Source organism: Labrenzia sp. ATLA3 (genome assembly GCF_057180185.1).
Window position 1 is genome coordinate 400,030 of record NZ_JBXUKV010000006.1, and the last position, 56,796, is coordinate 456,825.

At 56.8% G+C, this 56,796-nt stretch carries 53 protein-coding genes and 2 tRNA genes (2 of these 55 cut by a window edge); 31 read left to right on the forward strand and 24 right to left on the reverse strand.

Annotated features, from left to right (window positions below; all coding sequences use genetic code 11):
• Positions 1-673, reverse strand: partial view of an Hsp70 family protein gene (locus tag AC2A6O_RS18500; protein WP_498929274.1) — the 5' portion only. Its footprint begins 620 nt before the window's first position; only the first 673 of its 1,293 coding nucleotides appear in the window; it begins with the start codon at positions 671-673; the stop codon falls past the left edge of the window.
• A gap of 624 nt (positions 674-1,297) precedes the next feature.
• Between AC2A6O_RS18500 and AC2A6O_RS18505 the strand changes: the two genes are divergently transcribed.
• From AC2A6O_RS18505 to AC2A6O_RS18515, 3 genes are read left to right on the forward strand one after another with little or no spacing between them, the layout of a single operon-like run.
• A complete protein-coding gene (locus AC2A6O_RS18505; protein WP_498929276.1) occupies positions 1,298-2,086 on the forward strand; it encodes an ABC transporter permease in 789 nt (262 codons plus the stop codon).
• Positions 2,083-2,742 carry an ABC transporter ATP-binding protein gene (locus tag AC2A6O_RS18510; protein WP_498929278.1) on the forward strand — a complete coding sequence of 220 codons (660 nt, stop codon included), beginning with the start codon at positions 2,083-2,085 and terminating at the stop codon, positions 2,740-2,742. The genes AC2A6O_RS18505 and AC2A6O_RS18510 overlap by 4 nt, the downstream gene beginning before the upstream one ends.
• Before the next feature lie 34 nt (positions 2,743-2,776).
• Complete coding sequence (locus AC2A6O_RS18515; protein WP_498929280.1) at positions 2,777-4,102, forward strand: KpsE/RkpR family capsule polysaccharide export protein; 1,326 nt, start codon at positions 2,777-2,779, stop codon at positions 4,100-4,102.
• Between the two features lie 209 nt (positions 4,103-4,311).
• Here the strand turns inward: AC2A6O_RS18515 and AC2A6O_RS18520 are convergent, their stop codons facing one another.
• From AC2A6O_RS18520 to AC2A6O_RS18530, 3 genes are read right to left on the reverse strand one after another with little or no spacing between them, the layout of a single operon-like run.
• Positions 4,312-5,010, reverse strand: coding sequence for a hypothetical protein (locus tag AC2A6O_RS18520; RefSeq protein ID WP_498929282.1), 699 nt, complete (start codon positions 5,008-5,010; stop codon positions 4,312-4,314).
• Positions 5,011-5,025: 15 nt separating this feature from the next.
• Positions 5,026-6,063 (reverse strand): glycosyltransferase family 2 protein, encoded by a 1,038-nt coding sequence (locus tag AC2A6O_RS18525; RefSeq protein ID WP_498929284.1) that lies wholly within the window; start codon positions 6,061-6,063, stop codon positions 5,026-5,028.
• Positions 6,060-7,253: a glycosyltransferase gene (locus tag AC2A6O_RS18530; protein ID WP_498929286.1), complete on the reverse strand. Its 1,194-nt coding sequence runs from the start codon at positions 7,251-7,253 to the stop codon at positions 6,060-6,062. Before AC2A6O_RS18530 ends, AC2A6O_RS18525 begins: the two co-directional genes overlap by 4 nt.
• A gap of 288 nt (positions 7,254-7,541) precedes the next feature.
• On the opposite strand from AC2A6O_RS18530, the gene AC2A6O_RS18535 reads away from it, so the two are divergent.
• From AC2A6O_RS18535 to AC2A6O_RS18550, 4 genes are all read left to right on the forward strand, one after another.
• Positions 7,542-8,168, forward strand: coding sequence for a sulfotransferase family 2 domain-containing protein (locus tag AC2A6O_RS18535; protein WP_498929288.1), 627 nt, complete (start codon positions 7,542-7,544; stop codon positions 8,166-8,168).
• A gap of 31 nt (positions 8,169-8,199) precedes the next feature.
• On the forward strand, positions 8,200-8,871 hold the full coding sequence (locus AC2A6O_RS18540; protein ID WP_498929290.1) for a hypothetical protein: 672 nt from the start codon (positions 8,200-8,202) through the stop codon (positions 8,869-8,871).
• A gap of 79 nt (positions 8,872-8,950) precedes the next feature.
• Positions 8,951-9,820 (forward strand): FkbM family methyltransferase, encoded by an 870-nt coding sequence (locus AC2A6O_RS18545; protein ID WP_498929292.1) that lies wholly within the window; start codon positions 8,951-8,953, stop codon positions 9,818-9,820.
• Positions 9,821-10,025: 205 nt separating this feature from the next.
• Positions 10,026-11,024 carry a capsular polysaccharide export protein, LipB/KpsS family gene (locus AC2A6O_RS18550; protein ID WP_498929467.1) on the forward strand — a complete coding sequence of 333 codons (999 nt, stop codon included), beginning with the start codon at positions 10,026-10,028 and terminating at the stop codon, positions 11,022-11,024.
• 117 nt (positions 11,025-11,141) lie between these two features.
• On the opposite strand, the gene AC2A6O_RS18555 is transcribed toward AC2A6O_RS18550, so the two are convergent.
• Both AC2A6O_RS18555 and AC2A6O_RS18560 read right to left on the reverse strand, forming a co-directional pair.
• A tRNA-Thr gene (locus AC2A6O_RS18555) sits at positions 11,142-11,216 on the reverse strand.
• 602 nt (positions 11,217-11,818) lie between these two features.
• The gene (locus AC2A6O_RS18560) at positions 11,819-12,034 is read right to left on the reverse strand and encodes a hypothetical protein (protein WP_498929294.1); all 216 of its coding nucleotides are present in this window, start codon (positions 12,032-12,034) and stop codon (positions 11,819-11,821) included.
• A 422-nt stretch (positions 12,035-12,456) separates the two neighbouring features.
• On the opposite strand from AC2A6O_RS18560, the gene murA reads away from it, so the two are divergent.
• Positions 12,457-13,746 carry a UDP-N-acetylglucosamine 1-carboxyvinyltransferase gene (gene murA, locus AC2A6O_RS18565; RefSeq protein ID WP_148584693.1) on the forward strand — a complete coding sequence of 430 codons (1,290 nt, stop codon included), beginning with the start codon at positions 12,457-12,459 and terminating at the stop codon, positions 13,744-13,746.
• A 209-nt stretch (positions 13,747-13,955) separates the two neighbouring features.
• Here murA and AC2A6O_RS18570 read toward each other — a convergent pair whose 3' ends face one another.
• Positions 13,956-14,444: a DUF3124 domain-containing protein gene (locus AC2A6O_RS18570; RefSeq protein WP_498929296.1), complete on the reverse strand. Its 489-nt coding sequence runs from the start codon at positions 14,442-14,444 to the stop codon at positions 13,956-13,958.
• Positions 14,445-14,580: 136 nt separating this feature from the next.
• Between AC2A6O_RS18570 and AC2A6O_RS18575 the strand changes: the two genes are divergently transcribed.
• From AC2A6O_RS18575 to AC2A6O_RS18625, 11 genes are all read left to right on the forward strand, one after another.
• A complete protein-coding gene (locus AC2A6O_RS18575; protein WP_498929298.1) occupies positions 14,581-14,793 on the forward strand; it encodes a hypothetical protein in 213 nt (70 codons plus the stop codon).
• Between the two features lie 148 nt (positions 14,794-14,941).
• Positions 14,942-15,379: a DUF2948 family protein gene (locus AC2A6O_RS18580; protein WP_148584690.1), complete on the forward strand. Its 438-nt coding sequence runs from the start codon at positions 14,942-14,944 to the stop codon at positions 15,377-15,379.
• A 42-nt stretch (positions 15,380-15,421) separates the two neighbouring features.
• Positions 15,422-16,729 (forward strand): histidinol dehydrogenase, encoded by a 1,308-nt coding sequence (gene hisD / locus AC2A6O_RS18585; protein ID WP_498929301.1) that lies wholly within the window; start codon positions 15,422-15,424, stop codon positions 16,727-16,729.
• A gap of 30 nt (positions 16,730-16,759) precedes the next feature.
• Positions 16,760-17,263, forward strand: a complete 504-nt coding sequence (locus AC2A6O_RS18590) for a UPF0262 family protein (protein ID WP_148584688.1) — start codon at positions 16,760-16,762, stop codon at positions 17,261-17,263.
• A 5-nt stretch (positions 17,264-17,268) separates the two neighbouring features.
• On the forward strand, positions 17,269-17,721 hold the full coding sequence (locus tag AC2A6O_RS18595) for an arsenate reductase ArsC (protein WP_148584687.1): 453 nt from the start codon (positions 17,269-17,271) through the stop codon (positions 17,719-17,721).
• 15 nt (positions 17,722-17,736) lie between these two features.
• A complete protein-coding gene (locus tag AC2A6O_RS18600) occupies positions 17,737-18,351 on the forward strand; it encodes a GNAT family N-acetyltransferase (protein ID WP_498929303.1) in 615 nt (204 codons plus the stop codon).
• Between the two features lie 117 nt (positions 18,352-18,468).
• A complete protein-coding gene (gene infA / locus AC2A6O_RS18605) occupies positions 18,469-18,687 on the forward strand; it encodes a translation initiation factor IF-1 (RefSeq protein ID WP_006939340.1) in 219 nt (72 codons plus the stop codon).
• 43 nt (positions 18,688-18,730) lie between these two features.
• Positions 18,731-19,357, forward strand: a complete 627-nt coding sequence (locus AC2A6O_RS18610; protein ID WP_006939342.1) for a Maf-like protein — start codon at positions 18,731-18,733, stop codon at positions 19,355-19,357.
• A gap of 87 nt (positions 19,358-19,444) precedes the next feature.
• Positions 19,445-19,648, forward strand: coding sequence for a DNA gyrase inhibitor YacG (yacG, locus tag AC2A6O_RS18615; protein ID WP_148584685.1), 204 nt, complete (start codon positions 19,445-19,447; stop codon positions 19,646-19,648).
• Positions 19,649-20,141: 493 nt separating this feature from the next.
• Positions 20,142-21,737, forward strand: a complete 1,596-nt coding sequence (locus tag AC2A6O_RS18620) for a bifunctional metallophosphatase/5'-nucleotidase (protein WP_498929307.1) — start codon at positions 20,142-20,144, stop codon at positions 21,735-21,737.
• A 379-nt stretch (positions 21,738-22,116) separates the two neighbouring features.
• Positions 22,117-22,192: transfer RNA gene (locus AC2A6O_RS18625), tRNA-Phe, on the forward strand.
• Between the two features lie 62 nt (positions 22,193-22,254).
• On the opposite strand, the gene AC2A6O_RS18630 is transcribed toward AC2A6O_RS18625, so the two are convergent.
• A complete protein-coding gene (locus AC2A6O_RS18630) occupies positions 22,255-23,211 on the reverse strand; it encodes a LysR family transcriptional regulator (RefSeq protein ID WP_498929309.1) in 957 nt (318 codons plus the stop codon).
• A gap of 156 nt (positions 23,212-23,367) precedes the next feature.
• Here AC2A6O_RS18630 and chvE point away from each other — a divergent pair, with 156 nt between their 5' ends.
• The 7 genes from chvE (at position 23,368) to AC2A6O_RS18665 (ending at position 32,671) form a co-directional block, all read left to right on the forward strand.
• Positions 23,368-24,447 carry a multiple monosaccharide ABC transporter substrate-binding protein gene (chvE, locus tag AC2A6O_RS18635; RefSeq protein WP_498929311.1) on the forward strand — a complete coding sequence of 360 codons (1,080 nt, stop codon included), beginning with the start codon at positions 23,368-23,370 and terminating at the stop codon, positions 24,445-24,447.
• Positions 24,448-24,695: 248 nt separating this feature from the next.
• Entirely contained in the window at positions 24,696-26,210 is a 1,515-nt protein-coding gene (gene mmsA / locus AC2A6O_RS18640) for a multiple monosaccharide ABC transporter ATP-binding protein (RefSeq protein ID WP_498929313.1), read from the forward strand.
• An 11-nt stretch (positions 26,211-26,221) separates the two neighbouring features.
• Positions 26,222-27,466 (forward strand): multiple monosaccharide ABC transporter permease, encoded by a 1,245-nt coding sequence (gene mmsB / locus AC2A6O_RS18645; RefSeq protein WP_498929315.1) that lies wholly within the window; start codon positions 26,222-26,224, stop codon positions 27,464-27,466.
• A gap of 4 nt (positions 27,467-27,470) precedes the next feature.
• Positions 27,471-28,466, forward strand: a complete 996-nt coding sequence (gene araD1, locus AC2A6O_RS18650; protein WP_148584679.1) for an AraD1 family protein — start codon at positions 27,471-27,473, stop codon at positions 28,464-28,466.
• Between the two features lie 3 nt (positions 28,467-28,469).
• Positions 28,470-30,212, forward strand: a complete 1,743-nt coding sequence (araD, locus tag AC2A6O_RS18655; protein ID WP_498929318.1) for an L-arabinonate dehydratase — start codon at positions 28,470-28,472, stop codon at positions 30,210-30,212.
• Positions 30,212-31,135, forward strand: a complete 924-nt coding sequence (locus tag AC2A6O_RS18660; RefSeq protein ID WP_498929320.1) for a Gfo/Idh/MocA family protein — start codon at positions 30,212-30,214, stop codon at positions 31,133-31,135. Before araD ends, AC2A6O_RS18660 begins: the two co-directional genes overlap by 1 nt.
• Positions 31,136-31,162: 27 nt before the next feature.
• Entirely contained in the window at positions 31,163-32,671 is a 1,509-nt protein-coding gene (locus AC2A6O_RS18665; protein ID WP_498929322.1) for an aldehyde dehydrogenase (NADP(+)), read from the forward strand.
• A 189-nt stretch (positions 32,672-32,860) separates the two neighbouring features.
• Here AC2A6O_RS18665 and AC2A6O_RS18670 read toward each other — a convergent pair whose 3' ends face one another.
• The 10 genes from AC2A6O_RS18670 to AC2A6O_RS18715 all read right to left on the reverse strand — a co-directional run bounded on the left by AC2A6O_RS18670 (position 32,861) and on the right by AC2A6O_RS18715 (position 44,705).
• Positions 32,861-33,631: a FadR/GntR family transcriptional regulator gene (locus AC2A6O_RS18670; RefSeq protein ID WP_209001122.1), complete on the reverse strand. Its 771-nt coding sequence runs from the start codon at positions 33,629-33,631 to the stop codon at positions 32,861-32,863.
• On the reverse strand, positions 33,577-34,566 hold the full coding sequence (gene yjfF / locus AC2A6O_RS18675; protein WP_148585590.1) for a galactofuranose ABC transporter, permease protein YjfF: 990 nt from the start codon (positions 34,564-34,566) through the stop codon (positions 33,577-33,579). Before yjfF ends, AC2A6O_RS18670 begins: the two co-directional genes overlap by 55 nt.
• Positions 34,566-35,606 carry an ABC transporter permease gene (locus tag AC2A6O_RS18680; protein ID WP_148584675.1) on the reverse strand — a complete coding sequence of 347 codons (1,041 nt, stop codon included), beginning with the start codon at positions 35,604-35,606 and terminating at the stop codon, positions 34,566-34,568. Before AC2A6O_RS18680 ends, yjfF begins: the two co-directional genes overlap by 1 nt.
• Positions 35,606-37,120: a sugar ABC transporter ATP-binding protein gene (locus tag AC2A6O_RS18685; protein WP_498929325.1), complete on the reverse strand. Its 1,515-nt coding sequence runs from the start codon at positions 37,118-37,120 to the stop codon at positions 35,606-35,608. The genes AC2A6O_RS18680 and AC2A6O_RS18685 overlap by 1 nt, the downstream gene beginning before the upstream one ends.
• Before the next feature lie 79 nt (positions 37,121-37,199).
• Positions 37,200-38,153: a galactofuranose ABC transporter, galactofuranose-binding protein YtfQ gene (ytfQ, locus tag AC2A6O_RS18690; protein WP_148584673.1), complete on the reverse strand. Its 954-nt coding sequence runs from the start codon at positions 38,151-38,153 to the stop codon at positions 37,200-37,202.
• A gap of 393 nt (positions 38,154-38,546) precedes the next feature.
• The gene (locus AC2A6O_RS18695; protein WP_498929327.1) at positions 38,547-39,707 is read right to left on the reverse strand and encodes a Gfo/Idh/MocA family protein; all 1,161 of its coding nucleotides are present in this window, start codon (positions 39,705-39,707) and stop codon (positions 38,547-38,549) included.
• Between the two features lie 239 nt (positions 39,708-39,946).
• On the reverse strand, positions 39,947-41,002 hold the full coding sequence (locus AC2A6O_RS18700) for a sugar phosphate isomerase/epimerase family protein (protein ID WP_498929329.1): 1,056 nt from the start codon (positions 41,000-41,002) through the stop codon (positions 39,947-39,949).
• Between the two features lie 96 nt (positions 41,003-41,098).
• On the reverse strand, positions 41,099-42,079 hold the full coding sequence (locus tag AC2A6O_RS18705) for a substrate-binding domain-containing protein (protein ID WP_006939381.1): 981 nt from the start codon (positions 42,077-42,079) through the stop codon (positions 41,099-41,101).
• Positions 42,080-42,162: 83 nt separating this feature from the next.
• Complete coding sequence (locus tag AC2A6O_RS18710) at positions 42,163-43,179, reverse strand: ABC transporter permease (protein WP_205514025.1); 1,017 nt, start codon at positions 43,177-43,179, stop codon at positions 42,163-42,165.
• A gap of 2 nt (positions 43,180-43,181) precedes the next feature.
• Positions 43,182-44,705, reverse strand: a complete 1,524-nt coding sequence (locus tag AC2A6O_RS18715) for a sugar ABC transporter ATP-binding protein (protein ID WP_498929332.1) — start codon at positions 44,703-44,705, stop codon at positions 43,182-43,184.
• A gap of 202 nt (positions 44,706-44,907) precedes the next feature.
• On the opposite strand from AC2A6O_RS18715, the gene AC2A6O_RS18720 reads away from it, so the two are divergent.
• The gene (locus AC2A6O_RS18720) at positions 44,908-45,945 is read left to right on the forward strand and encodes a LacI family DNA-binding transcriptional regulator (protein ID WP_148584669.1); all 1,038 of its coding nucleotides are present in this window, start codon (positions 44,908-44,910) and stop codon (positions 45,943-45,945) included.
• A gap of 92 nt (positions 45,946-46,037) precedes the next feature.
• Here AC2A6O_RS18720 and AC2A6O_RS18725 read toward each other — a convergent pair whose 3' ends face one another.
• Positions 46,038-46,592, reverse strand: a complete 555-nt coding sequence (locus tag AC2A6O_RS18725) for a DUF2585 domain-containing protein (protein ID WP_498929333.1) — start codon at positions 46,590-46,592, stop codon at positions 46,038-46,040.
• Positions 46,593-46,769: 177 nt separating this feature from the next.
• Here AC2A6O_RS18725 and AC2A6O_RS18730 point away from each other — a divergent pair, with 177 nt between their 5' ends.
• Complete coding sequence (locus AC2A6O_RS18730) at positions 46,770-48,371, forward strand: peptide chain release factor 3 (protein ID WP_148584667.1); 1,602 nt, start codon at positions 46,770-46,772, stop codon at positions 48,369-48,371.
• A gap of 539 nt (positions 48,372-48,910) precedes the next feature.
• A complete protein-coding gene (locus AC2A6O_RS18735) occupies positions 48,911-50,251 on the forward strand; it encodes a diguanylate cyclase domain-containing protein (RefSeq protein WP_148584666.1) in 1,341 nt (446 codons plus the stop codon).
• 35 nt (positions 50,252-50,286) lie between these two features.
• Here the strand turns inward: AC2A6O_RS18735 and minE are convergent, their stop codons facing one another.
• The 3 genes from minE to minC are packed head-to-tail and all read right to left on the reverse strand — an operon-like array spanning position 50,287 to position 52,259.
• A complete protein-coding gene (minE, locus tag AC2A6O_RS18740; protein WP_148584665.1) occupies positions 50,287-50,547 on the reverse strand; it encodes a cell division topological specificity factor MinE in 261 nt (86 codons plus the stop codon).
• Complete coding sequence (gene minD / locus AC2A6O_RS18745) at positions 50,544-51,365, reverse strand: septum site-determining protein MinD (protein ID WP_006939389.1); 822 nt, start codon at positions 51,363-51,365, stop codon at positions 50,544-50,546. Before minD ends, minE begins: the two co-directional genes overlap by 4 nt.
• Before the next feature lie 57 nt (positions 51,366-51,422).
• Positions 51,423-52,259, reverse strand: coding sequence for a septum site-determining protein MinC (gene minC / locus AC2A6O_RS18750; RefSeq protein WP_498929337.1), 837 nt, complete (start codon positions 52,257-52,259; stop codon positions 51,423-51,425).
• 340 nt (positions 52,260-52,599) lie between these two features.
• Between minC and AC2A6O_RS18755 the strand changes: the two genes are divergently transcribed.
• Positions 52,600-52,932: a hypothetical protein gene (locus AC2A6O_RS18755; protein WP_148584663.1), complete on the forward strand. Its 333-nt coding sequence runs from the start codon at positions 52,600-52,602 to the stop codon at positions 52,930-52,932.
• A gap of 35 nt (positions 52,933-52,967) precedes the next feature.
• Here AC2A6O_RS18755 and AC2A6O_RS18760 read toward each other — a convergent pair whose 3' ends face one another.
• Complete coding sequence (locus tag AC2A6O_RS18760; RefSeq protein ID WP_498929339.1) at positions 52,968-55,478, reverse strand: ATP-binding protein; 2,511 nt, start codon at positions 55,476-55,478, stop codon at positions 52,968-52,970.
• Complete coding sequence (locus tag AC2A6O_RS18765) at positions 55,475-56,227, reverse strand: response regulator (protein ID WP_498929341.1); 753 nt, start codon at positions 56,225-56,227, stop codon at positions 55,475-55,477. Before AC2A6O_RS18765 ends, AC2A6O_RS18760 begins: the two co-directional genes overlap by 4 nt.
• Positions 56,228-56,467: 240 nt before the next feature.
• On the opposite strand from AC2A6O_RS18765, the gene phnD reads away from it, so the two are divergent.
• Positions 56,468-56,796: the 5' portion of a phosphate/phosphite/phosphonate ABC transporter substrate-binding protein gene (gene phnD, locus AC2A6O_RS18770; RefSeq protein ID WP_498929470.1), read on the forward strand. The gene runs 640 nt beyond the window's last position; the window shows 329 of its 969 coding nt (coding positions 1-329); its start codon is at positions 56,468-56,470; its stop codon lies beyond the right edge, outside the window.

The following is a 56,796-nucleotide window of genomic DNA, read 5'->3' on the forward strand; positions in this document are numbered from 1 at the left end:
ACGTATCGCCGGCAATGCCAACCCCGCCACGCCCGAGAGGCGTGGCCTTCAGATGCCCGGCTTCGGTTTCAAACCGCATGATCGAATAGTCGGTCGTACCGCCGCCAAGGTCGGCAACCAGAATGGTCGTGTCCTGTTCCAGCGACTGCGCATAGGAAAAAGCGGCGCCCACCGGCTCCATCACGAAAAGGATGTCCTCAAACCCGACCTTCTGAAACGCCTTCCGGTACCGCTCCATCGCCAGCCCTTCATCCGGATTATGGCCCGCAAACTCCACCGGCCGACCGACCACAAGCCGCGTCGCCGCCGGATCAAACGCTGCGCCCGCCCGCTCAAACGCCCGCTGCAGAAACGTCGCCATCAGATCTTCAAACTCAAACCGGACGCCGAACACGCCCGTACCCTTGAAAACCCGGCTCGCCGCAAACGTCTTCAGCGACTGGATAAACCGCACATCCCCAAAACTCTCCAGAAACTGCCGGATCGCCCAGGGCCCAACCTCCGCATTCAACGCCCTGGCAGGCCCCCGGTCGAGAAAACTGAGAACGGTTGGAAGCGAGGTGAAACTGTCATTGCCATCAACAAAACTGATCGGCGCCGTCGCCCCCACCCCCTGCGCCGAAACCGCGACCGTGTTGGAGGTGCCGAAGTCGAGGCCGATGGTTCGGGACATGGGGGAATTCCTTTTGAAAACGATGGGCGGGCGGCACAACCAGTTCGTAGCCTGACTGACCTTCCTCCAGCTGTACTTGAAAGAATGGTGCTTCAAGCAATCTGGCCGCGCGGAACTCTCTGAGAATGGAATGGTCGTGCGGGATATGCGGGAACAGCACGAAATGCAAGTCAAAACGGGACGATTAGCATGCTTTCGTTCGGGTGAAGTTCAGCGCTTCAATCATCAAGTGAATGGTTTCTCTTGAAAAACAGATTGGTCAGGACAACAACAAGAAACTAATGGCGCGCCTATTCGCAGGTCCCGAGGCGCCAGCTTTGATAATCGGAGAGCCAAAGGGTGGAAGGTTTGTGGGTGCGAAAAGATGACGGTGTGCATACAAAATCCGGTCACTGCCAACCTGGTTACTTTTGGTGAAAGCGTCAAACCGATTCACCGCCCGCTATTCACGTCATTCAAAATGGTTCCTTCATCGTGACATTCTGGCACTATGTTGTTGTGCGGAAATCCGTTATGTTAAAATCTGTCGCCAAATGGACATGGACTGACTAAAGGTCTAATCAAGACAGCCGGTTGACGTCCGGACCGGGCGTCAGCAGAGATCAGTAACTGCAGATTGGCAACATGCACTCAGAACCTTTGCGCCAGAGCCTAAAGCGCCAATTCGCGATCACTTTCGCCCTGATCGTCCGCGAAATGACCACCCGCTATGGCAACAAGTTTGGCGGCTACATGTGGGCGGTGCTGGATCCGGTGTTGACGATTGCCATCCTGACAACAGTGTTTTCGGCAGTCGCACATATCCCGCCACTGGGAAGAAGTTTTACTCTGTTTTTTACGACAGGATACATCGCATTCTACATGTATCGTTCGACATCAGAGCAAGTAGGGTCTGCAGTGGAGGCAAATAGAGCTCTTTTGAATTACCCTGTCGTGCGGCCATACGATACAATTTTAGGCAGGATATTCTTGCAGGTGGCAACGCTATTCGTCGTGAATGCTCTTCTTTTTGGAGTTCTCTATCTCGTAGTACCCTTTGAACGTATAGATTTAGCGCCCATTTTCTTGGCTTCCTTGATTGCGATTTTGTTAGGTGCAGGTGTTGGAGCCTCTAATATTGTCTGGTTCCACCTGAGCAGTACCTATCAACAAATCTGGGGCATTATCAATCGACCGGCATTCATCGTTTCCGGTGTTTTCTTTCTACCGGACACCGTTCCCCACCCGTTCAGAGAATGGCTCATGTGGAATCCACTTGTGCACATTGTCGGCCTCTTCCGAACCGGGTTCTATCCCACTTATCGGGCGTCTTATGTCGATATGCCCTATATAGTCGGATTAACTGCCTTTTCGATTGTTTTCGGCTTCTTTCTGGTTTGGCTTTATGATGCGCAACTACGGGAGCCGAAATGATCAGATTGGATCGCTTGACCAAACGCTTCAAGCTCAAGGGAGAGATGCGTTACATCGCAAGGGATGTGTCGTTTACGGTGCCCAGGGGCAACAGCATTGGTTTGCTGGGGCGTAACGGCGCGGGTAAATCCACGCTCTTGAGGCTTATTGCTGGCACGATCAAGCCGACGTCGGGTAGGATTATCCGTCTCGCCAATGTGTCATTTCCACTTGGTTTTCAGGGCAGTTTTAATGGTTCGCTAACCGGAGAGCAGAATGTACGCTTCGTTGCCCGCATTTATGGCCATGACACGGAAAAACTGGTCGATTATGTGCAGGATTTTGCAGAACTTGGAAAATCCTACTACATGCCTGTGAAAAGCTACTCCTCCGGGATGAAGGCACGGCTAGCCTTTGGCGTCAGCATGGGGATTGATTTTGACTATTATCTGGTCGACGAAATCACCGCAGTTGGCGACTCGAACTTCAAGAAAAAGTGCAAATTGGTTTTTGAAGAAAAGCTCCGGAACTCCGACATCATTATGGTGTCACACTCGAATGGGGCACTAAAAGAATATTGTACGACTGGGATTGTGTTAGAAGATGGAAACTTAACTTATTTTAACAATATTGACGATGCAATTAACATGCACAATGACAACATGGCACGCCGATAGGCCGGTCTCTGATTACTTGAAGGTTTGATTGAACATGTCAGCTGTCGAAAAAGTCCCTGGAGAAAAAACCGACGAGATCAGTCAGGGAACGGTGTTCAATCTTCCGTCGAAAAAGAGAGCTGCCGTCGCCAAGACAAATTCGAAGGACGGCAAACTCATTACGAGGCTGAAAAAGTCTGGCCTCGATCCGCAGAAACTGCTCGATCTGGCATTGCCGGGAACGACCGCGAAATCCGCTACCAAAATGCGGCACAGGATGATCCTGTTGGGCTTCATGCTCTTTGTTGCGATGCCGGCTGCAGCGTTTTCCGCCTATATGTTTTTCTGGGCAAGCGATCAGTATCACAGCACGACGGCATTTGCCGTCCGCAGTTCCCAGCCTGTTGCGGCGACGGAAGTGCTTGGCATGGTCATGGGAAACGCCGGAGGAGAGTCTGTTACCTCCAATAGTTATATCGTCACGGACTATCTCCAAAGCCAATCGGTACTGGAGGACCTTCCGGACGATCTGGATTTGCAAACTATCTTCAATCGTGAATCTTCGGATTTTCTGTTCAGCATGGGCAGCGATCTGCCGGTCGAAGACCGCTTGAGCTACTGGAACGACATGGTCGACGTCAGTTTTGATTCGACCTCTGGGGTCATTCAGGTTGAGGTGCGCAGCTTCCGGCCGGAGGATTCGGTCGAGATCGCCAAGGCAATCCTTAAGCGCAGCGAAATGCTGGTCAATCAACTATCAGAAGCAAACCGGCGAGAGACGGTGCGTTTCGCGGAAGAAAGTGTTGCGCGCGCCGAGGCGCGTTTGAAAGCAATCCGCAAGCAAATGCTTGCCTACAGGAATGAAACTCAAGAAGTCAGCCCAGAGGAAAATGCCAAGCTTGCTGCGGAAATGATTGCCGGGCTTGACCAAAAGAGGGCAAGCCGGGAAGCGGAAAAAAAGACCCTGATGAGTTACCTGGATGAGGACTCGCCGCGCATCCGACTACTGAACCAGCAAATCGAGGCTCTGGAAGGTCAGATTTCAAGTGCTCGGGAACGCCTTGGCTCCGGCGTATCGCCGTCTGGCTCTTCTGGTACGAAAAGGACCGCTCTTTCGTTCCGTCTTGCAGATTATTCGGAACTCGCTCTCGAAGAAGAATTTGCACAGCAACTCTACGTTACGTCGCTAGCCAGTCTGGAAACGGCGCGTCAGGAAGCTGACAGCAAACATCTTTATCTAGCGACATTCATCCAGCCAACTCTGTCTGAAGATGCGCAGTATCCACACCGTTTGCTATATTCACTTGCCGCATTCCTATTGTTGGCCGGTATGTGGTCTGTAGCGGTTATGATGTACTATAATGTGCGCGATAGAACATAAAACATCATAAACTTAACGAATAACTTTAAAAGTTAATAACAAAAAAGATTTTTTTCAACAAATTGAATCGTAAACCCGACTGACAAATCAATGTAGCGATCCTTCTATGATCCGGATAAACAAAATCCGGATCACTTTAAGCTAGGTTGGTGATAGTAGTTTCGTTTCTAACGAAGCTTCAGATGAGTGAATTTTCAATCTGGGCTGATTTAGTCCCGTTTTTTAAACAAGAAAGCGTAGTTCTTGATCCATGGTTTCTTTGGACGAACCTTCAGGAACTTAGAAAATTCACAATCAAAACCGTAATCGTCCATTGTAGCGACCATGTCCGCGACTGAAATTCCGAACTGCCAATAATTGTGGACATCACGTTCTAAACAGTTTTGTTCCTTGTTGAATTCGTCCAAATTTTCGAACCAACGATCCAGTCGTTCTTCATTCTGAAAAACAACATTTGCCTTAAACCAATTTGGGCCATGATCAATAAACCTGATAGTGTCTCGGCCAACCGTCCACATTGGGTTGTGGATCAACACATACTTGGTTTGGTTTGCCCAACGCATCAAGACTTCATTCCAATCAGGCTTGACCTGATGGAGTAGGACATCAAAGAAAATAATAAGGTCAATGTCCCCGACCTTTTTTATGGTCGGAACTTCTCCGAAAAAACCTGCTACGCTATTTGCGTTCTTATTCTCGGAGATCCATTTTTTAGCATCTGGAGTAATAACTTGATCTACAACAACCCCTTTCTTAATTTTTTCTTTTTCTAACGCATATCGACAGTATCCGCCATCAACTCCCCAACACGCCCCTAAGTCTGCGACTGAGGCAATATTCCTTTTGCTATCTAAAACTTCATCTATTAAAGACAGCTTGATTGGATCTAGTTTATCAAGGTAATTCATCTGAATCTTTCCTGTTTACTTCAGTAAGGTGTAGATGTGTTGTTGATCTTTTTGAATTTTTTCTTCAAAATTCTTATTTTTTAACATCGTTTCCATAATATTTCTGTATCTTGCATAGCGCGCTCGCCTTATATCTGGCATGCCACGCATTTTAATTACGTGCGTCATTAAGTTTTCTAAAATATTTTTATATCTTTTTGGCAGCCGACAGTTTGGAAATGCTTTTGTCAAAATTGATTTTGCAAAGTATCGAATAGCTCGCTCGTGATCGCCTTGACATTGATAATCTTCGGCTATATTTCTGAAAAACTCGTGACTTAAAGTAGTTTTTTCTCCGAATTTACGAAGATGCATTTTGTAAATTTCAATATGAGCGCTTAGCCTCTTCTTGTTGTTCAGCGTAATTCTTGCACCATCATGGTCAAAATATATGCAAAGAGGTTCTGGGACACCGACATACGTTGCATAATCAGTAAGGCGAATAAAAAAATCCCAATCCTGGCAAGCAGGCAAGCGCTCGTTGAAGCCCCCTAGAAACCGAGCAATCCAAGTTTCTACGATGACTGAGCTTAAAGTGCCAATAAAGTTAGATTGTCTAATTTTTGCCGAAGAAATTCTTTTCCCGCCAAATTGACGGCAAATGATTTGCCCTTCCGCGTTGACCCGATAACGCCCTGTTGCGGAAAAAACCGGCCTGGAATCTATGTGCATGTGTTTTTCGATTGCATTCATTTGCAATTCTATTTTCTGCGGCATCCAAAAATCGTCACTGTCGATAAACGCCACAAAGTGTGACTTGGCGGCAAAAATACCTCTGTTACGAGAAAAGTTTGCTCCTTTATTAGTTTCATTTCGTAATAATTTGATGTCAATATTCCTTGAAAAACTCTCAACGATAAGTTGTATTTCTTCAAATTTTTCCTTTTCGGAATGGTCATCTATAATGATAATTTCTTCGACCTGTCTAGTTTGTGCCAATATGGAAGATAAGCATTTTCCCAAAAGGTCTGTTCTGTTGTAATTTGGAATAATAACGGTTATACTTTCAGTCACTGCATGCCCCTAACAATCTCAGAGAATCTTTTTGCCTGCTCGACTTCATTGTGATGTTTTCGCACATGATCAAAAGCCGCGACGGAGATCGACTTAAGAATCTTTGTGTCGGTAGAACAAGACATTAAAGTCTTTGCAAGCGCTTCATCATCCTTTTCTTGGATCAAGAAACCTGATTTGTTATCTTCGATCAATTCAGGAATGCCGCTGTGATAGGTTGAAATTGCTGGGAGACCAGCTGCCATTGCCTCCATAAGAACGACTGGTAGCCCCTCGCTGTCGCCGTTTGAAGCTGTATGGCTCGGCAATATGAATAGGTTACAGCGCTTCATCAGATCGCGAACAAAACTTTTTTGCTTCGCTCCGTAAAATACAAATGCGTCTTTAACACCATCTGCAATTGCCCTTTCTTTGAAGAATTGTAGCTGCGGGCCATCACCAACACAATGAACACGTATTCGTAAGTTTGATGTCTCCTTAAGCCTTCTGATTGCCCGGAATAAAGTGATAAAACCCTTTTTTTCCACAAATCTACCGACAAAAAGCACGTTTAATTCGGGAGTTGTATTATCTTCGGGGAGACAAACACCGGGATAGCTATCAGGTATGTGTGTGCCTAAATACAAAGTCCGCACACTTTCAATCGCTGTATTCCGCTTAAGAAGCCTTTCCCACTGTTTATTGACGCACAATGCGAGGTCAATATCACCCGCCGCTTCTCTGTATGGGCCCCAACCATGCGAGTTAATGAAGGAAGACATGTCGTGACCATGAAACACGATAACATTCTTCGCTGATTTAAAGACAAAACGCTTCAACTGCTGCCCGATGCGATAGTTGTGTCCAAAATGGGTCACAATGACGTCTGGTGTTCTTCTCATCTGTAAGCAGAGCATCAGGGTTTGATGCCAAATTTTTCCTTCAAACCTCAACTTTAAAAGCTTCGCTGTGAACAAGGGCGCCCGGACTGCGCCCCTAAATGCGCGAAAAAACAGTCTTTTGTTTTCTGGTTTCGCATATAGTATGCCAGAGTCGCACTCCTCCTCAGAATTTTCAAAACGAAAAGTGTCAAGTGATCTGGCGAAAACCTCGATTTTTACATCAGAGTTTTCTTTGAGAGATTTTACTTGATCATGTACGAAAGTTTGAGAATACTGGGGAAATCTTCCATTGATGAACAAAACGTTCATTCGGCACTCCGTTCTGCGTATGAGCGATCATAGGCGTAGCCTTAGTCAACTGACCAGAAAATTTCAACGTCTTTAAGCCGATCGGGTCGCTAAACTCGAGTAGAGCAGAAGTAGATGCGTTATGCCTAGTTTCTAGGCAGTGCCGGCCATGGCTTCCCTAGGCCACCACGAAAAGCTGTTGGTTTGTATACTCATACTTTGACAAAGTTTTTGTAGGAATTTAGTTGCACTGAAGACTTACACATTTTGAGGTTCGCCTCAGGCGTAGAAATGGGATAAAAGAGATCAATGCCGTTCATAGAATACAATGGAAGAAACATACTATATATCCACGTACCAAAAACAGGTGGGACTTCCGTAGAAAATTGGCTTAAGACATTGTCACCGTTGAAGTTTCACGTTCCTGGTGGAGTGTCTGCAATGCGCTGCACTCCTCAACATCTTCAGCGAGATCAGTTCAGAGTGCTGTTTGGTGAGGATTTTTTCGAATATAGCTTCATGACAGTCCGCAATCCGTTCACTCGCATTGAAAGTGAGTACCGGATGCGTGCCGCAATGAGCGGCCGTAATTTTTTCAAAACCTTCGCAAACTTTTCCCGATGGCTAGAGAACAGTATCGCCCAAACTCAGTCAAATGTTTATCATCTCGATAACCACATCAGGCCCCAATGGCATTTTTGCGGCTCTGGTCTACAAATCTTTAAACTTGAAGAAGGGCTGGAAAATATTCTTTCGACGGTTGCAACTAAAATTGGCGCGCCGCAACCAGAGGCAACACCACATCTTCTTCAGGCGCCAAATAACGAAATACGGGTTACCTGGGATCGCGTCGACATATTGCGCGTTTTGGAGTTTTATAGTAAAGATTTTGAGGAGTTTGGATATCCTACAGAGCCACCTGTAGATGTTTGTTGACTGTGACTTTGTCCAATCTGAGAAAAGCCTAATGTCCGATGCCCAGTTTTCAATTGCAGATCCAAACGCAGAAATACATACACAAATCCTCAAATATAGAATTGTTGAATTAGGAGAGCCAAGTTATACATTTGGTACTAAATTTGATTTGGAGGAGCATCTTACTGTTCTTGCTAAAGAATTTTCAGGGAAGAGTTACCTTGAATATTTCCACGCGGCAACGATAGTATTTATAAGAAGAAATATTAATTTGGATTTTTGTTTAAAGAATTTTTTCAAGATGTGGGATGAGGAAGGGGAATTCTTAAGAGCCAACTTGGACAGCCGTTGGCTTGTTTCAGCCTGTGATACAATCATTGATCATTCTACTGATCAAGCGGATGTAGCTACGGCGCTTTCATGTGTTTTGCTGGTGAACACGGTGAAGCTTTATGAAACAGAACGAGTTTTCTCCGCTAGTCCCAGCCGTGTAGAACATTTACCTAGTGAAGCAACGGGCCGCGTAAACCTTTTCGATGGGATAAGTGCTTTTGCGATTGGTCGCGGCGATCTGGTGAAAAAAATGACCCATCGCGTAAATGCGATGTCGCATTCTTCGATCTCGTCACTAATTTTGAAAGAACTTTTTTTAAGGTTGAACGAAAGTGACACTGTATTTAGGAGATTTCGCGATCTACACACTCGCGAGACTACAAGATGGTAACTTCATTGATTTTAAGTTGCTATTTTGGGGGCACGCTATCGAGTGTGGACGCAACAATCGTAAGAACTGGTGAAGATAATTGTTTAAAAAGATCATAAAAGCTTTTAGGCCTGATAAACCAGGCCAGCAATACTATTTTCCGACTCAGCCACCTGAAGTAATGAGATTTTTGTCTTTATTGAGTGAAACTTGCCAGCAGCAGCCCACCGACTTAGCGTTGGAATATGCTTCTCTGGCCAGTAAGTTAGTTAAGTCGTTAGTGACTACAAATTTTACAAACCACAGCAACTTTATCGAAGCTATACAGTTTGGTAACGCACTTCGATTTCCAGATCCTATTCCGCGTCGGGTATATGAACATATTCTTTGTGGTTACGAAAATTGGCTGTGCGCTAAGTATAGTTTGCCAGGGTTTGTTATGGTAGAGAAGGGAGATTTGGTTATTGATTGCGGCTCCTTTGTGGGCGGTTTCACATTGTCTGCTGCAAAAGTAGCTGGAGTTGTTCACGTTTTTGAACCTGAGCGACAAAATTTTGGACTTTGTTCTTTGAACTTGGCTGGTTTTGATAATGTTATACTCAATAATAAGGGGCTTTATTCAGTCAGCAGGGAGTTGGATTTTTTTGTTTCAAGTTCGAGCGTTGATCATTCTTTTCTCACTCCCGATAAAGGTGAGATCTTAGAAAAAAGATCAATACAAGTTATTAGTCTTTTTGACTATTTCTCTGAGCGCCGAGAAAATAAAATAGATTTTTTGAAACTCGAAGCAGAAGGAGTAGAGATTGAAATCTTTGAAGGTCTTCGAAGCCTAAAACCCAAAAAACTTGCGATTGACATCAGTCCCGAGCGTGACGGAATAAGTCCGTACGCTGAGTTTAAATCGAAGCTAACTAAGATGGGATACGAAGTAAGAAAAAGAAAAAATGTTTTATTTGCGAAAATAATATAGTTTCGAAGTTTTATTTATCGAAAATAATTATTGAATACTTCTCTGTGTTTGTCGAATAGATGGTGAATAACTGAGATAAGTAAATTATTTCTAGTTTATTTTTATTTGGACTTGCTGCCAAAAGGAAATTTATTTAGTAATATATTGTAGCCATTTTGGAACACACTTTGTGACAAAAATTGTATTAACTACCCCCGGGATATGGATGTTGAGGAGTGCAATAGAACTTATTGCCCGTCACAAGCCATGTCGTGTACATTTTTTAGGTCAAGGGTTAGACGTCGTCGCTGGGTGGGGCCACAAGCCGACAGCGCAGCGCGCTCGAGACATGGCGGCTAAACATCATCTTCCTTATGTGGCTTTCGAAGATGGGTTTTTGAGATCCGTTAGACCCGGCAACCAGGAAAAGCCGCTCTCCTTGGTCTTTGATCGTACCGGCATCTATTACGATGCCCGCCAGCCCAGTGATCTGGAATGTTTTGTTCGCCGGCGCTTTGAGAAGCCTATACGGAGGCAAGAGATCCATGACGCAATCGACATGATCCGGTCCAAGCGGCTCTCGAAATACAACAGTTTCGATTTCTCGGATATTTCGAAGCTTCATTTGAAATCTGCCGACCGTCAGGATCGGGTGCTTGTCATTGATCAAACCGTCGGCGACGCGTCAATACCGGGCGCATTCGCAAAAGATGAAACCTTCCGTCAGACGTTACAAACCGCAGTTGCGGAGAATCCTGAAGCCGAGATCTTGATCAAAGTTCATCCGGAAACAATGATCGGGCGTAAGGCGGGGCATTTCACTCAAGAGGTGTTGCAATCACTCGCCATAGAGAATGAAGTTTGCGCTCTGGCCCTTAAAGAGGGCCGGTTGCGATTGACCCCAGAGGCAATCAACCCCTGGCCACTTCTGGAGGCGTGCTCCAAGGTCTATTGCGTATCCAGCCAACTGGGCTTCGAAGCCATACTCGCAGATTGCGAGGTTCACACCTTTGGTGTTCCATTTTATGGCGGTTGGGGGCTAACGGTCGAGCGCAACCCCATCAAGGTTGGGCGTCGCAGTCCGGTATCTCTTGAAGCCGTGTTTGCTGCACTTTACTTCGACTACAGCCATTACCTGGAGTATGATCCTGTCCGCGAAATCTCGTTTGAAGAGGCAATTGCTCAACTCGAGATAAGGATCCAAAAAGACCGCCTCCGGTCTTGAGGCCGCTCCGTAGCGTCCAGCCATCTTTTCCATAGCTCCACTGTAACAGTCCAATGGAACAGGCGGATAGATAAGCCCTGTTGTTTCAACAGGTTATTGATTTCATTGAGGTTTAGATGGTGCTGCCGGAGAGATTTGAACTCTCGACCTCTCCCTTACCAAGGGAGTGCTCTACCCCTGAGCTACGGCAGCATCTGGCTTGTCCTTGAGGACAGGCGCGGCGTCGAACTTTTTGCTTGAAAAGCTTGAGTTGCGAGACGCAAGTGCTGGTGCCGATCAGCAATGCCGACCGGAATGAGGGGGCTTTTGCCATAAGAGCATCTAGGACGCAAGCAGTGTTTTGGGATTTTTTCCACCAACTTGTGCCCCATTCGGACAAAGCATGGGCGATTGACAGGATCGCAGCGGAAAGCCTCGGCTTTTGCGCCGGTTTCGTCTGTGGATATTAAGCAATCTCAAGAGCTCTGGTGAGAAGCGAACTGATGCACTCAGGCTTGGTGAGGTGGCCGGTTCCGGAGCGAGGCGGCGCCTGGAGAAGTGGGGGTGCTTGGCCGGGACGCCGGTGCCGGGCACAGCAAGGTGTGCCGTCCCACACAGTCATACATTTGTGGGCTTTCGTGCGGCTGCGCGGCGGGAGCTCATTTGAAACCGGAACAGCGCCCAGACCCGGATGCCCTTGAAGGGGGAGGGACCTTACCAGTTGATAAGTGAATGCATCCCGCGTGTTCTTGAGAGTGCGCAGGATGCCTAGGCAAACTGCGGGCAGGTTGCTAGACAGGTGGATGACGACATCATCACACAGGCGCGCCATGGCTGACAAAGACCAGCAGCACCAGTCCGTTGGAAGTGACGGCGACAAAACCGGTAAACAACACGGTGAAAAAACCGCTGAGAAAGTGGCTGCCAAGTCCCGCGAAGACCGGCTGGCGGAAGCCTTGCGCGCCAATCTGCGGCGTCGAAAGTCTGCTGCCAAGAGCAGGAATGCCGACTGAGGCAGGCCACCCAGGCATTCCGACGTCCTGACTGGGCTGAGGCCCCGTAAATGAAGTTGAAGTGGTTTGCGCGTATTGGTCTACTTCGGGGCCTGGAAGCGCGAGAAATGCGGCGCATTTCAAAGCATGGGAAGCGCGCTGAGGAGAACCAATCCGGAGATGTCTCAAGACACGAAAATGGCGTCATTGCGTGTCGTCATCGTGCCTGACCGGGCAGGAAGCCGGCTTCGCACACCGTTCCGGACTCGGCTTTTCCATTTCTCAGCCCACTCCGTCTTCATTTATCGGGCCGCACCCTAATCTCGAAATTGCCCGCTCGCCGCCGGTTGCCTGCCTTGCATGGGCCATAAGTTGCGTGTAGACCGCACGCTTGATGTGAGTTTCTTGACGTATGCAAAGGGATGGCTGCGCGAAGCGCGTGGCTCCGTTCGGGGAAAAACATGGACAGTATCAAGGTCGTTGGCGGTTCGGAACTGAATGGCGTCATTCCGATCTCCGGTGCCAAAAACGCGGCGCTGCCGCTGATGATCGCGTCGCTCCTGACGGATGAGACCCTGACGCTGTCCAATGTGCCGCGCCTGCGCGACGTTGCCCAGCTGACGCAGATCCTGTCCAATCATGGTGTTGACTATTCGGTCAACGGCAAGCGCAGCGGCCAGGATGATCTGGCCGGGCAGACGCTGAATCTGACCGCTCGTGAAATTGTCGACACCACCGCCCCCTATGAGCTTGTCTCCAAGATGCGTGCCAGCTTCTGGGTTATCGGTCCGCTGGTTGCCCGTTGCCACGAAGCGCGCGTGTCGCTGCCCGGTGGCTGTGCGATCGGCACACGGCCGGTGGATTTCTTCATCGATGGGCTCGCAGCGCTCGGCGCCGAGATCGAGATTGACGGCGGCTACGTTATCGTCAAGGCCCCGGGCGGGTTGAAAGGCGCGCGCGTCGAGTTTCCGAAGGTTTCCGTCGGCGCAACCCACACCGTCATGATGGCGGCCACACTGGCCAGCGGCGAGACGGAGATCGTCAATGCCGCGCGGGAGCCGGAAGTGGTCGATCTTGCCAAGTGCCTGAAGGCCATGGGAGCGAAGATCGAGGGCGAAGGCACGTCTACCATCCGCATACAGGGTGTGCCGCGCCTTCATGGCGCGCATCATGCCGTTGTTCCGGACCGGATCGAAACCGGCACCTACGCCATGGCGGTTGCCATGACCGGCGGCGACGTCCTTCTGCAAGGCGCTCGCTCGGACCTTCTGGAAGCGGCGCTTGAGACGCTTCGTCAGACCGGTGCGGACATCACGCAGACCGCCGACGGCCTCAAGGTTTATAGGAACGGCAATGGCATCCAGCCGGTGGATATCACCACCGAACCGTTCCCGGGTTTCCCGACCGACCTTCAGGCCCAGTTCATGGCGCTGATGACGAAGGCAGGCGGCACAAGCCGGATTACCGAAACCATTTTTGAAAACCGCTTCATGCATGTTCAGGAACTGGCCCGCCTCGGCGCACAGATCCATGTGGATGGCCGCACGGCAACCATCGACGGTGTCTCTGCGCTTCGTGGTGCGCCGGTCATGGCAACGGATCTGCGGGCGTCTGTGTCGCTCGTCATTGCCGGTCTGGCTGCGGAAGGCGAAACGACGGTTAGCCGTGTTTATCACCTCGACCGCGGGTTTGAGCGCCTGGAAGACAAGCTGACCCGCTGCGGCGCGAAGATCGAGCGCATCTCGGCCTGATTGAGGGCTTTGATATCCTTTGTGGAGGCCCGGGCAGGTTCATTTCTGTCCGGAGGAACATTGTTGATGGGCCCGGGGCCTTGCATCCAATTGCCTCTTCATCTGTCTGCGCGGACACGGCCGTCGTCGTCAGATCAAGTCCGTCCATGACAGGCACGGCGAGACGGCGGGAAACAAGCCGTCCCATGGATGCCTTGGTTTCCTGAAAGCTACTCCGCCGTATGTCGTTTGATCACTCTTCCCCGAGACGTGAAAGAGGGGCCTGGACCACCGCTGCCGCTGGTCATGATGGCCTCGGCAATGGGGCTGAGGGCAGGGGTGTCGGACGACCATACGAGCAGGAAATTTGCCCCCACACCACCAGTCGTATCGTTGATTGGAATCAGCACGGTTTTCGACTGGAGGGGGGCAAGGTCCACGGGCGTCTCAAGCAGCTTGCGCAGCAAGGTACCGTCTTCGTTGTGATAATCGACCTGTTGCAGAGTGATCGTGGCTTCAGGGTCGACATTGTGGACGGCAAGCGTCGCCGCCAGAAGGTCGGACCGGTTTGGATGAGAAAAGATCCGCGAGTAGGCCGGCACGTAGATTGTTTCACCAAGCACTTTCTCGGTGAAATCCTGAGCCTGAACGTGTGACGGCGTCTGAAAAAGAAGCAGGCCAACTGCCAGCAGGCTGAGGCAGATCAATCTTTTCAACATTCTGTGCCCATGCGCTCGTGTGATGTTAGGGTGTCACTTTCCTGAATGCGTACCCTGATTGCAAGACGGCAGGGTGGTGGCAGGTTGTCATTGAGTGGCGCTGGATTGGCCTGCGGGAAGAGGTTGGAGCGACTGCATGACTGCACAGACAATCCGTTTCCTGATCCAGCTGGGCTTTGCCTTTGCGGCCATGTTCGCGGTTGTCTTCGTCCCGGCGCCCTATGGGCCGTCGCTCGGCTTCTTCCTGCTCGTCTTTGGGCTCTGGTTTGGCCGGCGGATCTTCAAGCGAATTGCAACGCTGGACGCGATCAAGGCAGATTTGCGCCAGCGGGTGGATGAGGGCCCTTGACCTTCCCATGGTGCCGTAACGCAGGTTTCGCGGCATTGGACATTGCCAAAACCATCATTCCCCATTAGGCAACAGCCTTGGGACTGGGCAGAAAATCGCTTATATGCGTCCTGCCAGACAACGCATGACCGGATCAGAACAAGAGCAAATGGATCAGCTGAAACTTGCCGCCCTTGACCAGGAAGACCTTCAGGTTCTTTCCGCCCATCTGCAGGACGCCGTGATTACCGTCGCGGATATCCGTTATCTGCCGAAGGAGCAGAAGGCCGTGTTCGTGATGAACCGCTTCGTGTGGGACAAGGAAGCCGACAAGCGATCGAAGGAACACGAGCGCCGGCGCACGGCGCTGGCCTTTGCTCGGGTAAAGGCCATGAAGGCGCAGAATATCAACCAGAAAGCCAAAGGCGCCGTTCTGGAGCTGCTCGCGGTAACCTTCGAACCGGGCGAGGAACCCGCCGGCACGATTCAGCTCGCCTTTGCAGGCGGTGGCAGTCTTATGCTTGAGGTTGAGTGTATCGAGGCTCAGGTGTCGGACCTTGGAGCTGCATGGTCCACGCCGAACCTGCCGCAGCACGACCTCAGCTGACGCCCCGCACGGAATGACAGACGGTGCCCGGCACCGCAGACGATGGAGAATTGCGTGGTTCTACGCCTTAACATCAACGACGCCCGTTTCGAAGACCAGTTCAAGGCACTTCTTTCCGGAAAACGGGAAGTTTCCGAGGATGTAGACCAGATCGTTCGCGATATCCTGGAGCGGGTGCGCACGGAAGGCGACAAGGCAGTCCTCGACTATACGGCAAGGTTCGACAGGCTGCAGGCGGAGAACATGGCCGAACTGAGTGTCTCTACCGCTGAAATTGATGCCGCGCTTGAGGAAGTGCCGCAGGAGACGCTGGACGCCCTGCAGCTCGCGCATGATCGCATTCATGCCCACCATGCCCGCCAGATGCCGAAGGACGACCGCTACACGGATGCCATCGGCGTGGAACTTGGATCGCTCTGGACCGCTGTTGAAGCCGTTGGCATTTATGTGCCCGGCGGCACTGCCAGCTATCCGAGTTCCGTTTTGATGAATGCGGTGCCGGCCAAGGTTGCGGGTGTGGAACGCATTGTCATGGTGGTGCCGAGCCCGGACGGGGTCTTGAATCCGCTGGTGCTGGCTGCCGCCAGAATTGCCGGTGTCACCGAAATTTATCGTATCGGTGGGGCACAGGCCGTTGCTGCCCTTGCGTATGGAACGCAGACAATCGCCCCCGTCGCCAAGATCGTCGGCCCGGGCAATGCTTTTGTGGCAGCCGCGAAGCGCCGTGTCTTCGGTACGGTCGGCATCGACATGATCGCCGGTCCCTCAGAAGTGCTGATTCTGGCCGACAGCGGCAACAATGCCGATTGGCTTGCCGCCGACCTGCTGGCACAGGCCGAGCATGACGCAGCTGCCCAGTCCATTCTGATCACCGACAGCGAAGACCTTGCTGGCGAAGTGGAAGCTGCGGTCGAGGCCCAGCTGAAAACCCTGCCGCGCGAGGATGTCGCTCGTGCCAGCTGGCAGGATTACGGCGCTATCATTCTGGTGGATGATCTGGAAGCGGCAATGCCGCTTGCCAACCGGATTGCTCCGGAGCACCTTGAATTGGCCGTCGCCGATCCCGAAGCGCTGCTGAAGAAGGTGCGCAATGCCGGGGCCGTATTCCTCGGGCATTATACGCCGGAGGCCATCGGCGATTATGTCGGCGGGTCCAATCACGTGTTGCCGACGGCGCGGTCCGCCCGGTTTTCTTCCGGATTGGGCGTGCTGGAATTTGTCAAACGCACCTCGATCCTGAAATGCAATGCGGATAACCTGCGTCAGCTTGGACCGGCAGCAATCGCTCTTGGTGAATCAGAGGGGTTGTCGGCGCATGCGCGCTCTGTTTCCATCAGGCTGAACTTTTAGCTCCCGACTTGAACAAGAGGCTTCGATCAGATGAGCGACCCGCAACCGGATCCCGAACCGCAGAAAACCGGTGGCAAGCTGGTCGACGTGGTTTTGGACGAAGCCTCCATCGCCCGCTCGACGCCGGAAGTGGAACACGACCGCGCCATCGCGATTTACGACCTGATTGAGGAAAACACGTTCCAGCCAGTCGGATATCCGGTGGCAAATTACGTGCTCAACCTGTCGGTGATCGAAAAGAAGCTGGTTTTCCGGATCAGGACCGATGATGACAAGGAAGTCGTCACCCACGTTCTGTCGCTGTCTCCGCTGCGCAAGATCGTCAAGGACTACGACCTGATCTGCAACAGCTATTACGAGGCGATCCGCTACGCGACACCAAGCCAGATCGAGGCGATCGACATGGGCCGGCGGGGTGTCCACAACGAAGGCTCAGCTATTTTGAGGGAGCGACTGGAAGGGAAGATCATAGTCGACATGCAGACGGCGCGCCGGCTGTTTACCCTTGTCTACGCCTTGCACTGGAAGGGCTGAAGGGTATGTCCGGGCCGGGTCTGCGTCCGACTGCGGTCCTGTTTGCCTGCGGAATGAATTCCGTGCGCTCGCCCATGGCCGAAGCGTTGACGGCCAAACTTTTCCCGGGTCAGGTCTATGTCCGCTCCGCCGGTGTGCGATCCGGCAAGGTCGACCCCTTCGTGGACGCCGTGATGGCTGAAATCGGTATCGACATGAGTCGGCACACACCCAAGACGTTTGAGGATCTGGACGAGTCCGGATTCGATCTTGTCGTGACGCTGGCGCCGGAGGCCCACCACAAGGCGCTCGACATGACACGGACGGAATCGGTGGAAGTCGAATACTGGCCGACCCTCGACCCGACGCTTGCCACAGGCAGCCGCGAACGGATCCTCGACGAATACCGCGCTGTACGTGACCAGTTGATGATGCGTATCAAGAAGCGCCTCGACTGGACCCCGCCGCCGAGCGGCTGATACCGGAGGGTCGGAATGAAGTTTGAAATTACGGCTCCGGTGGTAACGGATCGCCTGGTGCTGCGGCCTCTGGAGGCTGGCGATGCGCAAGCCCTTCACGCCTATCAGTCTCTGCCGGAAACCGCCCGCTACCACTTCTGGGAGCCGCGCAGCCTGGACGAAATCCGGACGAAGCTTGCCGACTGGGTGGAAATGAACCACCTCGAAGGGGAGGGGACGCTCGCCTTTGCTATCGAACGGAGGGAGGAGCCTGGGCTGATTGGCGATGCATCGCTGCGCGTTACCAGCGTCGAGGCGCTTCAGGGCACCATCGGCTTCTCGCTCCACCCGGCCTGCAAGGGCAGGGGTTTTGCGACGGAGGCTGCCGGCGCGCTCTTGAGGATGGGTTTTGAGGACCTGCACCTTCACCGCATTTTTGCCTGCTGCGACGCCCGCAACACGGGCTCCTGGAAAGTGATGGAGCGCCTGGGCATGCGCCGCGAGGCTCATTTCCGCGAACATGCGCGCTTCAAGGGCGGCTGGGATGAGGAATTCTACTACGCCATTCTGGAGGATGAATGGCGAAACAATGTCTGCGAAGACGGGCTTGGCGCTCATGGCCGGCTGCAGGAGACGGGTTCCGCGCGATGAGCTTGGAAAATCGGCAGTTTCTTTGCGTGGCGGCGGAAAGAAAGGTTCACTTTCGTTCCCTAATCCGTTAGGTTCCCCGGCACCCGCGGGCAGGGCCCGCTTTATTCAGGATATCAAATGGCCAAAGAAGAAGCTCTGGAGTTTCCGGGCGTCGTAACAGAACTGTTGCCGAATGCGACGTTCCGCGTAAAACTGGAAAATGATCACGAAATTATTGCCCACACGGCAGGGCGTATGCGCAAGAACCGGATTCGCGTTTTGGCGGGTGACAAGGTACTTGTCGAAATGACCCCGTATGACCTCACCAAGGGGCGGATCACCTACCGCTTCAAGTAAGCGGGTATTTCAAGGTGACCCCGGCTGCAAGGCTCGCTCTTAGATGACCAATGCCCCTCAGTTGATCCTGGCCTCCGCCTCGCCGCGCCGCCTTGCGCTGCTGCAGCAGATCGGACTGGAGCCGGACCACCTTTTGCCGGCCGATATCGACGAAACGCCGAAAAAGCATGAGACGCCGCGCAGCCTTGCGCTGCGCCTGGCGCGGGCAAAGGCTGAAGCCGTTCGTCAGATGGCCGATGCGTCCGAAGCCATGCAGGACAGTGTGGTGCTGGCTGCCGACACCGTGGTTGCGGTCGGTCGGCGGGCTCTGCCCAAGGCCGAGTTGACCGATCAGGCGCTGATGTGCCTGTCCCTTTTGTCCGGCCGCGGCCACCGGGTGTTCACCGGGGTGGCCGTTGCAGAGGCAAACGGCAAGGTTCGTTCCAAGCTTGTCGAAACACGCGTGCGCTTCAAGCGTCTGACGCGCAAGGACATGGACGACTACATTTCCTCGGGCGAATGGCGGGGCAAGGCTGGCGGATATGCCATTCAGGGCCTTGCCGGCAGTTTTGTCGTCAAGCTGGTCGGTTCCTACCCGGCGGTCGTGGGACTGCCCCTGGTGGAAACCGCAAACTTGCTGAGTTCGGCCGGTTACCCTGTCCACCAGGGCTGGGCGACCGCGGCGGCCTGAGGCTGCCGGCACTGCGTTTGGCAAGCAGACGCCCCATCGCCAACTGCTTTTGAGCAGGTGATTACAGGTCGAAATCCGGAGAGTGAAATGGCCGAAAGCCAGAAACCCGAACGGCGCATGCGCCCTTGTCCGATCTGCTCGAAATTGTCGACGCCGGACGATTATCCGTTCTGCTCGGATCGCTGCGCCAAGATTGATATGAACCGCTGGTTTTCCGAAGGCTACACCATTCCGGTGGTGGAGACCGACGATATCGACGAGAGCAATTTTCCAGACGAAGACCGCTCGTGATGCCCATGCGGACACTATGAGTCCGCAAGGCCGTTTTCCGGCAAAATAGCCGCCAGCTTAAGCGTGTCGTCATGCCTGTATTGCAGACAGACCCCGCTGCGCCTTTCCCCTCTTCAGACGCCTTTTCGCTTATACTTAAGATCGGCACGCCGTTGGCGTTTCGAGAATGTGTATCCGTTTGCCCTTTCTGGCTGCTTCTTCTGAAGGGTGATGGATAGAGATGGCGGGATTGTGCGATTTTTAGGCAATGCTGCAAAAATATTTATCCAGCAAAATTTTTTTCAGTTTCACGCCGTCAGGCTCTTGCGGCTGTCATAAAACTGCACCAAGATCTTTTTATACCGGCGATCCTGACGTCCTCAATTCCGGCGGTTTCCGGGCGGGGTCATACCCTTTGTTGGACGTGTGTGGGTCTTTAAGAACACCGGGAAGCCGGCGTCAGGCGTCTCGTTCCTGATACGGCATAACCAACCTATCCAAGGGCGAGGGTCCGATGACAAAACGTATTCTGAGCGCCGCAGTGCTGTCCGTGACCACGGCACTGTCGACGGCAGCCTATGCCGATTATTCGCTGACGATCTTGCACACCAACGACTTTCACAGCCGCATCGAGCCGATCAACAAATACGACTCGACCTGCAGCGCGGAAGACAATGCGGAAGGCAAGTGTTTTGGCGGTACAGCGCGCCTCGACACGATCATCAAGGATCGCCGCGCGGCCAGCAACAACTCGATCCTCGTCGATGGCGGTGACCAGTTCCAGGGCACGCTGTTTTATACCTATTACAAAGGCAAGGCTGCGGCCGAGTTCATGAACAAGCTCGGCTACGACGGGATGACCGTCGGCAACCATGAATTTGATGATGGACCTGAAGTCCTGCGCGGTTTCATGGATGCCGTCGAATTTCCGGTTCTGATGTCGAACGCGGATATCTCGAAGGAGCCGCAGCTCGCCGATGTCCTCAAGCCTTCGATCGTGATTGAGCGCGGCGGCGAAAAAATCGGCCTGATCGGCCTGACGCCGGAAGACACCGACGAACTGTCCAGCCCTGGTTCGAATGTTTCCTTCTCCGACCCGGTTGAAGCAGTCACCCGCGAGGCAGAAAAGCTCGCTGCTGAAGGCGTCAACAAGATCATCGTCCTCAGCCACTCCGGCTATAAGGTCGATAAGGAGGTTGCCGCCAGGGCTCCTGGGATCGACGTGATCGTCGGAGGTCATACCAACACCTATCTGTCCAACACGTCCGACAAGGCCGAAGGCCCGTATCCGACCATGATCGATGGTCCGGACGGAACGCCGACCGCTGTCGTGCAGGCCTATGCCTATGGCAAGTTCCTCGGTGAGCTGAATGTGACCTTCGACGACAACGGCGTCATCACGGAAGCTTCCGGTGAGCCGATCATCATCGACAATGCCATCGTCGAAAACCCGGAACTGGTTTCGCGGATCAAGGAACTGGCCGAACCGCTTGATGAAATCCGTCAGGAAGTCGTCGCCCAGGCCGACGCGCCCATCGGCGCGGACCGCGAAGTTTGCCGGGCCCAGGTCTGTGAAATGGGGGTTCTTGTTGCTGAAGCGATGCTTGATCGCGTGAAGGGGCAGGGCGTCCAGATCGCAATCCAGAACGGCGGTGGTCTGCGGGCCTCCATTGATGCTGGTGAAATCACCAAGGGCGAAGTCCTGACGGTTCTGCCGTTCCAGAACACGTTGTCCACTTTCGAACTCAAGGGCTCCGATGTGATCGCGGCACTTGAAAACGGCGTCAGCCAGGTGGAAGAGGGTGCAGGCCGTTTCCCGCAGGTGGCCGGTCTGAAGTACACCTTCGACAAGACCAAGCCCGCCGGTGAGAGGATCTCCGATGTCATGGTCCTGGAAGGTGACAGCTATGTGCCGCTGGATCCGGAAAAGGTCTATGGCGTTGTGTCCAACAACTACATGCGCGGTGGTGGCGACGGCTACAAGATCTTCGCGACCAACGGCATGAACGCCTATGACTTCGGCCCGGACCTGGCCGACGTGGTGTCGGACTATCTCGCCAGCAAGAACGGGTATTCCGCTTACACGGACGACCGGATCACCGCAAAATAAGCTGTTCCGGATCCTGAAATGTTCTCAGAAGCGCGCCGCTTGCGGCGCGCTTTTTCGTTTCTGCTTCCACGATGCTGACCCCATTCGAAGGTCGCTCGCAAAGTGGGGACGTCAAACCGCCGAAGGCAGGAGTGATTTTGCCATAGTGCTCAGGTACGGCATCCGCCGATATGTCCACCGTGCCTTGAATTTCCGGGATGCTGGTAGCGGCGCAAAACTATTGTTTTTCAGATGGTTATTTCATTTCAGAGTTTTCAACAGGTGAGGTGAGGCCTTCTGGCAAAAAACTTTGCCGGGGTGCTGGACAAGGTTTCAGGGAGCCTCTATAAGGACCGGGCTTTCAGCGAACGGGGCTCGCCCCGGACCACTTGCAAGGCAAGCCCAGATAGCTCAGTTGGTAGAGCAGCGGATTGAAAATCCGCGTGTCGCTGGTTCGATTCCGGCTCTGGGCACCACTCTCCCCCAATATTTTCCAAATATATCAAGATGTTGCTTGGCGTCGGCTTTCCCTGTGCCGTCATGCGAGCACTGTTTCACCGGTGATTGCCCGCAGCACTTCCCGTGCCACGATCCGGGCGACGGGCGTCAGAACCTGTCCTTTCCGGGTCAGGAAGGAATAGGTCTCAACCGACAGGAGGAGCTCGCTTTCCAGGGCGGTGATGGTGCCCGGGCTTCCGTCTGCGTTTTCGGCAAAGCTGGAAGCGACGGATTGGGCAACGGCAGCGATCGAATTGGTGCGCTGCACGGTGGCAACCGTAAACAGGAAGGAAGAGGTTGTCAGAACCTTGGTGGGCAGACCGAGCCCCTTGTCCCGCAGGGCCTGTTCGGTCGTCGTGCGGATTGGGGCGCCAACCGGTGGCAGCACCCAGTCGAAACCAAGCAGGGCGTCCGCGGGAATGGGCGCCGGAACGCGCGTCAGCGGATGATCCGTTCGGGCGACCAGGCAGGCAGGCTCGCGCAGGAGAGGGCGTTCCTCAAACAGATCGGGATCCTCGTCCACCGGCACGCGGCTGAGGGAAAAGTCGAGACGCCCATCTTCCAGCATCGGCGCCAGATCAAGACTGGGGCCGACTTCCACCGATATGGAAATATCCGGGTAGCTGAGGCGGACATGACGTATCGCGGGCAGGATGTATTCGATTGCAGGACCGGTCACCGAACCGATGCTGACGTGTCCGCTCTGGCCGGACTTGTGCTGTTCGATATCGCGCCCCGCATCGGCGAATTCCTGCAGAATGCGCACGCAGCGTTCGGCCAGTTTGTAGCCGATGTCGGTCAACTCGATTCCACGGCCCGACCGCACGTAGACCTCGGCCTCCGCAACCCGCTCGACTTCGGAAATGAGACGTGAAGCAGCCGGTTGAGACATGCCCAGGGCATTGGCCGCGTCTGTGAGGCGTGAGTGTTTTGCAAGCTCTGCGAGCAATCGCAGATGGGAGATTTTCATTCCCCGCCGCAGCAAGTCCAGGCTCATGGCCAATTTCCATCAATTCATATCAATCTGGATATGTAATGATAATGAATAATAATTTGACCGTCATGTCACTTTTCCATTTTGTACTCCTCGGCATCAACCCGTGAATGCCTGTGACTGAATGGGGCCGGCTGGGATCCGGTCCGGGAGGACGATATGAAATTTGTTTCAAAGGCGCTCGTCGCGGTAGCGGCAGCAGCAACCCTTATGTCCGGCGTCGCGCTGAGCGGCGCGGCAGTGGCTCAGGACAAGGGCTCCATCGGCATCGCCATGCCGACGAAATCTTCGGCGCGCTGGATCTCCGACGGCAATTCCATGGTCGAGCAGTTCACCGCGGCCGGCTATGACGCAGATCTGCAGTATGCCGAAGACGACATTCCGAACCAGCTCAACCAGATCGAGAACATGATCACCAAGGGTGTGGACGTTCTGGTTATTGCCGCCATCGACGGCACCACGCTTTCCAATGCTCTCGAAAATGCGGCGGCTTCCGGCATCAAGGTCATTGCCTATGACCGTCTGATCCGCGACAGCGGCGACGTTGACTATTACGCCACCTTCGACAACTTCAAGGTGGGCGTGCAGCAGGCAACGTCCCTGGTCAACGGCCTCAAGGAGCGCTTCGGCGACGGCCCGTACAATGTCGAACTTTTCGGCGGATCTCCGGACGATAACAACGCCTACTTCTTTTACGATGGCGCAATGTCCGTTCTGCAGCCGCTGATTGACGATGGCACCATCGTCATCCAGTCCGGCCAGATGGGTATGGACACGGTCGGTACGCTTCGCTGGGATGGTGCTGTCGCACAGTCCCGCATGGATAACCTCCTGTCTGCTCACTACACCGACAAGCAGCTGCACGGCGCTCTGAGCCCCTATGATGGCCTGTCCATCGGCATCCTGTCCTCGCTGAAAGGCGTTGGCTACGGTTCGGGCGATCTGAAGATGCCGATCGTTACCGGTCAGGACGCCGAAGTCCCGTCCGTGAAGTCGATCCTGGCCGGCGAGCAATACTCGACCGTTTTCAAGGACACTCGCGAACTGGCCCGTGTCACGGTCGGCATGGTTGACGCTCTTCTGGGTGGCGGCGAGCCGGAAATCAACGACACCACCACCTACGACAACGGTGTGAAGGTTGTTCCGTCCTACCTGCTGGAGCCGGTGTCTGTTGACGCCAGCAACTGGGAAGAAGTGCTGATCGGCAGCGGTTACTACACCGAAGATCAGGTCAAGTAACGACCGAAACGGCCCGGAGCCTCCCGCGTTCAGGCGAACGCATGGAAGATGCTCCGGCTCTTCAACAAGGGTCAGCCTCAGGAGGTTCAATCCAAACCGATTGAGCCTCCGCTGATCCGGCAGCACTTACCGCCCATCGACATGAAGTTTCCGTTCTTCCCGCAGTGCTGGAAGCATGGAACGGATCCGGACCCTGATTGTCCGGCGCGACGGGCGGCTCTTTCCTCGGAATTCGGAGAACGGGGTCGATGGCACTCCTTTCCATGCAGAACATCAGCAAGACCTTTCCCGGCGTGAAGGCGCTGGACCGGGTCAATCTGGATGTCCAGAAAGGCGAAATTCACGCTGTCGTCGGCGAGAATGGCGCAGGCAAATCCACGCTCATGAAGGTTCTGTCCGGCGTTTATCCGCACGGACAATATGACGGCGAGATCGTTTTCGAAGGCGAACCGGCCCGGTTCTCTGGCATCTCTGACAGTGAAAAGCAGGGCATCATCATCATTCACCAGGAACTTGCCCTGGTGCCGCAGCTATCGATCGCGGAAAACATCTTTCTGGGCAACGAATGTGCCCGCAAGGGCGTGATCGACTGGCGGAAAACCAATCAGCGCACCGAAGAACTGCTCGCCAAGGTCGGTCTTTCGGAACCACCGACGAGCAAGGTCGATTCCATTGGTGTCGGCAAGCAGCAGCTTGTCGAAATCGCCAAGGCGCTGTCCAAGGACGTCAAGCTGCTGATCCTGGACGAGCCGACCGCGGCGCTTCAGGAAAACGACAGTCGGAAGCTGCTGGACCTGATGCTGGAGCTCAAGTCGCAAGGCGTCACCAGTATAATCATTTCGCACAAGCTCAACGAAGTCCGCTATGTCGCCGACAGCGTCACCGTGATCCGGGACGGCATGACCGTGTCGAACCTCGACGCCAAGGCAGGCCTGAGCGAGGACGATATCGTCCGCGACATGGTCGGCCGGGACATGACCCACCGGTTCCCGGAACACAGCCGCACACCCGGCGATGTTCTGATGGAGGTTGCCGACTGGTCCGTCTGGCATCCCGAACATTCCGAACGGCAGGTGATCAAGAAGGCCTCGTTCAATGTCCGTGCTGGAGAAGTCGTCGGCATTGCCGGGTTGATGGGCTCCGGCCGGACCGAATTGGCCATGTCCATCTTTGGCCGTTCATATGGCCGCAACATCACCGGATCGGTGAAGCTAAAGGGGCAGCCGATTGACGTCAGTACGGTGGACCGCGCGATTTCGGCCGGCATTTCCTATGTCACCGAAGACCGCAAGGCTCTGGGGCTGGTGCTGGACGAGACGATCCGTTTCAACACGACGCTCGCCAACCTGGACGGCGTTTCCTCCGGACCCATCCTCAAGCGCAACGAGGAAACCCGCGTTGCCGAGCGATACCGGGAAGCTCTGGCGATCCGCACCCCGTCGGTGTTCCAGAAAACGGTCAACCTGTCCGGAGGCAATCAGCAGAAGGTGGTGCTTGCCAAATGGCTGTTCACCGCACCGGAAGTGCTGATCCTGGACGAACCGACCCGCGGTATCGACGTCGGCGCCAAATATGAAATCTACACCATCATCAACGACCTCGCCGCGCAGGGCAAAGGCGTGGTCATGATCTCGTCCGAGATGCCGGAACTGCTCGGCATGTGTGACCGGATCTACGTCATGAACGAAGGGGCTCTCGTTGGCGAACTTGCCGCCGGCGATGCGAGCCAGGAGCGCATCATGTCGCTCATTGTCAACGAATGAGAGAAAAACCCATGGAACTGGCTGATAGCGACACCAATGCAACGCCGGTCGTGAAGACCAAGGGCATCGGCGAGTATATCTCCTCGCATATGCGGCAATACGGTCTGTTGTTCGCGCTGATCGCGGTCATGGCCTTCTTTGAGGTCGTCACCGATGGCACGCTGCTGCGCGCGGTGAACATCACCAACCTGCTGCTGCAGAACTCCTACATCATCATCATGGCGCTCGGCATGTTGATCGTCATCGTTTCGGGCAACATCGACCTGTCGGTCGGCTCGGTGATGGGCTTCATCGGCGCGCTTGCCGCCGTCATGATCGTCAACTACGACCAGTCGCCCTATCTCACGATGATCGTCTGCCTTGCCATCGGCGGGGTGATCGGCGCTGCCCAGGGATACTGGGTCGCCTACTGGAAGATACCGTCCTTCATCGTGACGCTGGCCGGCATGCTTGTTTTCCGCGGCCTGTCGCTCTGGCTGCTGGAAGGCCAGTCGGTCGGTCCGTTCCCGAAGGAATTCCAGATCATCGCAACCGGTTTCGTGCCGGATCTGTTCCCGGCGGGAATAGGGGAAGCGTTGGCCGATCTCTTCGGGGCTCGCAAGGTCAACGTTCTGGCGCTTGCCACCGGCATCGCCGCTGCGGCCCTGGTGGTGTGGATCGGGCTGCGCCAGCGGGCCCAGAACAAGGCCTATGGCATCGAGGATGAACCCACCAGTTTCTTCGTTGCCCGCAACGTGATCATCGCCTCCGCACTGATTTTCGTGATGTTCAAGCTGTCCCTGTTCCGGGGCCTGCCGAATGTGCTGATCACCATGGGCATCCTGACGATCATCTATGCCTTCATCACCGAAACCACCACGGTCGGCCGACGGATCTACGCGCTCGGCGGCAATCAGAAGGCTGCCAAACTCTCCGGTATCAAGACCGAACAGCTGACCTTCCTGGCCTTCACCAACATGGGTGTGCTGGCTGCGGCTGCGGGGCTGGTCTTTGCCGCGCGCCTGAACACCGCAACACCCAAGGCGGGCTTTGCACTGGAACTGGATGTGATCGCGGCCGTCTTCATCGGCGGTGCGTCCATGTCCGGCGGGGTCGGCACAATCATTGGCGCGGTCGTCGGCGCTTTCCTCATGGGCGTGCTCAACAACGGCATGTCGATCATGGGGATCGGTATCGACTACCAGCAGATGATCAAGGGCCTCGTACTGCTCGCAGCCGTCATTTTCGATGTCTACAACAAGAACAAGCAGGGTTAACTCTATGCTGATTTCCCAGATCCTGGATGATGCCGGCAATCGGGCCGTGGTCGTCCGCAACGGCAGCGAAGCCTCTGTCCTGAAGGGTGTTGCTTCCACCTACGAACTCGTTCAGGAGGCCATTGGAAAGGGCCAGAGCCTGACCGAATGCATCCGTGGTCATGAACTTGGCGCGGCTGTCGATCTGGAGCAGCTCGCTTCAAAAGGCCGGCTGCTGCTGCCGATCGATCACCCGGACGCCGCCCATATGCATCTGACCGGCACAGGGCTGACCCATCTTGGATCCGCCGCGACCCGCGACGCGATGCATGCCAAGGCCAAGACCGACAATGCCAACGTCACGGACAGCATGAAGATGTTCCAGCTCGGTCTGGAAGGCGGCCGTCCGGAGGCCGGGCAGGTCGGTGTTCAGCCGGAATGGTTCTACAAGGGCAACGGGTCTTGCGCCGTGGCACCGGGCGGCGAACTTGTCAGCCCCGGCTTTTGCGAAGATGGCGGCGAAGAACCGGAAGTTGCCGGCATCTATGTCGTTGCGGAGGACGGAACGCCGTTTCGTGTTGGCTTTGCGCTCGCCAACGAATTTTCCGACCACGTCATGGAACGCCAGAACTATCTCTACCTGGCACACTCCAAGCTGCGTCCGGCCTCCTTCGGGCCGGAACTTCTGGTAGGTCCGTTGCCGGAGAAGGTCGAGGGCACCAGCCGAATCTACCGCGACGGTGCCGTGCTTTGGGAAAAGCCATTCCTGTCGGGTGAGGCCAACATGTCTCACACGCTGGCGAACCTCGAACACCATCATTTCAAATATGACGTTTTCCGCCAGCCGGGCGATCTGCACGTGCACATGTTCGGCACGGCAACGCTCTCCTTTGCCGATGGCATTTCCTGCCGGGAAGGGGATGAGGTGGAGATTTCCGCGCCGGGCTTCGGTGTTCCGCTGAAAAACCGGCTGGCTTTCAAGGCTGCGGATGCCGGGGCAGCTCAAGTGAAGGTTCTGTAGATCATGGCATTCAAACCGGCAAAATGGCCGCGCAACCTGCGGTCGGCCGAATGGTTCGGCGGCACCAGTCGCGACCACATCTATCACCGCAGCTGGATGAAGAACCAGGGACTGCCGGACGACCTCTTCGACGGTCGCCCGGTCATCGGCATCTGTAATACCTGGTCGCAGCTCACACCCTGCAACGCGCATTTGCGCGATCTTGCGGAGCGGGTCAAACACGGGATCTACGAGGCCGGTGGTTTCCCGGTCGAGTTCCCCGTGTTCTCGACGGGTGAGAGCACGCTGCGTCCAACGGCGATGATGTTCCGCAACCTTGCCAGCATGGATGTGGAAGAAGCGATCCGGGGCACACCGCTGGATGGCGTCGTCCTGCTCGTCGGCTGCGACAAGACCACCCCCTCGCTGCTGATGGGCGCGGCATCCGTCGATATTCCGGCGATTGTCGTCACCGGCGGTCCGATGCTGAACGGCTGGTTCCAGGGTGAGCGCGTCGGGTCCGGCACGCATCTGTGGAAATTCTCCGAGGCCGTGAAGGCTGGAGAGATGACCCAGGAAGAGTTTCTGGAGGCTGAGGCCGCCATGAGCCGATCTCCGGGAAGCTGCAACACCATGGGCACGGCGTCCACCATGGCCTCCATGGCCGAAGCGCTCGGCATGGCTCTGTCCGGCAATGCGGCGATCCCGGCCGTCGACAGCCGCCGCCGGGTGATGGCGCATCTGTCCGGACGGCGGATCGTACAGATGGTGAAGGACGACCTGAAGCCGTCCGACATCCTGACCCGGGAAGCCTTCGAGAACGCAATGCGCACCAACGGTGCCATCGGCGGGTCCACCAATGCCGTCATCCATCTGCTTGCCATTGCCGGCCGCGTCGGCATCGATCTCTCCCTTGATGACTGGGACGAGGCAGGTCGGGACATCCCGACCATCGTCAACCTGATGCCGTCCGGCAAATACCTGATGGAAGAGTTCTTCTACGCGGGTGGCCTGCCGGTGGTGATCAAGCGGCTCGGCGAGGCGGGCATGCTCAACAAGGGCGCCATCACCGTTTCCGGCGAGACCATGTGGGACCAGGTCAAGGACGTGAAGAACTGGAACGAGGACGTCATCCTGCCGGCAGACAAGGCGCTGACCAGCCAGGGAGGCATCGCGGTGTTGAAGGGTAACCTGGCCCCCAATGGCGCCGTTCTGAAACCGTCCGCCGCGTCGCCGCATCTGATGCAGCACAAGGGCAGGGCCGTGGTCTTCGAAGACATCGACGACTACAAGGCAAAGATCAACGACGACGCACTCGATATCGACGAGACCTGCGTCATGGTGCTGAAGAACTGTGGTCCCAAGGGCTACCCCGGCATGTCGGAAGTCGGCAACATGGGGCTGCCGCCGAAGGTGCTGAAGAAAGGGATCACCGACATGGTCCGCATCTCGGATGCGCGCATGTCCGGAACGGCCTATGGCACAGTTGTCTTGCACACGTCTCCGGAAGCCGCCGCCGGCGGCCCGCTGGCGGTCGTCAAAGACGGTGACATGATCGAACTGGATGTTCCGAAACGCAAAATTCATCTGGATATTTCCGAGGAGGACCTGGCCGCACGGCTTGCGGACTGGAAGCCGTCGCACCATGTTCCGGAAAGTGGCTACGCGCGGTTGTTCCATGACCGTGTCCAGGGTGCCGACACAGGCGCCGATTTCGATTTCCTGAAAGGCTGCCGCGGCTCCGCCGTGCCGAAGGATTCACATTGATGGCAGAAAAACTGGCGCTGGTGGGCATCGGCAAAATTGCCCGCGATCAGCATATTCCTGCAATTACCGGCAATGCCGACTGGCAACTGGAAGCGGCGGTCAGCCGACACGCCGCTGTTGACGGCATCGACCATTTCGAGACGATCGATGCGCTGTTGGAAAACCGGCCGGACATCACCACGGTGTCACTGGCCATTCCGCCGCAGCCGAGGTTCGAATATGCGGCCAAGGCCCTGAAGGCCGGCAAGCATGTGATGCTGGAAAAGCCCCCGGGCCAAAGCCTGGCCGAATGCTACGCGCTGGAAGCCCTGGCAAAGGAAAACGGGGTGACGCTGTTCGCGACCTGGCATTCGCGCTACGCCGATAGCGTGCCGGCGTTGAAGGCCTTTCTGGCCGAACGTACGTTGAAACGGCTCAAGATCACCTGGAAGGAAGATGTCCGCCGCTGGCATCCCGGCCAGGAATGGATCTGGGAACCAGGTGGCATGGGTGTGTTCGATCCGGGCATCAATGCGCTGTCGATCCTGACGGAAATTCTGCCTTACCCGGCTCACATCACCGCTGCGACACTGGAGTTTCCGCAGAACCGGGAAACACCGATTGCCGCCGCGCTGACCTTTGCCGACCCGGCAGGTGCGCAGATGTCCGCCGATTTCGATTGGCGTCAGGAAGGCCCCCAGACGTGGGACATCGACGTGGAAACCGATCGGGGCACTGCAAAGCTGTCACTCGGTGGCGAGAGGCTGGAAATTGATGGTGAGCCCGTTATACAGGGAGCGAACCATGAATATGCCAACCTTTACATCCGCATGGCGGATCTGGTGAAGTCTGGCGCGAGTGACGTCGATCTCTCGCCAATGATTCATGTTTGCGACGCCTTTTCTCTCGGGCGGCGCGTCATCACTGATCCGTTCGAATTTTAATCACTCTTCAAAATCAGAAGGTTGGACATGACATTTATGCCTCACGGTAAGCAGCTTGTTGCAGGGCAATGGGTTGCCAGCGATGCAACATTCACCTCTGAACCGGCGCATGGCGCGGCTCATTCTTTCTCCATGGGAACCATCGACCAGGTCGACGCGGCTTGCCGGGCAGCGGAAGAAGCTTTCTGGAGCTACGGGTACTCCAGCAGCGAGGACCGGGCGAAGTTTCTGAACGCCATTGCCGACGAGATCGAGGCACGGGCGGACGCCATTACAGAAATCGGGACCTCCGAAACCGGACTGCCGGAAGCGCGCCTTCAGGGCGAACGCGGCCGCACAACCGGCCAGCTTCGACTGTTTGCCTCGCATATTCTGAAAGGCGAGTATCTCGACAAGCGTCACGATGAAGCTCTGCCGGATCGCCAGCCTCTGCCGCGCCCGGACCTGAAGCTGGTGCAGCGCCCAATTGGGCCCGTCGCGGTCTTCGGTGCATCCAACTTCCCGCTGGCGTTCTCGACGGCCGGTGGCGACACGGCATCTGCACTGGCAGCGGGCTGTCCCGTGGTCGTACGCGGCCATCCGGCGCACCCGGGCACGGGCGAAATCGTCGCCGAGGCCATTGCGGCGGCCATCAAGTCCTGCGGCCTGCATCCGGGCGTCTTCTCCTTCATCCAGGGCAATGGCCATGAGGTTGGCCAGGCGCTGGTTCAGCACCCGCTGATCAGCGCTGTCGGCTTCACCGGTTCGCTGCGCGGCGGCCGTGCCCTGTTCGACCTGTGCGCACAGCGCCCCGTGCCGATCCCCTTCTTCGGTGAGCTTGGTTCGGTCAACCCGATGTTCCTGCTTCCCAAGGCCGTGTCCGCACGCGGCGCGGAACTCGCCAAGGGCTGGGCCGGGTCACTGACGATGGGCGCCGGTCAGTTCTGCACCAACCCGGGTGTTCTTCTGGTGCTGGAAGGTCCGGACGCTGATGCCTTTGTGAAAGCGGCCACCGAAGCCCTCGACGGCATGGGCAAGCAGACCATGCTGACAGACGGCATCGCAGACGCCTTTCGGTCCGGTTCCAAACGGGTCGCCGCGTCCAGTGGCGTTCGTGAGCTGATCGGCACCTCCTGCGAAACCCGTGAAGCCGCGCCTTATGTCTTTGAGACCACCGGCGACAACTGGCTGGCCAACGAGGAACTGGGTGAGGAAGTCTTCGGCCCGCTCGGCATCGTGGTTCGCGTCAAGGACGAAGCGCAGCTTCTGGAAATCGCCAAGGGCCTGGAAGGCCAGCTCACCTGCACATTGCAGATGGACTCAGGCGACATGGACCTCGCCCGCAAGCTGATGCCCGTGCTGGAACGCAAGGCTGGCCGCGTACTGGCCAACGGCTTCCCGACCGGTGTGGAAGTTGCCGACAGCATGGTTCACGGTGGACCTTACCCGGCATCGACCAACTTCGGTGCCACCTCCGTCGGCACCCTGGCCATCCGCCGCTTCCTGCGTCCGGTTTGCTATCAGAACCTGCCGGACGACCTGCTGCCGACGAACTGAGCCGAACGGCAATAAAGTAATGACCTCATCCTGAGGAGGACCTTTAGGTCCGTCTCGAAGGATGGGCACCTTGCTCTGAACAAGAGGCCCATCCTTCGAGACGAGCACAAGTGCGCTCCTCAGGATGAGGTTTTTTGTTTGAGATTCCAGAAAGCTAGGCTGGTAGCGCGCGACTGTCGGCTAACAGCCTCAGATATTCAGTTCGATCTTCCGGCCGGCCAGAATAACGGCGACCATGGCGTCATGGGCGGCTTTTGCGTCCCCCGCCTTGATGGCCGTGACAATGGCCCGGTGGCGCTCGACGAACTCGTAGGTTTCCTGGTCGTTGCGCTCGTTGGCTTCGGCGATGAACAGGGAATAGAGCGCAGCCTGAACGAGATCTCCGAGGGATTGCAGAAAGCGGTTGCCGGAGACCTTCAGGATCATCTTGTGAAACTCCAGATCGGCTACGGCCACGGCCGCCCTGTCCTTGCCGGTGGCAAGGTTGTCGCAGAGCTTAGACAAGGTCACGCATTCCGCATCCGTCGCGCGCTTGGCGGCGCTACCGGCGGCGGCCGGTTCGAAAATCAGGCGGATCTCGAACAGGTCTTCCAGGAACGGACGCTGGTTGTTGAGGGCAGCATGCCAGCGCAGGACGTCCGGATCGAACATGTTCCATTCGGATGCCGGCCGGACGTGCGTTCCGACCTTGGCTTTCGACTGGATCAGACCCTTGGCGATCAGCGTCTTTTTCGCTTCCCGCACCACCGTGCGCGATACGTCGAACATTTCCGAAATGTCCGGATCCAGGGGGATCATCGTTTCCGGTGGATACTCACCTGCTACGATGGCTCTGCCCAGTTGCTCGACAACCTGATCGGTGTGGTTTCCGATCTGGCTTCCCAACCCGCCGGTGGCGACGAAGGTCATGATTGCGCGGCGAACTCTGTCGCTGGTTTTCTGCGCAGTGTCGTTGCCCAAGTGAGTCCCTTCTGAAGCAAGATGAAGCCGAAGAGCAAACCGCCGATAACGATCTTTGTCCACCAGCTCGAAAGCGTTCCGTCGAACACGATAAAGGTTTGTATCAAGCCCATTATCAAAATGCCAAAAAATGTGCCTGCAACAAATCCAGTGCCTCCGGTGAGCAAGGTTCCGCCGATCACCACCGCGGCGATGGCGTCAAGTTCCACGCCGACCGTGGCCAGCGAATAACCTGCGGACGTATAGAGCGAGAAGATGATTCCCGCGAGGCCGGCAAGGCCGCCGGACGTGGCATAGATGCCGATGGTGGTCCGGGCGAGGGGCACGCCCATCAGCCGTGCCGTCGACAGCCCGCCGCCAAGGGCATAGACATTCTGGCCGAAGCGGGTGCGGTGGGCGACGATAATGCCGGCGAGGAACGTCAGCAGCATGATGATGCCGGTGAGCCGGAACCGTCCGCCACCAGGCGCTTTCCAGTAAAGCGACTGCAGCGTGTCGTAGAATTCATGGGTGATTGGCACGCTGTCTGTCGACAATACATAGGCCGCACCGCGCGCAAGGAACATGCCCGCCAGCGTGACGATGAAAGGCGGCATCTCCAGATAGTGGATCATGGCCCCCATCGCCGCACCAAAGGAAATGGTGATCGCCAGGACCAGGACAAAGGCGAACAGCGGATGGATCGAGGTGTCCCTCAGGATCACGGCCAGAAAGACGCCGGTAAAGGCGATTACCGAGCCAATCGATAGATCGATACCGCCGGAGAGAATGACAAAGGTCATGCCAACGGCGGCAATTCCCAGAAAGGCATTGTCCGTCAGAAGGTTGGCCACGACCCGTGTCGACAGCATGGCCGGGTATTGCGAGGCGCACAGCGTATAGGCCAGGACGAAGGTGGCGATGGTTATGAGAAGCGGAAGATGGGTGGAGCGGATCATTGCGGGCTTTCTTTCGCTTCCTTGATGGGCTCGGACGGCTGGGGCTCCGCAGAAGCCCGCAAGATGTAAAGCGCGTGTTTTACGGTTGGAGACTGGATGACCAGAATCGCGATGATGATCAGCGCCTTGATGATCAGGTTGAACTCAGGCGGCATGCCGGAGAGCAGGATGACCGAATTGACCGACTGGATGATCAACGCTCCCAGCAGGGACGCGACGATGGAAAAGCGTCCGCCAAGCAGGGAATTGCCGCCGATCACCACGGCCAGGATGGCATCGAGCTCCAGCCAGAGACCGGCATTGTTGGCATCGGCCCCCTTGATGTCGGCTGCGACGATGACACCCGCCAGCGCGGCGCAGACGCCGGAAATCAGATAAACCGAGATGATCAGCACGCGGCTGTTGATGCCAGCGAGACGGGAAGAACTCTCGTTGATGCCGATTGCTTCTATCAACATGCCGAGCGCCGTCTTGCGAACCGCCGCCGTCACAGCCAGCCCGAGCGCGATCCAGATCAGGATTGGCGTTGGAATGCCGAGTATGGTTCCGGCTCCCAGGTGGATAAGGCCCGGATCTAGGAAGGTCAGGATGGTTCCTTCCGTCACCAACTGGGCAATGCCGCGTCCGGCCACCATCAGCACCAGTGTCGCGACGATCGGCTGAATGCGCAGGACGGCAACCAGCACGCCGTTCCACATGCCGCAGAGCGCCCCGACGGCAAGTGCTCCGGTAAGCGCGACCTGCCAGCCGTGCCCATCGACGGCGAGGGAGGCGGCAACCGCACCGGCAATTGCCATGACGGCGCCCACCGACAGATCAATGCCTCTTGTTGCGATGACCAGGGTCATGCCGATGCACAGGAGGGCTGTCGGTGCGCCCCGATTGAGGACGTCGATCAGGTTGCCGAAAAGACGGCCGTTCTGAAATTCGATCCGGAAGAAATCCGGAAAGACCATGAAGTTCAGCAGCAGCACGGCAGCCAGAATGATCAGCTGCGGCGTGATCCGCCGGAAAGTGTTGTGAACATGAGCGGTCATCACACGGCCTCCGCCATGGGCTCGTCGGCGATGGCCGCGACGATGTTGGAGGTGGTGATCTCGTCACCGGCAAGTTCGCAAACCTGGCGCCGGTCTCGCAGCACGATCACCCGGGTGGAATAGGCAACAAGCTCCTCCAGTTCGGAAGAGGCCACAAGAAGTGCCATGCCGTCCTCGCGGAGTTTTTCGATGAGCGCGATGATTTCCGCATGAGCACCCACATCGATGCCGCGCGTCGGCTCGTCCAGGATCAGGAGCGCCGGATTGGTCGCCAGCCATCTGGCAAGCAGTGCCTTTTGCTGATTGCCGCCGGAGAGCAGGCGGATCGGCATATCCAGGCTGGCAAGGCGAATGTCGAGCGCCTTCACATAGGCTTCCGCCAGTTCATTTACCTTGGCTTTCGGCAAGGGCCGGAACCAGCCCTGGCGAGCCTGGAGGGCCAGAATGATATTCTCCCGTACCGAAAGATCGCCGACGATACCGTCGCTCTTTCGGTCTTCCGGGCAGAGCGCAAAACGCTGCGCAACAGCCTCGCGCGGGTTCCGTATGCTGATCTTCTTGCCTTCCAGACGCGCGTCGCCCTGGTCTGCCTGAACAGCGCCGAAGATGAGTTCGGCGGTTTCCGTGCGCCCGGAGCCCAACAGCCCGGCAAGACCGACAACCTCGCCCTTGCGAATGGTCAGATCAAACGGCGTGATCATGCCGCGTTTGCCGAAGTTGGTAAGCTCTATCAATTTATCGCCGGTGACCGAGGGCGCGCGATCGTGGATGCGGTCTTCCAGCTGCCGGCCCAGCATCAGCGTCACGATGTCGGTCTGGCTCGCGTCCGCAAGGCGCCTTGTGCCGACAACACGGCCGTTTCTCAAGACGGTCGCCCGGTCGGAGATCTCGAACACCTGATCCAGAAAATGCGTGATGAACACAATGGCAAGGCCGCGTGCCTTCAGTTTTTCGATGACCGAGAAAACAAGCTCGACCTCGTCCCGGTCGAGACTGGCGGTCGGTTCGTCCAGTATCAGAACCTTGCCGGAAAGCTCCACGGCGCGCGCAATCGCGACCACCTGCTGCACGGCAACGGAATAGGCCGACAGCGGTTCAGCCGGATTGACGGAGAGGCCGAATTCGGCAAGCAGATCCCGCGCCATTTTCATCATCTTGCGCTGGGAAATGAAGCCGTGCCACATCGGCTGGCGGCCGAGAAAAAGGTTCTCTGCAACAGTCAGGTTCGGCAGAAGGTTCACTTCCTGATAAACGGTGCCGATCCCCAGTTTCTGGCTGTCCTGGGTGCTGTTGGGCGAGATTTCCTGATTGTTCAGGACGATGGTGCCGGCGTCGCGCCGGTAGGCTCCGGTCAGGCACTTGATGAGGGTGGATTTCCCGGCGCCATTTTCGCCGAGCAGTGCATGTACTTCACCCGGATAAAGGGTCAGGTCCACCGCATCCAGCGCTATGGCCCCCGGAAAGAATTTGGATATGCCCCGGCATTCGAGCACAGGGTCGGTTACGCTCGCCATGTATCGGCTTCCCCCGAAAGTCAGTCTACCTGGAACCTTGAGATGCCGGGCAGCGAGCCGCCCGGCACCGGGATCGTTCTTAGTATCCCAGGTCTTTCTTCATCTCGTAGATGGCCATGTTATCATCTTTGAGCGTGTAGAGTTTTGACTCGGTCTGGATCCACTTCGGCGGCGTGGTGCCGTCGGCGAGGTAGGCCTCAAGCGCGTCGAGTGCCGGGCCGGCCATGTTCGGGGTCAGCTCGATGGTGGCATTGGCTTCGCCGTTCGCCATCGCCAGATGGATGTCCGGAACACTGTCGATCGAAACGATCTTGATGTCTTCGCCCGGCTTCAGGCCAGCTTCCTTGATTGCCTGGATCGCACCGACGGCCATATCGTCGTTATGGGCGTAGAGGGCGCAGATATTGTCGCCGCCCACGGCTTTCAGGAAGCTTTCCATCACGACCTTGCCCTGGCTGCGGGTGAAGTCGCCGGTCTGGCTGCGAACGATGTTCAGGTTGTCATGGCCGGAAATCGCCTGTTCGAAGCCCTTCTTGCGGTCGATGGCCGGGCTGGAACCGGTCGTTCCCTGCAGTTCGACGATGTCGCATTTCTCGCCGGCGGTTTCGTCAACCAGCCACTGGCCGGCGACGCTGCCTTCGTGAACGAGGTCGGACGTAACCGCGGTCATATAGAGGTCTTCCGGTGCATCGACAGTCCGGTCAAGCAGCACGACCGGGATCTCTGCGTCCTTGGCTTCTTCCAGAACGTCGTCCCAACCGGTTGCAACCACCGGGGCGAGCAGGATCGCATCGACGCCCTGCGCGATGAAGGATCGGATCGCCTTGATCTGGTTTTCCTGTTTCTGCTGGGCGTCGGCAAATTTCAGATCGATACCGCGCTTTTCAGCTTCCTGTTTGGTGACTGTGGTTTCAGCGGCGCGCCAACCGGATTCAGATCCGATCTGCGAAAAACCGATGGTCAGATCGGCAGCCATGGCGGTCATCGGGACAAACGACAGTGCCCCGGCAATTAGCATTGCCTTGAGTTTCATAGGGTCTCCTCCACAAGGTGTGTTATCCTCACGAATGGCATTAAGTATTACTTTATTACTTTTGTAAAGCGAGGAACGTTGTGCGGTGCGAATGGGAGGTCTAAGTATTTGAATTAAATTCATTAAAATGGACATTGAGTGCCTTCGAACCGGGGCGTTTTCGGGCTTGGTTCTGCAATCCATGGTGTGACAGGGCTGGTTGTACAAGCCGTGTCAAAGGCAGGGAAACGGTGTGGAGACCCTGGCCAATCCATGGCAAGACGAGGTCGGATTGAAGCTTGCGTGCTTTCATACTGGGGCGGCGATGTTCTTTCCAATGGCAGCCCTTTCTGAAGAACGGCAAAAGCCCGGGTGCAAGAGCCCGGGCTTCAGGGAATGCGAACACGGGCACGGCTAGCCGTCCAGCTTCACCCAGGCAGCATTTCTCGACGAGGAGCGGACACAGGCGTCGACAAAACGCACGCCCGCAAGCCCATCCGTGATGCCCGGCACCAGCGAGGCCGCATCCTTGCCGGCCTGATGAGCGCGGATCGCCTCGGCGGCGTCCTTGTAGAGGTTGGCAAAGCCTTCCAGATAACCTTCCGGGTGGCCCGGCGGCACGCGCGTGGCGGAGGCGATGCTGTCGAGCATTCCGGCACCACCGCGGGTCAGAAGCTGCTTCGGCTTACCGAACGGCGTGTAGTGAAGATAGTTGGGGTCTTCCTGATGCCACTCGAGCCCGCCCTTGTCGCCATAGATGCGGATCTTGAGGTTGTTTTCGTTGCCGGGCGCCACCTGCGAACACCACAACATGCCGCGCGCGCCGCTGGCGTAGCGCAGCATCACGTGGCCGTTGTCATCCACCTGCCGGCCGGGCACGAAGGACTGCAGGTCGGCTGCAAGGCTTTCCGCAGGCTCGCCGGTGATGAAACAGGCAAGGTTATAGGCATGCGTGCCGATGTCGCCCGTCGAGCCGCCAAGCCCCGTGCGCGCCGGGTCGGTGCGCCATTCAGCCTGCTTGTTGTGCTGTTCTTCCGTCAGCCAGTCCTGGGGGTATTCCACCTGAACGACGCGGATCGTGCCGAGATCGCCATTTGCCACCATCTCGCGGGCCTGGCGGACCATCGGATAGCCGGTGTAATTGTGGGTCAGGAAGAACAGCGCATCGGAGCTTTCCGCTGCCTTCACGAATTTTTTGGCATCCGCCAAGGTCGAGGTCAGCGGCTTGTCACAGATGACATGGATTCCGCGTTTCAGGAATTCCTTGGCCGCCGGATAGTGCATGTGGTTTGGCGTGACGATGGCGACGGCCTCGATACCGTCCTTCAACCTGGCTTCCCGCTTGGCCATGTCCGCGAAGGAACCGTAAATGCGGTCTTCCTTGAGCCCAAGCGCATGGCCCGATTCAAGTGCCTTCTCCGGGGTGGAAGACAGGGCGCCTGCCACAAGCTCGTAAGCGCCGTCGATGCGCGCGGCAATCCGGTGAACGGCGCCGATAAAGGCATCCTTGCCGCCGCCGACCATGCCGAGCCTGATCGGGCGTGTTCGCGCGCTGTCTTTTCCTTCGATGGCCATGTCGCTCCTCCTGAAACTGTTTCTGCTCTATCGTGCCGAGCACTGTAATCGATTACACGCTTTGTTTACATATTGGAATCCTCGTCCTGAGGAAGCGCTGTCTCGAAGGAGGGGCCACGTGTCTGGAGGTGGCAGTCCGTCCTTCGAGACGGACCTGGCGGTCCTCCTCAGGATGAGGTTGTGCCGGTTGCGGACTTTGGTGTTCAACTCTCACGAGAGACTATTGCCGGGGAAGAGGGTTACTCGATCCCCAACATCTTCCGGTTGGCTGCCTCGTCGCTGCCGCCATCGGCAAAATCATCGAAAGCCTTTTCGGTCACGCGAATGATGTGAGCCTTCACGAAGTCCGCGCCTTCGCGGGCACCGTCTTCAGGGTGTTTCAGGCAGCATTCCCACTCGACCACGGCCCAGCCGTCAAAATCATTCGCTGCCATCTTGGAAAAGACGGCGCCGAAGTCAACCTGACCATCGCCCAGGGAGCGGAAACGGCCGGCGCGGTCGAGCCAGGACTGATAACCACCATAAACGCCCTGGCGTCCGGTCGGATTGAACTCGGCATCCTTGACGTGGAACATACCGATCCGGTCCTTGTAGATGTCGATATTGTCTAGATAGTCGAGGCATTGCAGCACATAGTGGGACGGGTCGTAGAGCATCTTGCAGCGCTCATGGGCATCGACACGCTCCAGGAACATTTCGAAGCTGATGCCGTCGTGCAGGTCTTCGCCCGGGTGGATCTCATAGCAGACATCAACCCCCATTTCCTCGGCATAGTCGAGGATCGGACGCCAGCGTCTGGCAAGTTCGTCAAAGGCGGTTTCAACCAGTCCGGCGGGCCGCTGCGGCCACGGATAGACGTAGGGCCAGGCAAGAGCGCCGGAAAAGGTCGCATGGGCCGAAATGCCGAGATTGCGGCTGGCAGCAAGCGCAAGTTTCACCTGATCGACGGCCCATGCCTGCCGGGCGGCCGGATTGCCATGGACATGCGGTGCGGCAAAACCGTCGAAGGCCGTGTCATAGGCCGGATGCACGGCCACGAGCTGGCCCTGAAGGTGGGTGGAAAGCTCGGTGATCTCGACGCCGTTCTCGCGCGCTGTTCCAATGAATTCGTCGCAATAGGTCTTGGAGCTGGCAGCCTTTTCAAGATCGATCAGCCGGCTGTCCCAACTGGGCACCTGAACGCCGAGGTAGCCGCAGTCCGCAGCCCATTTCGTGATAGACGCCCAGGAGTTGAACGGCGCTTCGTCCCCGGCAAACTGGGCGAGAAACAACGCCGGACCCTTTATGGTTTTCATGACATTCTCCAGAAATCGGGGAAGGTGAGGGGAGGTAGGGCGGGATGGGCCGGGGTCCCCATCGCGAAAGACCCCGACCCGCTACTGCCCGATGCCTTAGAACGGCGAATCCGGGAAGTAGTAGTTTTCAGCATTCTCCGGCGTGATCAGCGTCGCGCCCAGAATGTAGCGGCCGGCAACCGGGCCGTTGGACTTGAAGGCCGCAACCGTCTGGTCCATGGCGGTAGCAATCATCGCCGGCGGATAGAGAACGTCGACCGGGATCAGCGTTTCGCCGTCCATGATGGCCTTGATTGTTTCCTTCATGCCGGCACCGCCAACGACGAACATGCCGTCGCCGTCACGGCCGGCCTGTTTCAGGGCAGCCACCACACCAATGGCGATATCGTCGTCCTGGGCCCAGACTGCGTCGATGTCCGGGAAGCGGGACAGGAAGTCCTGCATCACTTCAAAGCCATCGTCGCGGTTCCAGTTGGCGTGCTTGTGGTCGAGCACGTTGATGCCGGAGCCTTCGATCTCGGCCATGAACGCGTCGAAGCGCTCGTTGTCGATGACCGTCGGAATGCCGCGCAGGATGACGATGTTGTCGCCTTCCTTCAGACGGGTCTTCATGTACTGCGCGGAAACTCGGCCCAGTTCCGGGTTGTTGCCCGCCACATAAAGATCTTCGATGCCCGGCTGGCTGAGACCGCGGTCAACGACCGTGATCCATGCACCGGATTTCTTGACGTTCAGCACCGGGTCGGTCAGCGGTTCGGATTCGAACGGCAGAACCACCAGGGCGTCGATCTGGTGAACGGAGACGAGATCTTCCAGGGCGCTTGCCTGCGCTTCCGGATCCGGCGAGTTCACCAGGATAAGATCGACATCCGGATAAAGCGCCTCAAGACGTTTTTCCGCCTGTTCCGCATGCCAGTTCATGCCGGCTGCCCAGGCATGGGTCGGGGTCGGATAGCTGACGCCGATCTTGATCTTTTCCTGCGCAACCGCAGCGCCCGCAAAGGCCAGCGCACCGGTTACCGCTATCACTCCCAAAGCTTTCTTCATGAGCATTGCTTCCTCCTTCAATGCTGCCATCTGGACGCACCTCTCCCGTCCGGTGCGATCCGGTCATTAAATTGGGGGACGGGTCCCGGTTCGGTTGAAATCAGCTCAGGGGCTTACTTGCTCTTGCCGAGCTTCCAGTCACTGCGCTGAAGAAACACTGCGACGATGATGATCAGGCCCTGCATGGTTCCATTCAGGTAGTTCGAGATCACATCCGTGAAGTTTAGAATATTGCCGATGGTGGTGAGGATCAGCGCGCCCAGAATTGTGCCACCGACCCGGCCGTAACCACCTTTCAGAACCGTGCCGCCGATGATCACCGCGGCGATCGCCTCAAGCTCCCACAAGACGCCGGTTGAGGCAGACGCCGAGCCGAGGCGGGGAACGTAGATGATGGTGGCAAAGGAGACGCACAGGCCCTGGATGACATAGGTAAGCGTTTTCACCCGGTCCACATTGATCGCCGAGTAGCGGGCAACGGCTTCATTCGAGCCGATGGCCGTGCAGTAGCGGCCGAATGCGGTGCGGTTCAACAGCAGCCAGCCGCAGATGGCAACGGCGATGAAAACCCAGACGGGGAAGGGCAGACCCAGGAACGTGTCGTAATAGACCGGCCGGTAGGTGCCCCGAATGTCGAAGTTGAGCGACAGGGTGCCGCCATCTGCAAAATAGGTCACCAGGGAGCGGTAGATGCCCATGGTGCCGAGCGTCACGATGAAGGCTTCTATCTTGCCCTTGGTCGTCAGCGTGCCGTTCACCCAGCCGGCACCGATGCCCAGCACAATGGCCAGACCGCAGCCGAGCAGAACCGTTGGCACCCCGCTGCCCATGGTCTCGATCGCATTGTTCATGATGATGATCATGACACCGGAAATCGCGGCAGCCATGGACCCGACGGACAGGTCGATACCACCCGCTGTGATGACGAATGTCGCCCCGACCGCGATGATGCCGATGAAGGCGGAACGCGTCAGCAGATTGGTCAGGTTGCCTTCGCTGATGAAGGCAGGGTTTAGCAGAAAGCCGATGATGCACAGGATCAAAAGCGCAACTGCAGGGCCGATTGTCTTGAAGTCTATGGAAGACCGTTTGGCCGACTTGGCCGCTGTATCGTCTGACGCGGTCATCATGGTCAATGGAGTTCCTCCCGTTTCAGCCCGGCGGCATAGCGCATGATTTCGTTTTCGTTGATGTGATCGCCGGTCAGAACGCCGGTGATATGGCCTTCGCGCATCACCACCACCCGGTGGCAGATGCCTATGATTTCCGGCATCTCCGAAGAGATGACGACGACAGAAACGCCTTCGGCGGCAAGGGCGGCGATGAAGTGGTAGATCTGCTGTTTGGTGCCGACATCGATGCCCCGTGTCGGTTCATCGATGATGACGATCTTCGGATCGCATTCCATGATCTTGGCGAGGAGCAGTTTCTGCTGGTTGCCGCCCGACAATTTGCCGACAGTGATTTCCTTGTCGCGCGCCCGAACGTCGAAGCGGCGGATGGCACGATTGAGCGCGTCTTCTTCCGCCTTGCTGTCGAGCCCGAAATTGCGAACGAATTTCGGCAGGGCGAACAGGGTGAGGTTGGGACGCATCTTCTTGTCGAGAAGCAGTCCCTTTTCCTTCCTGTCCTTGGTGAGATAGGCGAGACCAAGGTCCCGCGCCTCCGCGACGGTCATGGGGTCGGTGTCGCGTCCAAAAAGTCTGATCGTTCCCGCCTCAATCGGGGCAAGGCCGCAGATGGCTTCAAAAACAGCTGTTCTCCCGGAGCCGATCAGGCCGGAAAAACCCAGTATTTCGCCCTTGCGGAGGCTGAAACTGACATTGTTCACGGAAGGGGCGCGCAGGTTCTGGACCTCCAGTACAAGCTCCGCATCGACGTCCGCCTCATCCATGGGCGGGTAAAGGTCTGAAAGTTCCCGGCCGACCATCATCTGGGCCATCATGTCCGGTGTCAGGTCACTGGAGGCGCGCGTGTCGATCCACTGGCCGTCGCGCAGGATGGTCACCCGGTCGGCAATCTCCTTGACCTCATTCAGCTTGTGCGACACGAACACGATGCCGACACCGCTTTCTTTCAGCTTTTCCACCTGACGGAAGAAAACCTGCGTTTCCTCCTCGGTCAGGACGGCGGTCGGCTCGTCCATGATCAGGATGCGGGCGTTCCGGCTGACAGCCTTGACGATCTCGACCATCTGTTTCTGGGCAATTGTGAGGTCGGAAATGCGGTCGGTCGGGGAAATGTGGAGGCCGATTTCGTCCAGATACTTGCGGACGGTTGCCTGCATGGACGCCTTGTCCAGAAAGCCGTTGGATTTGAGTTCGCGGCCGAGGAACACGTTTTCCTCCACCGTCATCTGTTCGGCGAGGTTGAGCTCCTGGTGGATAAGCACGACGCCCAGCTTCTCCGCGCCGCCATTCGGGGGCAGGTCGGTCTGTTTGCCGTCGAGACGGATCTGGCCAGAGGTCGGATCATGGAAGCCGGAGAGGATTTTCATCAGCGTCGACTTGCCGGCGCCGTTTTCGCCGATGAGCGCGTGAACCTCGCCAGGGCGGACGTCCATGCTGACACTGAACAGCACGGGAACCGGCCCGAAGGATTTACTGATGTTCACGGCCTCGATGACCGCTGCCGGAGCAGTGGTGTCCACGCTCATTCTTTTTCCTCCCAAGGCACAAAAGCAATCTCCCTCTTTGGCGCCATAGGTGTCATGTAAACGTTTTCATAGGGCGTGTAAACCTTTACATTGGCTGCTGTAAACCTTTTCATAGTGTGCGTTGCGTTCTATACAGCGTAGATGGCGTTGCGATTCATGGACTTATCCGAAGGCCGCACCGCAGCATGTCTGGAAACGGGAAATGAGCGAACCGGGCGAGCGGCCGGCGACGATTGAAGATGTTGCAAAACTGGCGGGCGTTTCCATCGCGACCGTCAGCAGGGCCTTGCGCTCACCGGAGAAGGTTGCCGAGAGCACGCGCAAGAAAGTTACGGCTGCCATTGCCCGGACCGGCTACACCGCCAACGCCATGGCGCAGAACCTGCGCATGCAACGCTCCCAGATGGTGCTGGTGCTGGCATCCTCTATTGCAGACCCCAATTTCGCTGGCATTCTGACAGGGCTCGAAAAAGCAGCAAACGACCGTGGCTATGGTGTGCTCATTGGCAACACGGAAGGCACAACCGGTCTGGAGCAGAATTACCTGCGGTTTCTGTCAACCGGTATGGCCGACGGACTGGTGCTTCTGACGGGGCACATTCCGGTTGCCGGGCAGCCCCAGACGCCGCTCACCAATCTGCCTCCGATCGTCGCGACCGAGCGTCCGGTTTCGAACCCCGAAATCAGCTATGTCGGCGTGGATGACGTCGCAGCGTCCAAGGTCGCGACCGAATATCTGATCTCGCTCGGACACCGGCGGATCACCTACATCTCTGGTGGGCCGGCCGACATCCGCAGCGATCTTCGCCACGACGGCTACTTGCAGGGCTTGCGGGAATCGCCCGAAGCGCTGCGCGATTGGCGGGTGGAGGGCGACGGCTCCAGCGAGAGCGGGCGCGCAGCCGTTGAGCGGCTGTTCATCAAGGACGACCTGCCGACAGCCTTTTTCTGTTTCAACGACAACACGGCCATCGGCGTGATCTCTGCGCTGCAGCTACGCGGCTATCGTGTGCCGGAAGACTTCTCCGTGCTCGGCTTTGACGACATCCCCTTCGCCAACAATTTCACGCCCGGCCTGACGACAATCCGCCAGCCCCGGCAGCATATAGGCGAAAAGGCCATGACGATCCTTCTGGACCGCCTGGCGAACAGGTCACTGGAAACACAGACCCATCTGCTCCACGGCGATCTGATCGTGCGCGAGAGCTGCGGCGGGATATCCCGCAAGAGGGACGGGTAGGGCATCTCCGTCCACCGAATTGCTCATTCCGGACAGCGTGACGCAAAGCGGCATCGCGTGATCCGGAATCATCTCGGAAGCAGGCAGGTCGCTCAACCGCCTTGCCAGGTTTTTATCGCCTCGACCGGGTAAACCAGCATCAGCACGTTCAGCGTCAGATTGTCCTTGATCACCCAGAGTGCCAGCAACTCAAAGCCTATCCCGACCAGGACCGTGACCCAGACGGGCATGCGCCAGGCAAAGAAGAAGCCTGTGAGCATCCAGAGAATATCGAAGACGGAATTCAGGACACTGTCACCGGTGTAACCGGCCGCTATGGTAGCTTCGCGATACCGGTCGATGATCCAGGGGCTGTTCTCGATGATTTCCCAGGAAGCCTCGATGAAGATCGCGCCGAGTGCGCGCTCTCCGACGGAACTGCGCCTGAAGATCAGCCACAGGAACAGATAGAACAGGAAGCCGTGGATGATATGCGAGGGCGTGTACCAGTCGGCAATATGTTGCGAGGAACCGGCGACATCGCTGGCCGGTGTCCACAAAAGAACATAGCCGCAGTCACAGATCGGCATTCGTCCCATAGCCAGAAGAATGGCCGCTGTTGCGGCGATCATCGCCAAACCGACGATCAGACATTTGCTTCGGCTCATGGGGTCTCCTCGGACTGTCGGGGCAGATTGGCGATTCTCTACTGGAAATCTGCAAGATTTCTCTCTATGACCTTCCGCCAACGAAACATCAATCCGTCCGGCTCTTTGTGGAAGGTTGCGCCCCGGTTTTCCGGCGCGTTCGCGCGGCCCCGCCGGATTTGGGATCAGGAGATTTTCATGACTGGCCTCAACGGCACGGCGCCCTATCAGTCCCGGCGCACCTTTGCGATCATTTCACACCCGGATGCCGGTAAGACGACCCTGACCGAAAAGCTGCTGCTGTCGGGTGGTGCGATCCGGGCGGCGGGCCAGGTGCGTGCTCGCGGCGAACGCCGCCGCGCACGGTCCGACTGGATGAAGATCGAGCAGGAACGCGGCATCTCCGTTTCGTCCTCGGTCATGACCTTTGAGCGCAAGGGCATCATCTACAATCTGCTCGACACGCCGGGCCACGAAGACTTCTCCGAGGATACCTATCGCACGCTGACTGCCGTCGACGCGGCCATCATGGTCATCGATGCCGCCAAGGGTATTGAAACCCAGACCCGCAAGCTCTTCGAAGTCTGCCGTCTGCGCGACATCCCGATCATCACCTTCGTCAACAAGATCGACCGCGAAGGCCGTCATGCGCTGGAAATTCTGGACGAAGTGCAGGAAGCGCTTGCGCTCGACGTCTCCCCCCAGACCTGGCCGGTCGGTATGGGCTCGGACTTCTTCGGCGTTTACGACTGGCAGAAAAAGAAGTTTCACACTTCCGGCGGCGAGCGCGGTGGTGCCTTCACCCAGACCAAGGATGTTTCCGGTCTCGACGACGAGGTCCTCACCGGCACGGTGTTCGACCGGATCATGGAGGAACTGACCGAAAACGTTGAGCTCGGTGCGGAAGGCTACGCCGAATTCGACAAGGAAAGCTTCCTGGAAGGGCATCTGACGCCGGTCTTCTTCGGCTCGGCTCTGCGCGACTACGGCATTGAGGAAGTGCTCGACTTCATCGCCGAGTTCGCTCCGCCGCCCCATTCCCAGCCCGCCACCGGCGGACGCACCATCATGCCGCAGGAAGACAAGGTCACCGGCTTTGTGTTCAAGGTGCAGGCCAATATGGATCCGAAGCACCGCGACCGCATTGCCTTCGTGCGCCTGTGCTCCGGCACCTTCAAGCGCGGTATGAAGCTGAAGCACGTGCGCGCCGACAAGCAGATTGCCGTTTCCGCGCCGATCTTCTTCTTTGCCGAGGAACGGGAAATTGCCGATCTTGCCTATCCGGGCGACGTCATCGGTGTGCCCAACCACGGCCAGTTGCGCGTCGGTGACACTCTCACCGAGGGCGAGAGCATCCACGTCACCGGCCTGCCGGCCTTCGCACCGGAAATCCTGCGCCGCGTACGCTTGTCCGACACCATGCGCGTCAAACAGATGCGCCAGGGCCTGCAGGATCTGGCGGAGGAAGGTCTGGTGCAGATCTTCAAGCCGGATCTCGGCTCCAACTGGATCGTCGGTGTTGTCGGCGCACTGCAGCTCGATGTCGTGGTGGACCGGTTGAAGGCGGAATACAGTACGGAAATCGGCTTTGAAGCCGTGCCCTATACCACCGCCCGCTGGATCGAAACCGACAGTCAGACCTTGCAGAAGATGCTGGAAGGTCACCGCATGTCGATTGCCAACGATCGGGATGACAAGCCGGTGTTCCTGTTCAAGAATGCCTGGGAGATCGGTCATGTCACCGAAAAATTCCCGGACGTGAAATTCCGCGAGACGCGAGAGATCGTCTACGAGGCGTAGTTCGCTAAAGCTGACCTGGTCTTTTGTCTTTTCCTTGCACCTTTCTGGCCTCTCCTGGCCGGAAAGGCTTCAAGAGGACAGGTGGGGGCAGACGAACCGTGTGGATCGGATCCATATTGGGCGTTTGGGACGATGCCGGTGTGTTTGTTCACACAAGAAACGAAATTGGATTACGCAAGGCTTCCTTGCATAATTACGTATATCGAAAAGATCTTTTCACATTTATACATTGTAAATTGTAGGGACGGGCACGTTAGCAATTTCCCGCTTGTCCATTAGACCGCTAGTATCTGATTTTGAATAACATTTCTTCAGTTGATCGAGCGTGAAGGCTTGTCTAGGATATTCAAGGCTCCCGGAATACTGGCAATTTCAACGGTAATGCAGCTAAGAGAGCGAGCAAGCAATTGCGATACAAGCCTCCAGTCGGGCATGGTTCGCCGCCGCTTCAGAAAGCCAAGGGTGAAGCGCAAGCGGTAGAAATCCGCCGTCTGTCCAAGCCTTTCTGGATAACCGTCATCATTAGTGCGGTAAGCCTGATGGCTTTTGTGTCGTTTCTTTCCTGGAGGCTTGATCGCTACTCCATCCGGTCCTCGGAAAACATTTTTACGGCCATGCTTGATGACCGCTCCGATAGCTTGGCGGAGATCACGCTCGAGTATGGTTATTGGAATGATGCGGTCGATAATCTTGTCGATTCATTGGACCTTACCTGGGTTCGTGAAACCTTCGTCGACTACATGCAGGATGAGTTGAATATCGAAGGCATTCATCTGTTCGACGGCAAGAACCAGCCCAGGATTCATGTCATTGAAGGCAAGATTGCCGACGCGGATCTGCATACCCGTTACGGGCCTTCGCTTAGCGTGCTGGTTGCCGATGCCCGCAACACCGCGAAGAACGAGGCGCCGGTTCCCGCGACGGGGCTGGTTGGTACCCTTGAAAAGCTTTACCTCGCCAGCGCGGTTCTGCTGACCTCCTACAAGGAGGACAGCGACACAAGCACCGATCACGTGCTGGTTTTCGCGCGTCCGGTCAATGCCCCGATCCTGACCGAAGTGGCTGAGAAATATCATTTGCCGGGCTTGATGCTGTCGAGCTTGCCACCGGCTTTCTGGCAGGCAGGCTTCGACATCGAAACGGTCGACAGGCGGCATCTCGGCTTTTTCGTGTGGAGCCCCGAACTCGCCGGGTTCCGGATATTGCCTCTGCTCGTCATCGGGGTGCTGGTCGTCTATATCGGCATGTTCTTTTCCGCACGCACGTTCTTCCGCCGGGCAACGGAAACGGTCCATGCTCTCGCTGCGGCCAAGCACCAGGCGGAAAAGGTCAAGGACCTGCTGGCCAGCCAGGTCAGAAGCGACCCTCTGACGGGGCTGGGCAACAGGCGGCTGCTCGATGAGAACCTCGCGCTGCTACAGGACGTCAAGCCATTGGCGGACGGTCACGCGCTGCTCTATGTCGATCTGGACCGGTTCAAGGACATAAACGATACCTACGGACACGAAACCGGGGATCTCGTGCTGCTCTATGTCGCCGAAGCTTTGTCGGGTCTTGTCAACGTGGACGATACGGTCGTCCGACTGGGAGGGGACGAGTTCGTCATTGTGTTCGGCAGAGCGCGGCGGGAGCGTGTGCTGTCGACAGGCCGGGCGATCGTGGAGCAGCTCAGCCGGCCGGTGAACCTCGATGGGGCCACCTATACGTTCGGGGCAAGTGTCGGCATCGCCTTTTCCGAAAATCCGTCCGACCTGCTGCGCAAGGCCGATGTCGCGCTGTATTCGGCGAAACGGCGGGGCAGGGCGCAGGTGGCGGTCTATTCCGCCGACCTTCTGGATTTCCGGAACGTCCCCATGCAATCGGCGGCGCAGCCAAGCTGACAAAAAAAGACCGGCCCTAGGGCCGGTCTCTCAGGTCAGGATGCCTTGGCGGAAGGCAACTCTATGTCGATGCCAAGGGTTGTGACGTCGCCGGTTCTGTCCATCTCGAGACGTACCGAATCCGGATCAATGTTCACACGCTTCGCAACGACGGCCAGAATGTCTTCCCGCAGACTTGAAATCAGCACCGCGTCGGAACCGTCGTCGGCCCGTTCGTGCGCCAGCAGAATTTGCAGCCGGTTCTTCGCAACCGAGGCACTTTCACCTCTTTTGCCAAAGAGGCTCAGGATGTTCATGCGGCCCTCCCTTTGAAGAATTTGCCGAACAGGCCCTTCTTCTCTTCCGGGATCGTGACAGGAATGTTTTCGCCGAGAAGGCGGCGGACAGCCTCGGTATAAGCCTTGGCAGCCGGGGAGTTCTCATCCGACAACGTGATCGGCAGGCCGACGTTGGAGGCTTTCAGAACATCCTTGCTTTCCGGAACGACACCGATGAGCGGAACGGACAGGATGTCGACGACATCGTCGGTCGCCAGCATGTCGCCGGTCTTGGCGCGCTCGGTGTCGTAGCGGGTGATCATCAGGTGCTTCGGCATGCGGCCGCCGTCTTCGGCGATCTTCGTCTTGGCATCGAGAAGGCCGATGATCCGGTCACAGTCGCGCACGGACGACACTTCCGGGTTGGAGACGATGATGGCCTCGTCGGCGTGGCGCATGGCCAGCGTTGCGCCGCGCTCGATGCCTGCCGGGCTGTCGCAGATCACCCAGTCGAAATACATCCGCAGCTCGCTGATGACGCTGGCAACGCCCTCTTCGGTCAATGCATCCTTGTCCCGGGTCTGGGAGGCCGGCAACAGGTAGAGGTTGTTCAGCTTCTTGTCGCGCACCAGCGCCTGTTTGATCGAAGCTTCGCCCCGCACCACGTTGACGAGGTCGAACACGACCCGCCGTTCGGCACCCATGATCAGGTCGAGGTTGCGCAGCCCGACATCGAAGTCGATGGCGCAGACCTGGTAGCCTTCTTTGGCAAGCGCCGAGGCAATAGCTGCGGTGGTGGTGGTTTTGCCCACACCGCCCTTGCCTGACGTGACCACAACGACAGTAGCGTTGCTCATGGTGTTCGTCCTGTGTTTGTTGTCAGCCCGGCCGCCCTGGGGGTGCCGGTTCTGTGGTTAGTTCAGCTCTTCAAAGACGAGGGTTTCGTTTTCAAAACGTATCTGCGCCGGTGCGTTGCGCAGGGCGGTATCGAAATCGTCCGCGACCTTGTAGAGCCCGTTGATGGAAACCAGCTCCGCATCCAGCTTGGAACAGAAGATGCGGGCACTGTCTTTCCCTGCGACGCCAGCCAATGCGCGCCCGCGCAGGGCGCCATAGACGTGTATCGAGCCGCCGGCGATAATCTCGGCACCGGAGCTGACCGAGCCAATCACCGTCACGTCGCCTTCCGGATGCAGAATGCTCTGACCCGAGCGCACCGGTTCCGTAATCACGATGGAGGACCCGCTCGCAATGCTTGCCGGCGAGACTTCCCATGCGGCTGGTTCCAGTGCGCTGTCGTCATCGGCCTGGCTTTCCTTGGCCTTCGCGTCACTGGTTGCCTTCTTGGCTTTGCCGGATGCGCCCTTCGCGGCATGGTCCGCCTCGCTGGCATCCGTCTGTTTTTCTGCAGAACCGTTGTTGGTCTCAGCCGGAGCGTTAGCGGGTGTCGGAACATCCACGTCAGAGGCCAGACGGCCACCGGAAAAGCTCGGCGGCATGCCTGCTTTCAGCCGTGTGCCGGCAACACCGTCAATTCCCATGACGCGGATCGAGCGTTCGCCAAGCTGCGCAAGAAGTTGTTCCAGCTCCTCGATCGGTATCTTGGTGCCACGGACGTCAAGAATGATCGGCCGGTCGATAAAAAACCCCGGCGAGCGTTCGATGATACGGTCGATTTCTCGGAACCAGTCCGCAAAGGGCGGCTCCGGGCTCAGAACGATGGCAATGAAGGATTTTCCCTTGAACTTCATCAAAGAGTCCGGCAGCACAATTGGTCATGTTGATTTGGTCCGATAAACCTATCATTAACCGAACCGGACAATCGGGCAGGCAGCCGTTTTCCACCGATATCAATTTTCATCTGATATTTCAGACAATTGGCTCTTCCACCAAGGCTCTCACCAAGGTGCCAGGGGTGCCTCCTGCCAAAAATGCCAAGGGAGCCGCCAAGAATCGCTGGATCGTACTTCGGCTGACAGCTTTGCCGGCGCATTGGTTAACTCAAATCCCGTAAAAAACTGGCTTTTTGCCATATTGCAGTGCAATATAGATCATTGGGTGTTTGGGGCGCAGAGCGTCTTGGGGAAAAGAATGAGTAACTTCAGTGATATGATGACCTATCTAGGCCTCGATACAAATGAGGCTGCGGTAGTACTAAATGTATCTGAAGATGAAATCCTTCGCTGGTGCAGTACGAGCGAGGCTCCTCCTATCCACATCTGGCAAGGCCTTGTGCGCATGCTCGATGAAATCCGGATATCCGCAGAGGAAGCCGCGAAATCAGCCGATCTCGATCATCTGGATGCAACGGATCTCAATCGCGTCAATCTGATGGTGCCCGGTGGCACGACGTCGGACCTTGCCGGCCCGAAACGCGCGGCTACCGCGCTGGCTGTTGCAACGCTGGCGCGGGTTTTCGTCTGATATCCGGTTGATCCGGAGATTTGCGCCCTCGTTGCTCAGGCAGGCTCGTAAACATCCAGCCCGATTTTCGCAGCCAGGACTCCGGCATCGACCGGTTTGGGTAGCTTCGTGAAACGCTCCGCATATCTGCCTGAAAACGGGTCTTCCCGCGGCAATCGCCCGGAAACGGCAATGACCCGACAATTGGGATGCTCATCAAGCGCCTGCTGAACCAGCGTCCAGCCCGAATGCCCTTTATCAAGCTGAAGATCCGTCACCACGATCGAATAGGGCATGTCGTGGCTGATCCTGGTCTTGGCATCATCGAAGCAATATGCGGTCGTCACTTCATAGCCGAAGGTCTCCATCAGGCCCGAGATCGCAGCCGCTGATCGCCGGTCGTCGTCGACCACAAGGGCCTGGCCATTGCCGGTTCTGGACTGTTTAGCGTCTTCCGTGGCGGCTTGCCGGGGAAATGTCAGCGTCACGCAGGTTCCCTGACCCGGGTGCGACGCGACGTGGATGGTGCCTCCGGACTGATGCACGAACCCGTGGACCATCGACAGCCCGAGACCGGTGCCTTCACCATTTGCGCGGGCGCTGAAGAACGGCTCGGCAGCCTGACGCACCGTATCTGCATCCATCCCGCAGCCATCATCCTTCACCGACAGCGAGATCGTCTCGTCAGTCTGCCGCGTTACGGCAATTTCGATGTTACCTTCGTCTTCAATGGCTTGTCCGGCATTGACGCACAGGTTCAAGATGGCGCTTTCCAACTGGCCGGGGTCAATTCGCGCTTGCATCGGCCCTTCATCGCACCTGATCGACAGCGTAACGGTTTCAGGTAGCGCCATGGACAGTAGGTCTTCCATGCCTTCCGCGATAGCGGCGATATCGGTCTCGATGGGGGCCAGATGTTGTTTGCGGGCAAAGGCCAGAAGCCGCTCGATCAGGGAAACGCCAAGCTCGACCGCATCGTTGATCCTTGCCCGCAACACTGAGGCCTTGGGTGTGAGTTCGTCTTCCAGCATGTGCAGATTGCCTGAGATCGTGGACAGTATGTTGCCAAAGTCGTGGGCGACTTCACCCGTAACCTTGCCAAGGCTTTCCACCCGCCGGATTTCTTCCAGCCGTTCGTCGATCCTTTTGCGTTCCGTCGTTTCGGAAAACAGCCAAACAGAGCCACCGTCGGGCAGTTCTGACTGACGAACTTCAAGCACGCGGCCCGTCGGATCGGCGTATTCGCCGAAACCGGCCCGGTCGTTTTCATTGGCCCGGCGTTCGAACGGTGACTTTTCCAGAAGTTCCGGCAGAGCCATGCGTTTGCCGCGGCCGGCCTTTTCAAGACGCAACAATTCCCGGACGCGGCCATTTTCGGCCAGAATCTGCCCGGTGGGTGACAGGACCGCGACACCGTCGCTGATGTTCTGGAAGACAGTGACGAAAAGCTCGTTGCGGCGCCAGACTTCCCTGGTTTTCCGCTCAAGACGCAAGGCGTTGGACCGGAATATGCGGAAGGCCTCGGACAACTGCCCGATTTCGTCCGATGAGCTTGCCTTTTTGGGGAGCCGCGCCTTTAGATCTCCCGCTGCAAGCCGCCGCATGACGGCGGTGATCTGATGCAGGTTGCGCACCACGTAGCGCGAGACAAACAGGGCAGAGCCGATGGCGACAATCAGACTGACGCCGGTCAGGACCAGAATGACGGCCTTGGCAAAAGTAATACTGGTTGTTGTCTTGTCGCGTGAATCGCGAAGCCGAAGCTTTGTGTTCGTCACCTTCTGCAGCGCGTAGGCGTTCACCTGCGCGAGCTCGGTGCGAATGCGGAAGAGCGCGTTTTCGGCATCCAGCTTGGCCGCAAGGCTGGAAAAGCGCAGCGAAAACAGGTCGCCTCGCCCCATCACGGCATCATCGACCTCAACCAGGGCTGCGCGTATGGCGGCAGTGGCATTGGAAGCAATGTCCTGCCGGATACGTCGGAAGCTGCTTTGCTGCTCACCTACCTTGATCAGCTCCTGACTGCGCAACGCACCGATAGCCGCCATGACCAGTTGTTGCAGGGCTGACCAGTTCTGACGGTCATCCGGCGACTGATCCCGCGTTTGTGCGAGCCTGCGAAAGCGTTTTTGAAGGCGTTCCAGATCCTGGTCTATCAACGCGATTTTTGCGGCGTTCCTGCCTTGCGGAACCATTGCGCGGGCAAGATCGGTGATCGCCACACGTATGCGGGCAAGAGGCCTGATGAGCTCAGGATCGCCGACACCCAGCGACTCGATGTGATCAAGCGTTGCGAGAATTCGTTCAGCCTCGCTTTCCAGTTGGAAGTTGGGGCTGAGCGTCATCAGAAAGGGGGCGGAGGCGGCTAGTTTCGACGCGTTGCCGGAAAGCTCAAGGGCATCAGAAACGTCGCTCAAGGTCTGGTCGTGAAAGGTGCCAAGTTGCTCTTCAGCGCTGTTGAGGGTCATGAGGGCAATAGTCCCGACAACCATGACCACGACAAGAAGCAGGCCGATGGACGAAAGCAGCAGCGAGCGGATGCTGGGCTGGCGCAGCCGGGACGTGCTCATGGTCCGTCCGCCTGCAGGACAAAGATGTATCCCTGCGCCCGGCGGGTTTGCAGATGAACCGGCTTGGACGGGACATTCTCGATTTTGCGGCGCAGCCGCAGGATCAGGACATCGATGGTCCGGTCCACATAGCGCTGCATGTCACTGCCGATCTCACGCATCAGATCCGTGCGGGGAATGATCCGGTCCGGGTTTTTCACGAAATGTTCCAGGAGGACATATTCCGCGTTGGTCAGCGGAATCTCGTCGCCGTTCCCGTCAAGCAGTTCCCGGCGTTTCAGGTTCACCCTCTTGTCGCCGAAGATGATTTCTTGATCGTTGCCGGCTTTCGCAGCCGAAACGCCATGCCCGTAGCGACGCAAAACCGCGCGGATGCGGGCGACGAGTTCGCGCGGATTGAACGGTTTCATCAGATAGTCGTCAGCGCCTGTCTCAAGGCCGATGATCTTGTCGATCTCGTCACCGACGCCTGTCAGCATGACGATTGGAAGCTCGCTGGTTTCGCGGATGTGAATGGCAAGGGTCAGACCAGATTCACCCTTGAGGCGCAGGTCGATCAGCGCGAGGTCAAAGTCCTGCGGACTGCCGGCCGCCTTGAAGCCGCCGCTGTCCTGAAACGCAACCGGTTCGAACCCGCTCGCCTCCATCAGAGCAGACAGGGTTTCGCGCACATCCGCGTCGTCATCAATGATGGCAATCACCGGTCTTGTCGCGCTTGCATCCATGCTGTTGCTCTCTTGAACCTTCATGAGCTGTCTAACACAAGCACGGGGAAGAGCGGTCAGAATCTCGTTACAAATGTTTCACCCGTCCACGGGCGGTTGTAACACTGTTAACAAAATAGGGCCGTCGAACCGCTTCTGTTAACACTTCGCCGCTCGTTTTCCTTCGACTTATCCCGCTAGGCTGATGAAGATCTTTCAAGAGCCTTGCGGTGCGATGCGCTGTGAGGTGCGAGTGATCTGTAATGGGAGGAAAATATGAGAAATATGCTGGCCCGGCTCGGTTCCGCGGCTTTTGTGACCGGTTTTGCCCTTTCGTCCGCTTATGCCGCCGAATGCGCGAACCAGGGTGCACTTGATAGCATCTATTGTGATGCCAATGGCGATCTTGTCGCCGACGCACCGTCCGATCCGGCCAAACTGAGCGACCCGGACACGCTCGTCTTCGCCTATACGCCGGTTGAGGATCCGGCCGTTTACGCCGACATCTGGGCGCCTTTCATCGAGCACCTGGAAACCGTTACCGGCAAAGACGTGCAGTTCTTCGCCGTCCAGTCGAATTCGGCTGAAGTGGAAGCGATGCGCTCCGGACGTCT

Coding starts and splice junctions, on each gene's coding strand:
- AC2A6O_RS18505 (WP_498929276.1), top strand. CDS start 1,298: ATGCACTCAGAACCTTTGCGCCAGAGCCTAAAGCGCCAATTCGCGATC.
- AC2A6O_RS18510 (WP_498929278.1), top strand. CDS start 2,083: ATGATCAGATTGGATCGCTTGACCAAACGCTTCAAGCTCAAGGGAGAG.
- AC2A6O_RS18515 (WP_498929280.1), top strand. CDS start 2,777: ATGTCAGCTGTCGAAAAAGTCCCTGGAGAAAAAACCGACGAGATCAGT.
- AC2A6O_RS18520 (WP_498929282.1), bottom strand. CDS start 5,010: ATGAATTACCTTGATAAACTAGATCCAATCAAGCTGTCTTTAATAGAT.
- AC2A6O_RS18530 (WP_498929286.1), bottom strand. CDS start 7,253: ATGAACGTTTTGTTCATCAATGGAAGATTTCCCCAGTATTCTCAAACT.
- AC2A6O_RS18535 (WP_498929288.1), top strand. CDS start 7,542: ATGCCGTTCATAGAATACAATGGAAGAAACATACTATATATCCACGTA.
- AC2A6O_RS18540 (WP_498929290.1), top strand. CDS start 8,200: ATGTCCGATGCCCAGTTTTCAATTGCAGATCCAAACGCAGAAATACAT.
- AC2A6O_RS18550 (WP_498929467.1), top strand. CDS start 10,026: ATGTTGAGGAGTGCAATAGAACTTATTGCCCGTCACAAGCCATGTCGT.
- AC2A6O_RS18560 (WP_498929294.1), bottom strand. CDS start 12,034: ATGCCTGGGTGGCCTGCCTCAGTCGGCATTCCTGCTCTTGGCAGCAGA.
- murA (WP_148584693.1), top strand. CDS start 12,457: ATGGACAGTATCAAGGTCGTTGGCGGTTCGGAACTGAATGGCGTCATT.
- AC2A6O_RS18570 (WP_498929296.1), bottom strand. CDS start 14,444: ATGTTGAAAAGATTGATCTGCCTCAGCCTGCTGGCAGTTGGCCTGCTT.
- AC2A6O_RS18575 (WP_498929298.1), top strand. CDS start 14,581: ATGACTGCACAGACAATCCGTTTCCTGATCCAGCTGGGCTTTGCCTTT.
- AC2A6O_RS18580 (WP_148584690.1), top strand. CDS start 14,942: ATGGATCAGCTGAAACTTGCCGCCCTTGACCAGGAAGACCTTCAGGTT.
- hisD (WP_498929301.1), top strand. CDS start 15,422: ATGGAGAATTGCGTGGTTCTACGCCTTAACATCAACGACGCCCGTTTC.
- AC2A6O_RS18590 (WP_148584688.1), top strand. CDS start 16,760: ATGAGCGACCCGCAACCGGATCCCGAACCGCAGAAAACCGGTGGCAAG.
- AC2A6O_RS18595 (WP_148584687.1), top strand. CDS start 17,269: ATGTCCGGGCCGGGTCTGCGTCCGACTGCGGTCCTGTTTGCCTGCGGA.
- AC2A6O_RS18600 (WP_498929303.1), top strand. CDS start 17,737: ATGAAGTTTGAAATTACGGCTCCGGTGGTAACGGATCGCCTGGTGCTG.
- infA (WP_006939340.1), top strand. CDS start 18,469: ATGGCCAAAGAAGAAGCTCTGGAGTTTCCGGGCGTCGTAACAGAACTG.
- AC2A6O_RS18610 (WP_006939342.1), top strand. CDS start 18,731: ATGACCAATGCCCCTCAGTTGATCCTGGCCTCCGCCTCGCCGCGCCGC.
- yacG (WP_148584685.1), top strand. CDS start 19,445: ATGGCCGAAAGCCAGAAACCCGAACGGCGCATGCGCCCTTGTCCGATC.
- AC2A6O_RS18620 (WP_498929307.1), top strand. CDS start 20,142: ATGACAAAACGTATTCTGAGCGCCGCAGTGCTGTCCGTGACCACGGCA.
- AC2A6O_RS18630 (WP_498929309.1), bottom strand. CDS start 23,211: ATGAGCCTGGACTTGCTGCGGCGGGGAATGAAAATCTCCCATCTGCGA.
- chvE (WP_498929311.1), top strand. CDS start 23,368: ATGAAATTTGTTTCAAAGGCGCTCGTCGCGGTAGCGGCAGCAGCAACC.
- mmsA (WP_498929313.1), top strand. CDS start 24,696: ATGGCACTCCTTTCCATGCAGAACATCAGCAAGACCTTTCCCGGCGTG.
- mmsB (WP_498929315.1), top strand. CDS start 26,222: ATGGAACTGGCTGATAGCGACACCAATGCAACGCCGGTCGTGAAGACC.
- araD1 (WP_148584679.1), top strand. CDS start 27,471: ATGCTGATTTCCCAGATCCTGGATGATGCCGGCAATCGGGCCGTGGTC.
- araD (WP_498929318.1), top strand. CDS start 28,470: ATGGCATTCAAACCGGCAAAATGGCCGCGCAACCTGCGGTCGGCCGAA.
- AC2A6O_RS18660 (WP_498929320.1), top strand. CDS start 30,212: ATGGCAGAAAAACTGGCGCTGGTGGGCATCGGCAAAATTGCCCGCGAT.
- AC2A6O_RS18665 (WP_498929322.1), top strand. CDS start 31,163: ATGACATTTATGCCTCACGGTAAGCAGCTTGTTGCAGGGCAATGGGTT.
- AC2A6O_RS18680 (WP_148584675.1), bottom strand. CDS start 35,606: ATGACCGCTCATGTTCACAACACTTTCCGGCGGATCACGCCGCAGCTG.
- AC2A6O_RS18685 (WP_498929325.1), bottom strand. CDS start 37,120: ATGGCGAGCGTAACCGACCCTGTGCTCGAATGCCGGGGCATATCCAAA.
- ytfQ (WP_148584673.1), bottom strand. CDS start 38,153: ATGAAACTCAAGGCAATGCTAATTGCCGGGGCACTGTCGTTTGTCCCG.
- AC2A6O_RS18695 (WP_498929327.1), bottom strand. CDS start 39,707: ATGGCCATCGAAGGAAAAGACAGCGCGCGAACACGCCCGATCAGGCTC.
- AC2A6O_RS18700 (WP_498929329.1), bottom strand. CDS start 41,002: ATGAAAACCATAAAGGGTCCGGCGTTGTTTCTCGCCCAGTTTGCCGGG.
- AC2A6O_RS18705 (WP_006939381.1), bottom strand. CDS start 42,079: ATGGCAGCATTGAAGGAGGAAGCAATGCTCATGAAGAAAGCTTTGGGA.
- AC2A6O_RS18710 (WP_205514025.1), bottom strand. CDS start 43,179: ATGATGACCGCGTCAGACGATACAGCGGCCAAGTCGGCCAAACGGTCT.
- AC2A6O_RS18715 (WP_498929332.1), bottom strand. CDS start 44,705: ATGAGCGTGGACACCACTGCTCCGGCAGCGGTCATCGAGGCCGTGAAC.
- AC2A6O_RS18720 (WP_148584669.1), top strand. CDS start 44,908: ATGAGCGAACCGGGCGAGCGGCCGGCGACGATTGAAGATGTTGCAAAA.
- AC2A6O_RS18725 (WP_498929333.1), bottom strand. CDS start 46,592: ATGAGCCGAAGCAAATGTCTGATCGTCGGTTTGGCGATGATCGCCGCA.
- AC2A6O_RS18730 (WP_148584667.1), top strand. CDS start 46,770: ATGACTGGCCTCAACGGCACGGCGCCCTATCAGTCCCGGCGCACCTTT.
- AC2A6O_RS18735 (WP_148584666.1), top strand. CDS start 48,911: ATGGCTTTTGTGTCGTTTCTTTCCTGGAGGCTTGATCGCTACTCCATC.
- minE (WP_148584665.1), bottom strand. CDS start 50,547: ATGAACATCCTGAGCCTCTTTGGCAAAAGAGGTGAAAGTGCCTCGGTT.
- minD (WP_006939389.1), bottom strand. CDS start 51,365: ATGAGCAACGCTACTGTCGTTGTGGTCACGTCAGGCAAGGGCGGTGTG.
- minC (WP_498929337.1), bottom strand. CDS start 52,259: ATGAAGTTCAAGGGAAAATCCTTCATTGCCATCGTTCTGAGCCCGGAG.
- AC2A6O_RS18755 (WP_148584663.1), top strand. CDS start 52,600: ATGAGTAACTTCAGTGATATGATGACCTATCTAGGCCTCGATACAAAT.
- AC2A6O_RS18760 (WP_498929339.1), bottom strand. CDS start 55,478: ATGAGCACGTCCCGGCTGCGCCAGCCCAGCATCCGCTCGCTGCTGCTT.
- AC2A6O_RS18765 (WP_498929341.1), bottom strand. CDS start 56,227: ATGAAGGTTCAAGAGAGCAACAGCATGGATGCAAGCGCGACAAGACCG.